This window comes from Rhizobacter sp. Root1221 (assembly GCF_001425785.1).
Classification (GTDB): domain Bacteria; phylum Pseudomonadota; class Gammaproteobacteria; order Burkholderiales; family Burkholderiaceae_C; genus Rhizobacter.
The window spans coordinates 112,317-168,909 of sequence record NZ_LMDI01000023.1 but is presented as its reverse complement, the minus strand read 5'-3'; the positions used below and the strand labels follow the sequence as shown (position 1 = coordinate 168,909).

At 69.1% G+C, this 56,593-nt stretch carries 51 protein-coding genes (2 of these 51 only partly in view); 18 read left to right on the top strand and 33 right to left on the bottom strand.

The features are described from left to right. The 4 genes from ASC87_RS17245 to ASC87_RS17230 all read left to right on the top strand — a co-directional run. On the top strand, positions 1-340 hold the 3' portion of the coding sequence (locus ASC87_RS17245) for a sugar ABC transporter substrate-binding protein (protein WP_369820773.1). Its footprint begins 647 nt before the window's first position; 340 of the gene's 987 nt are visible here — the last part of the coding sequence; its start codon lies beyond the left edge, outside the window; it ends in the stop codon at positions 338-340. A gap of 19 nt (positions 341-359) precedes the next feature. Further along, positions 360-1,337, top strand: a complete 978-nt coding sequence (locus tag ASC87_RS17240) for an ABC transporter permease (protein ID WP_056665085.1) — start codon at positions 360-362, stop codon at positions 1,335-1,337. 13 nt (positions 1,338-1,350) lie between these two features. Continuing rightward, a complete protein-coding gene (locus tag ASC87_RS17235; protein WP_056664609.1) occupies positions 1,351-2,151 on the top strand; it encodes an ATP-binding cassette domain-containing protein in 801 nt (266 codons plus the stop codon). A 65-nt stretch (positions 2,152-2,216) separates the two neighbouring features. After that, a complete protein-coding gene (locus ASC87_RS17230; protein ID WP_056664606.1) occupies positions 2,217-3,455 on the top strand; it encodes an ROK family transcriptional regulator in 1,239 nt (412 codons plus the stop codon). A gap of 30 nt (positions 3,456-3,485) precedes the next feature. Here ASC87_RS17230 and ASC87_RS30785 read toward each other — a convergent pair whose 3' ends face one another. From ASC87_RS30785 to ASC87_RS17205, 5 genes are all read right to left on the bottom strand, one after another. Continuing rightward, positions 3,486-4,901, bottom strand: a complete 1,416-nt coding sequence (locus ASC87_RS30785) for a cellulase family glycosylhydrolase (RefSeq protein ID WP_082568696.1) — start codon at positions 4,899-4,901, stop codon at positions 3,486-3,488. Positions 4,902-5,099: 198 nt separating this feature from the next. Then, on the bottom strand, positions 5,100-5,894 hold the full coding sequence (locus tag ASC87_RS17220) for an ABC transporter permease (protein WP_056664603.1): 795 nt from the start codon (positions 5,892-5,894) through the stop codon (positions 5,100-5,102). Positions 5,895-5,897: 3 nt separating this feature from the next. Continuing rightward, positions 5,898-6,725: a hypothetical protein gene (locus ASC87_RS17215; RefSeq protein ID WP_056664599.1), complete on the bottom strand. Its 828-nt coding sequence runs from the start codon at positions 6,723-6,725 to the stop codon at positions 5,898-5,900. After that, on the bottom strand, positions 6,722-7,717 hold the full coding sequence (locus ASC87_RS17210) for an ATP-binding cassette domain-containing protein (RefSeq protein ID WP_056664596.1): 996 nt from the start codon (positions 7,715-7,717) through the stop codon (positions 6,722-6,724). Before ASC87_RS17210 ends, ASC87_RS17215 begins: the two co-directional genes overlap by 4 nt. An 82-nt stretch (positions 7,718-7,799) precedes the next feature. Beyond that, the gene (locus tag ASC87_RS17205) at positions 7,800-8,780 is read right to left on the bottom strand and encodes a transporter (protein WP_056664593.1); all 981 of its coding nucleotides are present in this window, start codon (positions 8,778-8,780) and stop codon (positions 7,800-7,802) included. 249 nt (positions 8,781-9,029) lie between these two features. Here ASC87_RS17205 and ASC87_RS17200 point away from each other — a divergent pair, with 249 nt between their 5' ends. Next, positions 9,030-9,638, top strand: coding sequence for a chalcone isomerase family protein (locus ASC87_RS17200; protein ID WP_056664590.1), 609 nt, complete (start codon positions 9,030-9,032; stop codon positions 9,636-9,638). A gap of 4 nt (positions 9,639-9,642) precedes the next feature. Here the strand turns inward: ASC87_RS17200 and ASC87_RS17195 are convergent, their stop codons facing one another. From ASC87_RS17195 to gabT, 8 genes are all read right to left on the bottom strand, one after another. Next, a complete protein-coding gene (locus ASC87_RS17195; RefSeq protein ID WP_235582201.1) occupies positions 9,643-10,443 on the bottom strand; it encodes an aldo/keto reductase in 801 nt (266 codons plus the stop codon). Positions 10,444-10,665: 222 nt separating this feature from the next. Next, positions 10,666-11,997, bottom strand: coding sequence for a family 43 glycosylhydrolase (locus tag ASC87_RS32460; RefSeq protein ID WP_056664584.1), 1,332 nt, complete (start codon positions 11,995-11,997; stop codon positions 10,666-10,668). A gap of 330 nt (positions 11,998-12,327) precedes the next feature. After that, the gene (locus ASC87_RS17185) at positions 12,328-13,806 is read right to left on the bottom strand and encodes an NAD-dependent succinate-semialdehyde dehydrogenase (protein ID WP_056664580.1); all 1,479 of its coding nucleotides are present in this window, start codon (positions 13,804-13,806) and stop codon (positions 12,328-12,330) included. A 24-nt stretch (positions 13,807-13,830) separates the two neighbouring features. Beyond that, positions 13,831-14,661 carry an ABC transporter permease gene (locus ASC87_RS17180; protein ID WP_056664577.1) on the bottom strand — a complete coding sequence of 277 codons (831 nt, stop codon included), beginning with the start codon at positions 14,659-14,661 and terminating at the stop codon, positions 13,831-13,833. Between the two features lie 5 nt (positions 14,662-14,666). Continuing rightward, complete coding sequence (locus ASC87_RS17175) at positions 14,667-15,926, bottom strand: ABC transporter permease (protein WP_056664574.1); 1,260 nt, start codon at positions 15,924-15,926, stop codon at positions 14,667-14,669. A gap of 60 nt (positions 15,927-15,986) precedes the next feature. Beyond that, a complete protein-coding gene (locus ASC87_RS17170) occupies positions 15,987-17,018 on the bottom strand; it encodes an ABC transporter substrate-binding protein (RefSeq protein WP_056664571.1) in 1,032 nt (343 codons plus the stop codon). 46 nt (positions 17,019-17,064) lie between these two features. After that, positions 17,065-18,222, bottom strand: coding sequence for an ABC transporter ATP-binding protein (locus tag ASC87_RS17165; protein WP_082568693.1), 1,158 nt, complete (start codon positions 18,220-18,222; stop codon positions 17,065-17,067). A gap of 27 nt (positions 18,223-18,249) precedes the next feature. Continuing rightward, entirely contained in the window at positions 18,250-19,551 is a 1,302-nt protein-coding gene (gene gabT, locus ASC87_RS17160; RefSeq protein WP_056664568.1) for a 4-aminobutyrate--2-oxoglutarate transaminase, read from the bottom strand. A gap of 147 nt (positions 19,552-19,698) precedes the next feature. On the opposite strand from gabT, the gene ASC87_RS17155 reads away from it, so the two are divergent. From ASC87_RS17155 to ASC87_RS17140, 4 genes are all read left to right on the top strand, one after another. Further along, positions 19,699-21,114, top strand: coding sequence for a PLP-dependent aminotransferase family protein (locus ASC87_RS17155; protein WP_056664565.1), 1,416 nt, complete (start codon positions 19,699-19,701; stop codon positions 21,112-21,114). A 76-nt stretch (positions 21,115-21,190) separates the two neighbouring features. Next, complete coding sequence (locus ASC87_RS17150; RefSeq protein WP_056665078.1) at positions 21,191-22,045, top strand: PA4780 family RIO1-like protein kinase; 855 nt, start codon at positions 21,191-21,193, stop codon at positions 22,043-22,045. A gap of 5 nt (positions 22,046-22,050) precedes the next feature. After that, positions 22,051-22,656 carry a YitT family protein gene (locus ASC87_RS17145; RefSeq protein WP_056664561.1) on the top strand — a complete coding sequence of 202 codons (606 nt, stop codon included), beginning with the start codon at positions 22,051-22,053 and terminating at the stop codon, positions 22,654-22,656. Positions 22,657-22,673: 17 nt separating this feature from the next. After that, the gene (locus ASC87_RS17140; protein ID WP_056664557.1) at positions 22,674-24,164 is read left to right on the top strand and encodes a hypothetical protein; all 1,491 of its coding nucleotides are present in this window, start codon (positions 22,674-22,676) and stop codon (positions 24,162-24,164) included. 60 nt (positions 24,165-24,224) lie between these two features. On the opposite strand, the gene ASC87_RS17135 is transcribed toward ASC87_RS17140, so the two are convergent. The 7 genes from ASC87_RS17135 to ASC87_RS17105 all read right to left on the bottom strand — a co-directional run bounded on the left by ASC87_RS17135 (position 24,225) and on the right by ASC87_RS17105 (position 33,622). Further along, complete coding sequence (locus ASC87_RS17135; RefSeq protein ID WP_056664554.1) at positions 24,225-25,136, bottom strand: alpha/beta fold hydrolase; 912 nt, start codon at positions 25,134-25,136, stop codon at positions 24,225-24,227. A 92-nt stretch (positions 25,137-25,228) separates the two neighbouring features. Beyond that, complete coding sequence (locus tag ASC87_RS17130) at positions 25,229-26,263, bottom strand: LacI family DNA-binding transcriptional regulator (RefSeq protein WP_056664551.1); 1,035 nt, start codon at positions 26,261-26,263, stop codon at positions 25,229-25,231. Positions 26,264-26,334: 71 nt separating this feature from the next. Next, positions 26,335-27,225, bottom strand: coding sequence for a maltose ABC transporter permease MalG (gene malG, locus ASC87_RS17125; protein ID WP_056664548.1), 891 nt, complete (start codon positions 27,223-27,225; stop codon positions 26,335-26,337). Between the two features lie 4 nt (positions 27,226-27,229). After that, positions 27,230-28,783, bottom strand: a complete 1,554-nt coding sequence (malF, locus tag ASC87_RS17120; protein ID WP_082568692.1) for a maltose ABC transporter permease MalF — start codon at positions 28,781-28,783, stop codon at positions 27,230-27,232. After that, positions 28,780-30,003: a maltose/maltodextrin ABC transporter substrate-binding protein MalE gene (gene malE, locus ASC87_RS17115; protein ID WP_056664545.1), complete on the bottom strand. Its 1,224-nt coding sequence runs from the start codon at positions 30,001-30,003 to the stop codon at positions 28,780-28,782. Before malE ends, malF begins: the two co-directional genes overlap by 4 nt. Positions 30,004-30,083: 80 nt before the next feature. Further along, entirely contained in the window at positions 30,084-31,208 is a 1,125-nt protein-coding gene (locus tag ASC87_RS17110) for an ABC transporter ATP-binding protein (protein ID WP_056664541.1), read from the bottom strand. A gap of 11 nt (positions 31,209-31,219) precedes the next feature. After that, positions 31,220-33,622 (bottom strand): beta-galactosidase, encoded by a 2,403-nt coding sequence (locus ASC87_RS17105; protein WP_056664537.1) that lies wholly within the window; start codon positions 33,620-33,622, stop codon positions 31,220-31,222. Positions 33,623-33,791: 169 nt separating this feature from the next. On the opposite strand from ASC87_RS17105, the gene ASC87_RS17100 reads away from it, so the two are divergent. From ASC87_RS17100 to ASC87_RS17075, 6 genes are read left to right on the top strand one after another with little or no spacing between them, the layout of a single operon-like run. Continuing rightward, the gene (locus ASC87_RS17100; RefSeq protein WP_056664534.1) at positions 33,792-35,777 is read left to right on the top strand and encodes a beta-galactosidase; all 1,986 of its coding nucleotides are present in this window, start codon (positions 33,792-33,794) and stop codon (positions 35,775-35,777) included. 12 nt (positions 35,778-35,789) lie between these two features. Beyond that, positions 35,790-36,359, top strand: coding sequence for a YgjV family protein (locus ASC87_RS17095; RefSeq protein WP_056664531.1), 570 nt, complete (start codon positions 35,790-35,792; stop codon positions 36,357-36,359). Further along, positions 36,356-36,970 carry a 2-dehydro-3-deoxy-6-phosphogalactonate aldolase gene (locus ASC87_RS17090; protein ID WP_056664528.1) on the top strand — a complete coding sequence of 205 codons (615 nt, stop codon included), beginning with the start codon at positions 36,356-36,358 and terminating at the stop codon, positions 36,968-36,970. The genes ASC87_RS17095 and ASC87_RS17090 overlap by 4 nt, the downstream gene beginning before the upstream one ends. Beyond that, on the top strand, positions 36,967-38,115 hold the full coding sequence (gene dgoD / locus ASC87_RS17085) for a galactonate dehydratase (RefSeq protein WP_056664525.1): 1,149 nt from the start codon (positions 36,967-36,969) through the stop codon (positions 38,113-38,115). Before ASC87_RS17090 ends, dgoD begins: the two co-directional genes overlap by 4 nt. A gap of 4 nt (positions 38,116-38,119) precedes the next feature. Further along, entirely contained in the window at positions 38,120-39,019 is a 900-nt protein-coding gene (locus ASC87_RS17080; RefSeq protein ID WP_056664522.1) for a 2-dehydro-3-deoxygalactonokinase, read from the top strand. 23 nt (positions 39,020-39,042) lie between these two features. Then, positions 39,043-39,822, top strand: coding sequence for an SDR family NAD(P)-dependent oxidoreductase (locus ASC87_RS17075; protein WP_056665071.1), 780 nt, complete (start codon positions 39,043-39,045; stop codon positions 39,820-39,822). Here ASC87_RS17075 and ASC87_RS17070 read toward each other — a convergent pair whose 3' ends face one another. Continuing rightward, positions 39,823-40,134 carry a cupin domain-containing protein gene (locus ASC87_RS17070; protein WP_056665069.1) on the bottom strand — a complete coding sequence of 104 codons (312 nt, stop codon included), beginning with the start codon at positions 40,132-40,134 and terminating at the stop codon, positions 39,823-39,825. Positions 40,135-40,145: 11 nt separating this feature from the next. Then, on the bottom strand, positions 40,146-41,087 hold the full coding sequence (locus ASC87_RS17065) for an AraC family transcriptional regulator (RefSeq protein ID WP_235582195.1): 942 nt from the start codon (positions 41,085-41,087) through the stop codon (positions 40,146-40,148). A gap of 33 nt (positions 41,088-41,120) precedes the next feature. Between ASC87_RS17065 and ASC87_RS17060 the strand changes: the two genes are divergently transcribed. Beyond that, on the top strand, positions 41,121-42,509 hold the full coding sequence (locus ASC87_RS17060; protein ID WP_082568691.1) for a cytochrome P450: 1,389 nt from the start codon (positions 41,121-41,123) through the stop codon (positions 42,507-42,509). Here the strand turns inward: ASC87_RS17060 and ASC87_RS17055 are convergent. The 11 genes from ASC87_RS17055 to ASC87_RS17005 form a co-directional block, all read right to left on the bottom strand. After that, positions 42,506-43,303, bottom strand: a complete 798-nt coding sequence (locus tag ASC87_RS17055) for a CorA family divalent cation transporter (RefSeq protein WP_056664520.1) — start codon at positions 43,301-43,303, stop codon at positions 42,506-42,508. The two genes, ASC87_RS17060 and ASC87_RS17055, sit on opposite strands and share 4 nt — an antisense overlap. Further along, positions 43,300-44,001, bottom strand: a complete 702-nt coding sequence (locus ASC87_RS17050) for a phospholipase D-like domain-containing protein (RefSeq protein WP_056664517.1) — start codon at positions 43,999-44,001, stop codon at positions 43,300-43,302. The genes ASC87_RS17055 and ASC87_RS17050 overlap by 4 nt, the downstream gene beginning before the upstream one ends. Beyond that, positions 43,998-49,166: a DNA repair ATPase gene (locus ASC87_RS17045; RefSeq protein ID WP_056664514.1), complete on the bottom strand. Its 5,169-nt coding sequence runs from the start codon at positions 49,164-49,166 to the stop codon at positions 43,998-44,000. Before ASC87_RS17045 ends, ASC87_RS17050 begins: the two co-directional genes overlap by 4 nt. 6 nt (positions 49,167-49,172) lie before the next feature. Further along, positions 49,173-51,326, bottom strand: a complete 2,154-nt coding sequence (locus ASC87_RS17040) for a hypothetical protein (RefSeq protein ID WP_056664510.1) — start codon at positions 51,324-51,326, stop codon at positions 49,173-49,175. Between the two features lie 74 nt (positions 51,327-51,400). After that, entirely contained in the window at positions 51,401-52,030 is a 630-nt protein-coding gene (locus ASC87_RS17035; RefSeq protein WP_056665060.1) for a hypothetical protein, read from the bottom strand. Positions 52,031-52,087: 57 nt separating this feature from the next. Continuing rightward, the gene (locus tag ASC87_RS17030; protein ID WP_056664507.1) at positions 52,088-52,411 is read right to left on the bottom strand and encodes a hypothetical protein; all 324 of its coding nucleotides are present in this window, start codon (positions 52,409-52,411) and stop codon (positions 52,088-52,090) included. A gap of 2 nt (positions 52,412-52,413) precedes the next feature. Continuing rightward, the gene (locus ASC87_RS17025; protein ID WP_056664505.1) at positions 52,414-53,130 is read right to left on the bottom strand and encodes a PspA/IM30 family protein; all 717 of its coding nucleotides are present in this window, start codon (positions 53,128-53,130) and stop codon (positions 52,414-52,416) included. A 14-nt stretch (positions 53,131-53,144) separates the two neighbouring features. Next, a complete protein-coding gene (locus ASC87_RS17020; protein ID WP_056664502.1) occupies positions 53,145-53,561 on the bottom strand; it encodes a YjfI family protein in 417 nt (138 codons plus the stop codon). Between the two features lie 93 nt (positions 53,562-53,654). After that, complete coding sequence (locus ASC87_RS17015) at positions 53,655-54,410, bottom strand: CPBP family intramembrane glutamic endopeptidase (protein ID WP_235582200.1); 756 nt, start codon at positions 54,408-54,410, stop codon at positions 53,655-53,657. A gap of 106 nt (positions 54,411-54,516) precedes the next feature. Continuing rightward, complete coding sequence (locus tag ASC87_RS17010) at positions 54,517-55,023, bottom strand: hypothetical protein (protein ID WP_056664496.1); 507 nt, start codon at positions 55,021-55,023, stop codon at positions 54,517-54,519. Between the two features lie 67 nt (positions 55,024-55,090). Further along, complete coding sequence (locus tag ASC87_RS17005) at positions 55,091-55,264, bottom strand: hypothetical protein (protein ID WP_157604092.1); 174 nt, start codon at positions 55,262-55,264, stop codon at positions 55,091-55,093. A gap of 105 nt (positions 55,265-55,369) precedes the next feature. On the opposite strand from ASC87_RS17005, the gene ASC87_RS17000 reads away from it, so the two are divergent. Beyond that, positions 55,370-56,272 (top strand): LysR family transcriptional regulator, encoded by a 903-nt coding sequence (locus ASC87_RS17000; protein ID WP_056664490.1) that lies wholly within the window; start codon positions 55,370-55,372, stop codon positions 56,270-56,272. 40 nt (positions 56,273-56,312) lie between these two features. Further along, on the top strand, positions 56,313-56,593 hold the 5' portion of the coding sequence (locus ASC87_RS16995) for a VOC family protein (protein WP_056664486.1). The gene runs 217 nt beyond the window's last position; the window shows 281 of its 498 coding nt (coding positions 1-281); it begins with the start codon at positions 56,313-56,315; the stop codon falls past the right edge of the window.

The window sequence follows — 56,593 nt, the reverse complement described above, 5'->3', positions numbered from 1 at the left end:
CGTGAACGTGGTCTACACCATCAACGAACCGTCCGGTGCCGGCGCGTACAACGCGCTGAAGAAGGCCGGCAAGGAGGCGGGGGTCATCATCGTCTCGGTGGACGGTGGCTGCCAGGGTGTGCGCGACGTGGAGGCCGGCAAGATCACCGCCACCTCGCAGCAGTACCCGTTGAAGATGGCCGCCATGGGCGTCGAGGCTGGCATCGCCTACGCGAAGACGGGCAAGAAGGTGAGCGGCTACACCGACACCGGCGTGACCCTCATCGCCAAGAACGCCGTGGCCGGCGTGGACAGCAAGGACACCAAGGCCGGCATGGACCTGTGCTGGGGCAAGAAGTGACGTGACGACCATGAACACCATGACCACCTCCACGACCACCGACGGCCACAAGCTCAAGCTGCCGCCGATCGGCACCCTCGGACCCTTCATCGCGCTGCTCATCGCGTGCGTGTTCTTCGCGACCCAGACCGACCGGTTCCTGAGCGGTGAGAACCTCTCGCTGATCCTGCAGCAAGTGGCAGTCGTGGGCGTGATCGCGATCGGGCAGACGCTCGTGATCCTGACGGCAGGCATCGACCTGTCGTGTGGCATGGTGATGGCGCTCGGCAGCATCGTGATGACCAAGTTCGCCACCGACCTGGGGTTGCCCACGCCGGTGGCCATCGCCTGCGGCCTCGCGGTGACGATGCTGTTCGGGCTCATCAACGGCCTGCTCGTGACGCGGCTCAAGCTGCCGCCGTTCATCGTCACGCTCGGCACGCTGAACATCGCGTTCGCCATCACGCAGCTGTACTCCAGCTCGCAGACGGTGACCGACCTGCCCGACGCGATGACCTGGCTCGGCAACACCTTCGGCCTCGGTGGCACCAACGTGGCGTACGGCACCGTGCTGATGCTGGTGCTGTATGGCGTGGCGTGGTTCTGGCTGCGCGAGACGGCCTCGGGCCGGCACGTGTACGCCGTGGGCAACAACGCCGAGGCCACGCGCCTCACCGGCATTCCCACCCACCGCGTGCTGCTGGGCGTGTACGTGCTCGCCGGCCTGTTCTATGGCCTGGCCTCGATGCTGTCCGTGGCCCGCACCGGCGTGGGCGACCCCAACGCCGGGCAGACCGAGAACCTCGATGCCATCACCGCGGTGGTGCTGGGTGGCACCAGCCTCTTCGGTGGCCGCGGAATCGTGCTGGGCACGCTGGTGGGCGCGCTGATCGTGGGGGTGTTCCGCAACGGGCTCACGCTGATGGGGGTGTCGTCGGTCTACCAGATCCTCGTGACGGGCGTGCTCGTGATCCTGGCCGTGGCGGCCGACCAGTTGTCCCGCAAGGGCACGCGCTGAAACGGAGACCCAGATGCAAGCCCAATCCTCCTCCACCCCCTTGGTCATGAAGGCCACGAACCTCGTCAAGCGCTATGGCCAGGTCACGGCGCTCGACGGCACCGATTTCGAACTGCGGGCCGGCGAAATCCTCGCCGTCATCGGTGACAACGGCGCCGGCAAGTCGTCGCTGATCAAGGCGCTCTCGGGCGCGACCATCCCCGACGAAGGGCAGATCCTGCTCGACGGCCAGGAGGTGCATTTCAAGAGCCCCATCGACGCGCGCCGTGCCGGCATCGAGACCGTGTACCAGGAGCTGGCCGTGGCGCCGGCGATGAACATCGCCGAGAACCTGTTCCTCGGCCGCGAGATCCGGCGCCCCGGTTTCCTCGGCAACGTGCTGCGCATGCTCGACAAGCGCCGCATGCTCGAGGAAAGCACCGCGCGCATGCAGGACCTGAAGGTGGGCATCCGTTCGATGACCCAGGCGGTGGAGACCCTCTCGGGGGGGCAGCGCCAGTGCGTGGCCGTGTCGCGGGCCGCCGCCTTCGCGCAGCACGTGGTCATCATGGACGAGCCCACCGCGGCCCTCGGCGTGAAGGAGGGCAACATGGTGCTCGAGCTCATCCGCCGCGTGCGCGACAAGGGCCTGCCGGTGGTGCTCATCAGCCACAACATGCCGCACGTGTTCGAGATCGCCGACCGCATCCACGTGGCCCGGCTGGGCAAACGGGCCGCGGTGCTCAACCCGAAAAAGATCTCGATGAGCGACACCGTGGCCGTGATGACCGGCGCATTGAAGGCGAGCGAACTGCCGGCCGACTGCCTGGCCTGAACACGCCTGCATGCGAACATAGGGCACCCGAACGCCGCTCGTCGCCCGAAGCTTGCCGAACCTCGATGTCCACCGAAGTCCCCGACGCCGGCTCTCCCGCCGCCCGCCCGCCGCTGCGCCCGCGCGGCTCCAACCAGACGGGCATCGCCCAGTTCAACGAGCGGGTGGTGCTGCAGGCGATCCGCCTGCACGGGGCGTTGCCACAGGCCCAGATCGCACGGCTCACGCACCTGACGGCGCAGACGGTGTCGCTGATCCTCGCGCGGCTCGATGCCGCCGGGCTGCTGGTGCGGCTCGCGCCGGTGCGGGGCAAGGTGGGGCAACCGTCGGTGCCCGTCGCGCTCGACCCCGATGGTGCGTTTTCGATCGGCATCAACGTGGGCCGGCGCAGCCTCGACGTGCTGCTCGTCGATTTCGCGGGCGAGGTGCGCGACCGCAGCACGCTGAATTACCGCTACCCGAACCCTGACGAAGTGCTCGGCGAGATCGAGCAGCGCGTGCGCGCCATCCGCAAGCGCCTCGGCTTCGCCAAACGCGACCGCCTGCAAGGCATCGGCATTGCGGCACCGCTGCTGCTCGACGGCTGGGCGTCGCTGCTCGGCGTGCGGCCCCGGCAGTCGTGGGCCCACATCGACCTGGCCGACCGCGTGGCCACGATGAGCGGCCTGCCCACCACGTTCGTGAAGGACACCGCCGCGGCCTGCGTGGCCGAGCTGGTGGCCGGCCGCGGGCGCACGTTGAAGACCTTCCTCTACGTGTTCGTGGGCACCTTCATCGGCGGGGGCCTCGTGATCGACAGCCAGTTGCGCAACGGCCTGCACGGCAACGCCGGTGCGGTGGGTTCGCAGGCCATGCGGCGCAGCGATCCGGGGCAGTCGGGTCCGCCCGAGCAGCTGCTGAGCGTGGCCTCGCTGCTGACCCTGGAGGCCGCGTACGAGGCCCACGACCTCGACCCGGCGGCCGTCAGTGACGAACGTTCGCTGCAGCCGCGCTGGCGCCCGCACACCGAGACGTGGCTGGCCCAGGCGGCACCGGCCATTGCGCTGGTGGTGCACAACGCCGCGTGCCTGCTCGACCTCGACGGGGTGATCATCGACGGGTCGTTCAGCCGCGACCTGCTGGGCCTGCTGAACGACGGGGTGCAGCAGTCCTTCGACCAGTACAACTGGGAAGGCACGCAGCGCCCGCAACTGCTGCCCGGTGCCGTGGGGCCCGATGCCCGCGCGCTTGGTGGCGCGCTGCTGCCGCTGCACGCCAACTTCGCGCCCGACCGGGAGCTGTTCCTGAAGCTGGAGCGGGCCTGAGAGGCTGAGAGTCTCAGGCCCAGAGGATGCTCAGGAGGCCTTGCTGATGCGGAACCAGTTCAGGTTCCACCCACTGTTGCGCGCGGCGATGCGGAGCTTGCGGTTGCCGGAGGGCAGTTGGACGGTGTGCTTCACGGTGACCCAGTTCTGCCAGCCGCCGGTGCTCGGGATGTTGACCGTCCCATAGACCACGCTGCTGCCGGCATGCTCGAGCGCGAGGTTGCCGCCGCCGTTCAGGCTCGCGACCCGGTACTCGACCGTGTAGCTGCCGCCTGTCGGCACGTTGATGTCGTAGGTCATCCAGTCGCCGGTCTCGATGTAGCCGACGTTGCTGCCACCGTTGGTGTCGGTGGTGGCCTCGGTCTGCACGCCGGACATGGTGCACCAGGCCTCGGCCTGCAGCAGGCCTGGCACCGTCACGCGGGCGCAACCGGCCGGGGGTGTGGTCCCGGGCCAGCCGCCGATGATCTGCTTGGCCAGTGCCCCGGATCGTGTCAGCTGGCTGGCGGACCAGCCGCCCTGGTTGCTGGCGCCCGGCACCAGGGCGGAGGCACCCTCGGCCTTGTCGTTGAGGGCCCAGTTGGCGTTGCTGATGCCATTGGATTTCATGAAGTCGACCCAGGCCGAGGTTTCGGTCTCGTTGACGTTCCCGTCGCCGTTGGCGGAGACCGAGCCCCACTCGGTCACGAAGAGCGCGGCGCCGTTGTTCAGCGCGGTCTGTGCTTTGTCGCGCAGCCCTTGCCCGTGGGTGCCCGCGTAGAAGTGCAGCGTGTAGGCGATGTTCGAGCCGGTGAGCCGGTCGCGCGAGGCGGCGTCCACGTCTTGGGACCAGTTGGGCGTGCCCACGATGATCAGGTTGTCGGGGTCGATGGCACGGATGGCCGAGATGACGGCCTGTGCGTAGGGCTTGATGATGCCGCTCCACGAGACCTGCAGGGGTTCGTTGTAGATCTCGTAGATGACGTGGTTGTTCTTGCCGTAGGTGCGGGCCATGTCCTCGAAGAACGCGATGGCCTGCGGCTGGTAGCTCTCGGCGTGGTGGGTGTGCCAGTCGATGATCACGTACAGGTCGTTGGCGATGGCCGCGTCCACCACCGCCTTGACACGGGCCTTGTTGCCCGCGGCGTCGCTCAGGTAGCCCCTGTCTTCCTCGACCCCCATGGCCACCCGCACGACCTTTGATTTCCAGTCGCTCTTGAGCCAGCGCACGACGTTGGCGTTGTAGAACTTCTCGCCGCCCCAGCCGGTGTTGCTCCAGAACAGGCTGTTGCCGGCAAAGCTCGCGGGCTGTCCCCCCGCGAGGATCTTGTTGCCGCTGACGGACAGCGGGCTGACGTCGGCCAGCGCGGCACCGAGCTGGCCGAACAGCAATGCGCCGAAGAGCACGCTGCGGGTGAATCGGGTGGCATGGCGGGGTTGCTTGCGGACGAGGGCCTGGGTGTTCATGGGTTCTCCTGTCGGTGTGGCGGCCATTCTTGTCCCCGTCCCGCGATGCCCTGACGGGGCGCGTGCAACAAGGCGCAACGTGTCGCGAGCTTAATCCCGGTGCTGGCGCGGGCGAGGTGCACATGCGGCTTGTTACCAAAGAGGCGGCCGAACCTGGAACCGTTTCCGTTATTGGATAGGCCTTGCGCCGAGAGGGCGTCAGCTGCCGGTCGAGGTGTAGTGGCGCACCCCGATGCGCCAGGCGGCGAAGCTCAGCCCGAGGAACACGAATCCGGCGAGCGGCGACCACCAGCCCACCCACGCGGGTGCCCCCAGCGGGTCGGGCTTGTCCAGCACCACCAGCGCGGGGTAGTACGCCACCGCGGCCAGCGGCACGGCGAAGGTGAGCATCCAGCGGAACCAGCGTTCGTAGATGGCGAGCGGGTACTGCCCGGCCTCGACCCCACCGTAGGTGAGCACGTTGGTGATCTCCAGGCTCTCGACGGTCCAGAACGACAGCGTGCCCTGCAGCACCAGGATGCCGAGGAACAGCGCGGCGCCGCCAGCCACGGCCAGCAGTGCGAGCGCCGCGGTGGCCGGGGTCCACGCGATGCCCGCCTCGGCGGTGGCGAACGCCACCACCAGCGCGCCCTGAAGCAGGCGCCCCAGGCGGCTGATGCGCACGTCGTGGCCCATCAGTTGCAGCGCGAGAGGGCGGGGACGCAGCAGCAGCCGGTCGAACGCGCCTGTCCGCAGGAACTCGGTGCCGAGTGTGTCGAACCCGCGGCCGAGCGTGTCGGCCACCGCGAACATGATGTTGACGAGCCCGTAGAACAGCGCAACCTCACCGAAGCGCCAGCCCTGCACCTCGCCGAACCGATCGAACAGTGCCCACACCGCGATCACCTCGATGCCGGTCACGAGGAACTGGCTCAGCGTGAGCATCAGCGCCGAGACGGGGTAGCGGGCCTGTCCCCGCACCGAGGCGGCCACCAACTGGAAAAAGAGGGCCAAGGCTCAGCCCCCTTGCACGTCGAGGCGCTGCATCGCGCGGCCCATCGCGGCGCGGCCGATGCCGGCGAGCACGGCGATCCACAGCGCCTGCAGGGCGAGCACACCCCACACGGCAGGCCCCTGGAACTGGCCCAGGTAGAGCCTCACCGGGATGTCGAGCAGGCCGGCGAGCGGCTGCAGCAGCAGTGCGGCCTGCCAGCCTTCGGGCAGCAGCGCGAGCGGCAGCAGGTTGCCCGACAGCACGATGACCAGCGGCACGGCCAGCGCGTTGATGCCGCGTTCGTTCAGCAAGGCGGCCGTCGCGATGTTGAGCCCCATCACGAGCGAAGCGGACAGCAGCAGCGCGAGCCCGGCCGACACCAGCGCAGCAGCGCCGGCCGCCACGCTGGCGGGTGGTTGCCAGCCCCAGTGGCCAAGCCCCGAGAGCGGCAGCACGACGGCGGCGAACGCGATCATCAGCGCCACTCTTGGCAGCACGCGCGCGGCGATCCAGCCGGTGGTGCGGGCGAACCAGAGCGTGTAGGCGTCCACCGGCCGCACGCGGTCGTAGGCGACGGCACCGGTGCGCACGGCCTGCGCCACCTCGGGGTCGCCTGCCCACGGCAGCAGCGCGAGCAGCCCCTGCGCGATCCAGGTGTACGTGACGGCGTGCGCGAGCGGCATCGCGCTGCCCCCTGCAGTACCGCTGCCGTAGAACGCGGCCAGCACCATCACCTTGATGCCACCCCACCAGCACTGCGTGCCGAACCCGGCCAGGGCGGCGGTGCGGTACTGCAGCATCTGCAGGAACCGCGAGACGAACGCGGCGGTGTACGGACGCACGGCGTTCATGCTTCGGCGGCCCCGTGCATCGCGTAGAAGCGGGAGATCACCTCCTCGATGGACAGGCCTTCGAGCCGGATGTCCTCCACTGCCTGCGCGGCGGCCAGCCGGGCGATCAGGGCCGGTGCGGCGGTGGTGGCCGGGTCGAACTCGAAGGTCCAGGTGCGGCCGTCTCGTGCGACCACCGTGGCACCGGGTACCGCCAGCGCATCGGGTGGCACCTCGGCGAAGTCGACGACCAGGCGGCGTTGGGCGAACACTTGCTGGCGCAGCGTGTCGACCGGGCTGTCGGCGAGCACACGCCCATGGCCGATGATCAACACCCGTTCGGCCAGTGCCTCGATGTCGTGCATGTCGTGGGTGGTCAGCAGCACCGTGGTGCCGCGCTCGCGGTTCGCTCGGCGAACGAACTCGCGCACCGCGAGCTTCGACGGGGCGTCGAGCCCGATGGTGGGTTCGTCGAGGAACAACAGCTCGGGTTCGTGCAGCAGCGCCGCGGCGATCTCGGCGCGCATGCGCTGGCCGAGCGAGAGCTGTCGCACCGGCTGGTCCAGCACCCGCTCCAGCCGCAGCATCGCCACCAGTTCGTCGCGGGTGCGGCGGTAGCGGGCCGGGTCCACGCGGTAGATGTCGCGCAGCAGGTCGAACCCTTCGCCCACCGGCAGGTCCCACCAGAGCTGGGTGCGCTGGCCGAACACGACACCGATGCGGCCCACGTGGCGCTCGCGGTCGTCGAACGGGTGGCGGCCGTCCACCTCCACGCGGCCGCCGTCGGGGCGCAGGATGCCCGCGAGCACCTTCACGGTGGTGGACTTGCCTGCGCCGTTCGGCCCCACGAGGCCGAGCAGGCCGCCGCGTTCGAGTGTGAACGACACCCCCGCGAGCGCGTGGACGGTGCGGTGGCGCCGGTGAAAGAGCCCGCGTGCGGCGCCCCAGAGACCGGGGTCGCGTTCGGCGATGCGGTACGACTTGACCAGCCGGTCGACCAGGATGTGGGGCATGGGCACGCGCCGGAAGCCGCGTTCGCGCGGCGGGGCCCGGATTCTATCGGCGCGCGAAGAGGCCCGCGCGCCGGGGTGCCGATCAGTCCAGGCGGACGTTCAGGCGCAGCCAGCCGATCTGGCCTTCGGTGCGGTTGCGCACCTCGAACTCCTGCATCACCTTGAAGTCGACGGCCCACGTGCCTGACTCGGACGTGTACGCGACCATGGGGCCGGCGGCGAACACCTGGGCCTTGTTGCCGTCGGCGGCCACGGTGGCGCCGCGATCGTTCGTGGTCTGCTTGACGACGTAGCCTTGCAGGCCCGCGCGCCACATGTCGGTGACACGGTACATCGCGGCCCAGTCGGCGTGGAGGTACTGGCCCGAACGCACGTCGGTGTCGCGGTTGGTGGTGTTGAATGAGTAGGCGGCACGGGTGCCGAACTCGAGGCCGTTCTCGAACACGCGCGAGGCCACGATCAGCGGGCGCACCGTCCAGAAGTTGCCGGCGCCCGGGTTGGCGGCGCGGCCGGCTTCGTAGTCGCCCGTGGGCACGCCGAGCGCCAGGCCGGCGATGAAACGCGACTCGTCCTGCTGCCAGTCGACAAATCCGCTGACTTCCATGTCGCCGAGGCCGGTCTTTTCACCCGACAGGCTGCTGGATTGGGCGGCCAGTGCGGGTGCCAGGGCCGGCACGCCGGACGACAGGCCCACGTGGTTGCGCAGGCTGACGATGGGCAGCGCGGCGCCAAAACCCAGGCGGCCGTCGGCGACGATCTGTTCGGTGACGTAAGTCAGGCGGGGCACGACCACGTCGGCGCGCACGTTGGCCTTCACCTTGATGGGCACGCCGCCCGGGCCGGTGCGGCTCACCTGGTCGCCGTTGTCGTCGCGCACCTTGTCGGCGTTGTAGTGCTGGTACCAGAGCTGGCCGTACAGGCCAGGGAACTGCGGGGTCACGAGCTCGAACGACGGGGCGCCGAGCAGGGCACGGAGCTGCCCGTTTTCGGTGGCATGGGCCGGGGCGGCGAACGCGGCCAGCAGTGCCGATGCCAGGATTGCCAGGGAGCGGGGAGCGGTCATGGACGGTTTCTTCATGAGGGTGGAGCGGTGCGCGGCGGCGCCGGGCGACGCGAATATAGCGCGGCTTGACCAAAAAACGAACGTTCGTGCGATTCCTGCGACAATCGCACGTGCGCAATTCACGAGATGCGCCTTGGTTCGGGGGATCCGTCAGGATCCGACTGCAACCAACGCTTACAGTTGCCATCGCGTCACCGCCGGTTGGTTCCGGTTTTGACGAGTCACCGTTCCAAGTTCTGAAGGATTCACATGCGTTTCATCGCCTCTCTTGCCTCCTTGCGGGGGGTTGCCGCAGCCGTTGCCCTGGTGGCTGTCAGTGTCGGCGCACGCGCCGAGGTCGAGGTGGAGGGATTCAAGTTCGCCGACACCGCCACGGTGCAAGGCCAGGTGCTGCAACTCAACGGCGCCGGTGTGTCGAGCATCCTGTCGACCAAGTCGACCGTGGTGGCGATCTACCTGCCCAGGAAGCACACCACCATGGACGGTGCTACGGGCGAGAAGGGTGTCAAGCGCATTCACTTCTTCATGATCCGCGAGGTCTCGGCACGTGACCTGTCGAACGCGATGCTCGACCGCATCCGCCAGAACGTCCCGACCGCCGAGTTCTCGGCCAACATCGTGGCCACGTCGCAGCTGGGTACCGTGTTCGGCAACCGCAAGCGTGTGAACAAGGGCGACGAGATCGTGGTGGACTACTACCCCGCCACCAAGCTCACCGAGTTCACGCTGAACGGCCAGCGCGTCGGTGATGCGATCCAGGGCGAGACGTTTTTCCCGATGCTGATGAAGGTGTGGATCGGCCCGAAGGTGCGTGGCAGCACGCGCGACGCGTTGCTCGGTGGCAAGGCCACGGACTGAGGGATCAGCCGATCGCCTTGTCCGCCCAGAACGCCGGTGACGGCAGCGGGCCGCGTCCGGCGGCCGCGTTGTCCACCATGTGTTCGGGCCGGCCCGTGCCCGGGATGGCGCACGTGACGGCCGGGTGGCTCAGCACGAATTTCAGCAGCACCTGCGCCCAGCTCGCGGCCCCGATCTCGGCGGCCCAACCAGGAAGTGGCAGGTCGCGGGTGCGACGCAGCAGACCCCCGCCGCCGAACGGCCGGTTCACCAGCACGGCCACGCCGCGGTCCGCCGCCAGCGGCAGCAGCCGCGCTGCCGCGTCGCGGTCGTCGAACGCGTAGTTGATCTGCAGGAAGTCGAGCGGCTCGGCGCGCAACACGGCTTCCACCTCCCCGTACGCCGACGACGTGTAGTGCGTGATGCCGATGTGGCGAACGCGGCCCTGGTCCTTCCAGCGCCGCAGCGTGGCGAGGTGGGTGCGCCAATCCACCAGGTTGTGGATCTGCATCAGGTCGATGCGCGGACGCCCCAGCAGCCGCATCGATGTTTCCATCTGCCGGATGCCGGCGTCCCGGCCCGACGTCCACACCTTCGTGGCCACGAACGCCGGGCGTTTGCCGAGCAGCTCGCCGGTGGTGGCCTCCGCGCGGCCGTACATGGGCGAGCTGTCGAGCACGGAACCGCCGGCCGCAAACAGCGCATCGAGCACCCCGGGCAGCCGCCCGTACTCGGGGCTGCCGGGCGCGTGGTCGAACCCGACGTAGGTGCCACAACCGATCACCGGCAACGATTCGCCTGACGTGGGGATGCGGCGCTGGTCCATGGGGGCAGCGGCCGCCCCGGCGGGCAGCGTGGTGGCGAGTGACAGGCCCGCGGCCCAGCGCAACACACGTGCGCGTGTGACGCCGTTGACGGGGGATGCGGGGATGGTGTCCATGGGCAACGCCCATTGTGGGCTGCCTCGACCTGTGATGACAAGTCGCCACCGGGCTCGTGGGCCTGCCCGTTCAGTGGCCTGGATGTCTTCTTGTTCGGTGAGGACGCCTCAGGGGGTCACCACCACACGTTGCAACGTGCCATCGCCGTTGTGGACCAGTCGGTCGATGGCGACCTCGCGGTTGGTGCCATCCCCAAGTGGCACGGCGAAACGGTGGTACGCGATGAACCAGTTGTCGGTGCCGGGCTGCTGCACGATCGAGTGATGGCCCGGGCCCTTCACGCCCAGCGCGAGGTCTTTCTGCAGCAGCGTGCCGCGGTAGGTCCAGGGCCCGAGCGGCGAGGGCCCGGTGGCGTAGTCGACGTGGTAGTTCTCGCTGCGTGTGTCATCCACCGAATACGAGAGGTAGTAGGTGCCGGCGCGCTCGTGCATGAACAGTCCCTCGCGGAAGTTGGGCAGCGAGAAGGTCTGGACCGTGCCACTGAACGACACCATGTCGTCGTTCAGCTGCACGCCATAGGCCCCGCCATTGCCCCACAGCAGGTACGACGAGCCATCGCTGGCGGTGAAGACGTGCGGGTCGATCATCTGGCCGGATCGGAAGCCGGCCGCCACGAGCGGGCGCCCGAGGGCATCGGTGAACGGCCCGGTGGGGCTGGCGGACGAGGCCACGCCGATGTTCGTGTCGGCACAGAAATAGAAGTAGTAGCGGCCGTTCTTGCGCGCAATGGTCGGTGCCCAGGCCCGGCCGGTCGCCCAGGTCACATCGACCCCCAGCGAGAGGATGTTGCCGTGGTCGGTCCAGTTGACGAGGTCAAGCGACGAGAAGGTGCGGAACTGGGTGCCGCTCCAGCCGGCGTAGCCGTCCGAGGTCGGGTAGACGTAGTAGCGGCCGTCGAAATTGACGATGTTGGGGTCGCCGAACAAGCCTTTGATCGCCGGGTTCTTGCGGGCGCTGGGTGACCAGGGCGCAATCACCTTGAACGAACTGTCGGACGGGAACGGTGCGGCGTTCGAATGGGTGTCGACCCACAGCTGGTAGTCACGGTGCCGGATGAAGCGGCCTGGGTAGTTGTATGACTCCAGGCGCACCGTGCCGGCGGTCGCACCGTCGCGCACGCAGAAAGTGGCGTCGCCCCGGAAGGTTTCCGAGCCGTCGTTCTGCGCCAGGCGGATGCGATAGTCCTTGTGGCGCAGCCACATGCCGTTGGCCGCCTGGAACGACACGCACTCGGGCGGGCCGTTGGCAAGGCCCGGTGTCACGGTCAATGTGGCGTCGGCCTTGGCCTGTTCGGTGCTGGTGGCCGACACCATGGGCAGCGCGCCGAGGCCGCTGGCGTGCGCGATCGAACGCGTGGGGAAGTTGACCGACTGCAGCGATTGAGCACCCGGGGCGATGGTTGCGGCGCTGGCGGGCAGCATCAACAGGGACGCGGCCAAACCCGCCAGTCCGGCAGGCGCCCACAGCCTGCGAGGATGAAGCGCCAACAGCCCTTCTGAAAAGAGGCGAGACCTGAACACGCCCCGGCCTGCCACACGACTGACGTTTTGCATGCGATGCCTCCCGTTGCGCCGGATGGGCGCTTTTCCTTTTCCGCCCTGAGCGCAAGCACTCGAGCACGTGGCGGGCATGCTAGCGGTTGGGTTGCGTGACCATCCAATGACTTCTTGCTCGCGCGCGATATCGTTTTTGAACTCATCCGGAACCCCTAAGGGTTTTCGTGGCCGCCACGGAGGCGATGCAGGCCTACCTCGACCGGGAGTTCGGCTTCACTTCAAGAGGTCACCGAGGCACAAGTACTTGATCTCGAGGTAGTCGGCGATGCCGTGGTGCGAGCCCTCGCGCCCGAGGCCGGACTGCTTGACGCCGCCGAATGGCACTTCGGCGGTCGAGATCAGGCCGGTGTTCACGCCCACCATGCCGTACTCCAGTGCCTCGCCGACGCGGAAGATGCGGCCGATGTCGCGGCTGTAGAAGTAGCTGGCCAGGCCGAACTCGGTGGCGTTCGCGAGCGCAATGGCCTCGTCTTCGGTCTTGAAGCGGAAGACCGGCGCCAGCGGGCCGAAGGTCTCCTCGCGGGCGCACAGCATCTCGCCGGTGGCCTCCGCCAGCACGGTCGGGGCGTAGAAGCGCTCCCCGATCCGATGGCCGCCGGTGAGCAGCCTGGCGCCCTTGGCGACGGCGTCGGCGACATGGCGATCGACCTTCTCGACGGCCTGGTCATCGATCAGGGGACCCTGGTTCACGCCCGGCTCGAAGCCGTTGCCGACCTTGATCTCCGCGACCTTGGCGGCGAGCTTCTCGACGAAGCGGTCGTAGACCCCGTTCTGCACGTAGAGCCGGTTGGCGCAGACGCAGGTCTGGCCGGCGTTGCGGTACTTGGCGGCGATCGCGCCGTCGACGGCGCTGTCGATGTCGGCGTCGTCGAACACGATGAAGGGCGCGTTGCCGCCGAGCTCGAGCGAGAGCTTCTTGATCGTCGGCGCACATTGCGCGGCGAGGATGCGGCCGACCTCGGTGGATCCGGTGAAGGACAGGTGGCGCACGATGTCGCTCGCGCACAGCACCTTGCCCACCGAGACGGCGTTGGTGCCGTCGGCGGTGATCACGTTCAGCACGCCGGCAGGCATGCCGGCGCGCTGCGCCAGCTCCGCCACGGCCAGCGCCGACAAGGGCGTCTGCTCGGCCGGCTTGATGACCACCGGGCAACCGGCCGCCAATGCCGGCGCCACCTTGCGCGTGATCATCGCGATGGGGAAGTTCCACGGCGTGATGGCCGCGCACACGCCCATCGGCTGCTTGATGACGAGGTAGCGCTTGTTGTTGTCGGTGGTGGGCACGGTCTCGCCATAGACGCGCCGTGCCTCCTCGGCGAACCACTCGATGAAGCTGGCGCCGTAGCCGACCTCGCCCTTGGCCTCGGCCAGCGGCTTGCCCTGCTCGGCGGTCATGATGCGCGCCAGATCGTCGGCATGCAGGTGCAGCAGCTGGAACCACTTCATCAGAATCGCGGCGCGCTCCTTCGCGGTCTTGGCGCGCCACAGCGGCCAGGCCCTGTTTGCTGCGTCGATCGCGAGTCGGGTCTCGGTGGCGCCGAGGTTCGCGACGTCGGCGAGCTTCAGGCCCGTGGCCGGGTCGATCACGTCGAAGCGGTTGCTTCCCGCGACCCATTCGCCGCCGATCAGGCCGTGGGTCTTCAGCAGGCCCGGGTCGTCGAGGGTGGCCAGTGGGGAGGTCTTCATGTCCAAGGGAGGGTCTCCGTCAAATCAGGTTCAGCGGCGCCGTCCGCGCAGCCATTCCAGCGTCAGCAGCAGGCTGGTGGTGAAGAGGATCAGCAGGGTCGCGACCGCGGCGATGGTGGGTGAAATGTTCTCGCGGATGCCGTTGAACATCTGGCGAGGCAGGGTCAGTTGCTCGGGGCCCGCCAGGAACAGGACCACCACCACCTCGTCGAAAGAGGTCGCGAACGCGAACAGCGCGCCGGAGATCACGCCCGGCGCGATCACCGGCAGCGTGACGCGGAAGAAGGTGCGCAGCGGGCTCTCGCCCAGGCTCAGGCTCGCACGCACCAGGTTCTGGTTGAAGCCCTGCAGCGTGGCGAGCACGGTGGTCAGCACGAAAGGCGCACCCAAGGCGGCGTGCACGATGATCAGCGCGGCGTAGCTGTCGGCCAGCCCGAGGGGGGCGAAGAACAGGTAGGTGCTGACGCCGACCACGACGATCGGCACCACCATCGGCGCGATCAGCAGGCTCATCAACAGGCCCTTGAACGCGAACTGCGTGCGCGCCAGCCCGACCGCGGCCATCGTGCCGAGCGCGGTCGCGATCAGCGTCGCGGCAGGCGCGATGATGAAGCTGTTCTTGGCGGCGCGTGCCCACTCGTCCGATGTGAACAGGTTCTGGTACCACTTCAGCGACCAGCCGGTGATCGGATAGACGAGGAACGAGCTGTCGCTGAACGACAGCGGGATGATCACCAGGATCGGCAGCAGCAGGAACCCGAGCACGCCGATGCAGGCAGCGCGCAGGGCCCACCAGCCGAGCTTGTCGAGTGGCGTGGCATAGGCGGGGAACCGCGGCAGCAGGTTCGACAGGGTACTCATGGTCTTCAGCCCAGGCTCAGTTCGGACTTCGTGACGCGCCGGTACATCGCGTACAGCACCAGCGTCGCCGCGAGCAGCAGGGCACCGAGCGCACACGCCATGCCCCAGTTGACGGTGACGTTGGTGTACTGCGCGATGTAGTAGCTCAGCATCTGGTCGTCGGCACCGCCGAGCAGCGCTGGCGTGACGTAGTAGCCGATGCTCAGGATGAACACCAGCAGCGCGCCCGCGCCGACGCCCGGATAGGTCTGCGGCACGTAGACGCGGAAGAACGCGGCCAGCGGCGAACTGCCCAGCGAGATCGCCGCGCGCAGGTAGGTGGGCGGCACGCTCTTCATGACGCTGTACAGCGGCAGGATCATGAACGGCAGCAGGATGTGCACCATCGCGATGACCACGCCGGTGCGGTTGAACAGCAACGCGAGCGGCGCCTCGATCAAGTGCATGCCGATCAGTGCGTGGTTCACCAGGCCTTCGGACTGCAGCAGCACGATCCACGCGGCCACGCGCACCAGGATCGAAGTCCAGAACGGCACCAGCACCAGGATCATCAGCACGTTGGCCCGGCGTGCCGGCAAGGTGCTGAGCCAGTACGCGAGCGGATAACCCAGCAGCAGGGCCCACAGCGTGACGACGGCGCTGATCTCGAACGTCCGCAGGAGGATGCGGCCGAACACCCGCAGTTCGGGTTCGGCGCGCTCGATCGCCCCGTGCGCGTCGCGCCGCAGGTCGACCGAGGTGAGCAGGTAGTCGGGCGTCCAGCGCGAAGCGTTCTTGGCGATCGCGCGCCAATACGTGGTTTCGCCCCAGCGCTCGTCGAGCGCGAGCAGCCGGGTCTTCATGGCGGCCGGGGTCGCGGCGTCTTCGAGCGGCAGGGCCTTGAAGGTGCCCATCACGAGCGAGCGGGCGCCGGGGGCCTCGCTGTTGAGGCGGCGCGCCAGCGCACCGGCGTCGGAGCTGTCGGACAGCGAGGCCAGGTCTTTGGCGATGGCCGCGAACGCGTCGGCCTCGGGGACGCCTTCGCGGTTCCAGTCCTGCAGCGCGACGACGGTGTGCGGCAGCGCGTTGGCGACCTCGGGGTTCTCGACCGCACGCTTGAGCAGCGTGGCGATGGGCACCAGGAAGGTCAGCAGCAGGAACAGCAGCAAGGGCAGCGTGAGCGAGAAGGCACGCAGCTTGCGAAGCCGCTCGGCCCGCGCCAACTGGCGCCGCAGGCCGTGAGGGTCTTGGATGCCGGGAAGGGCGGGGGCGAGGCTGGAGCTCATGGTGGGGGAGGGTTGCACCGGCAGGGTGCCGTGGGGCGGCCCCCTGCCGGCACGGACCGATCAGTTCGTGGCCCAGGAAGCGAAGCGCTTCTCGAGATCCTCGCCCTGGTCGGCCCAGAACTTGAGGTTGAGCTGGAGCGCGTCCTTCGAGTTGGTGGGCGACGTCGGCAGGTTGTCGAGGACCTTGGCATCGAGCTTGGACAGCGCCTTGTTGTTGGTCGGGCCGTAGGCGATGTTCTTCGCGTACTCGGCCTGGGTCTCGGGCTTGCTCGCGAAGGCGATGAACTTCAACGCAGCCTCCTTGTTCGGCGTACCCTTCGGGATGACCCAGTAGTCCAGGTCGTAGATGCCGCCGGTCCAGGAAATCTTCAGGTTCTTGCCTTCGCGGTTGGCGGCGTCGATGCGGCCGTTGAACACGGTCGTCATCGTCACGTCCCCGGCGACCAGGAACTGGGGCGGCTGCGCACCGGCTTCCCACCACTGGATGCTCGGCTTGAGCTCGCCGAGCTTCTTGAACGCGCGCTCGGCGCCTTCCTTGGTCGCGAGAACCTTGTAGACGTCGCCGGGTTTCACGCCGTCGGCCATCAGCGCGAATTCGAGGTTGTAGCGCGCGCCCTTGCGCATGCCGCGCTTGCCGGGGTACTTCTTGACGTCCCAGAAATCGGCCCAGGTTTTCGGACCGTCCTTCAGCTTGTCGCCGTTGTAGGCCATCACGGTGGACCAGACGAAGACGCCCATGCCGCATTCGGTGACCGCGGCGGGAAGGAAGTCGGCCTTGTTGCCGATCTTGCTGTAGTCGAGCTTCTCGAACAGGCCCTCGTCGCAGCCGCGGGCGGCATCGGGCGACTCGACCTCGACCACGTCCCAGGTGACCTTCCTGGTCTCGACCATGACCTTGATCTTGGCCTGCTCGCCGTTGTATTCGACCGCGACGACCTTGGTGCCGGTTTTCTCGAAGGGCTCGTAGTACGCCTTCTTCTGCGCGTTCGCGTTGGCGCCGCCGAAGTTCACGACGGTGATCTGCTGCGCCAGCGCCAGTGCCGGGAGCGACATGGCTGCAACGAGGGTGGCGGCGAGGATGCGCTTGTTCATGGTGTCACTCTCCTAGGGTGGATGGGGAACATTTCCGCGGGGCGGGTCAAGCGTAGATCCGGGTCAGCTCGGGCGCCAGCTCGAGCCAGACGGTGTCGCCGGGCCGCGGCATCGCGGGCACCGACAGCGGCAGCTTGACGGTGGCGTCGCTCTGGCCGTCACCGACCATGCACAGCAGCCGCAGGTGGTCGCCGAAATAGATCACGTTGCGAACCTGTGCCTGCAGCACGTTGCCCCGGTCGTGGACGGCGTGGGTGTGGACGACGATGCGCTCGGGCCGGATGCAGGCTTCGACCTGCGCGCCGACCGGGGCGCCGTTGACATTGAGGCCGGTCAGCACGCGGCCATCGGTCAGCACGATGCCGCACCGCTCGCTGTCGTCGTCCACCTGCGCCGCACGCACGGTGCCGCGAAGCATCGTGCTGTCGCCGATGAAACCCGCGACGAAGCGATTGGCGGGCGCTTCGTACATGCGGTCGACCGTGTCGAGCTGCTGGATCGCGCCATCGTTGAACACCGCGACGCGGTCCGACATCGTCAGTGCCTCTCCCTGGTCGTGGGTCACGTAGACGAAGCTCACGCCGAGCTGGCGGTGCAGTTCCTTCAGCTCGATCTGCATGTGCTCGCGCAACTGCTTGTCCAGCGCACCCAGCGGTTCGTCCATCAGCACCAGTTGCGGCTCGAACACCAGCGCGCGTGCCAGCGCCACGCGCTGCTGCTCGCCGCCCGAGAGTTGCGACGGGAGGCGTTCGGCCATGCCCTGCAGGCGGACCATCTCGAGGGCGCGCCCCACGCGTTGGGCCGCCTCGGGCTTCGACACCTTGCGAACCGTCAGCGGGTACGCGACGTTCTCGCCCACCGTGAGGTGCGGGAACAGCGCGTAGTTCTGGAAGACCATGCCGAAGTTGCGCTTGTGCGGGGGCGTGCGGGTGATCGGCTTGGCATCGAGCAGGATCTCGCCGGCGGTGGGCGATTCGAAACCGGCCAGCATCATCAAGGTGGTGGTCTTGCCCGAGCCGGACGGGCCGAGCAGGGTGAGGAACTCGCCGCGCCGGACGTCCAGGTCGAGCTGGCGCACGACCAGCTGCACGCCGTCGTAGGTCTTTTGCACGCCGATGAAGCGCACCAGGGGCACGTCCGGGGCCGTGCGCGGTGCGGGGCCGGTGGTGGCGGCCGGTGCTTGGGGGGTGTGGACGGGGCGCATGGTGTTCGGCGTTGCGGTTCGGCAGGTTCAGGACACGGCGGCAAAGCTGTCGGCCAGGATCTGCAGGCCTTCGTCGACCTGCGCGTCGGGCGCCGTCAGGGGCACCAGGATCCGGATCACGTTGCCGTGCGTGCCACAAGACAGCAGTATGAGACCGCGGCGGGCCGCCTCGGTGACCACTCGGCGGGTGAGGTCGGCGTCGGGTTGGCGCGTGGGCCCGCCCTGGAACAATTCGATCGCGAGCATCGAGCCCAGCCCGCGCACATCGCCGATCGCCGGCACCCGGGCGGCGATCGCCTTGAGCCCGGCGCGCAGCCGCTCGCCCAGGGCCTGGCAGCGCTGGAGCAGCCGGTCTTCCTCGAAGGTCTCGAGCACCGCCAGCGCGGCGGCGCAGCCGATCGGGCTGCCGGCGTAGGTGCCGCCGAGGCCGCCGGGGGCCGGTGCGTCCATCACCTCGGCCCGACCGATGACGGCCGAGAGCGGGAAGCCGCCCGCGAGCGACTTGGCACAGGCGATCAGGTCGGGCGCGACCGGCCACTGCTCGCTCGCGAACCATGTGCCGGTGCGGCCGGCGCCGGTCTGCACTTCGTCTGCGATCAGCAGGATGCCGTGCCGGTCGGCCAGCGCCTTCAAGCCAGCGATGAATGCATTGGGAGCGACGTGGAAGCCCCCTTCGCCTTGCACCGGCTCGATGATGAAGGCGGCGACGCGTTCGGCCTCGATGTCGTTCTTGAACAGCAGCTCCACCGAGTGGAGTGCGTCGTCGACGCTGACACCGTACAGTTCGTTCGGGAACAGCGCGTGGAACACCTCGCCGGGGAACGGGCCGAAGCCGGTCTTGTAGGGAGCCACCTTGCCGGTCAGCCCCAGGGTCAGCAGCGTGCGGCCGTGGTAGCCGCCGTTGAAGGCGATGATGCCGGGGCGCTTCGTGTAGGCGCGGGCGATCTTCACGGTGTTCTCGACCGCCTCGGCGCCGGTCGACAGGAACACGGTCTTCTTCGTGAAGGCGCCGGGCGCCAGCGCGTTCAGCCGCTCGGCCAGCTCGACGTAGGGTTCGTAGGCGAGCACCTGAAAGCAGGTGTGGGTGTACTGGTCGAGCTGGGCTTTGACGGCGTCGATGATCCGCGGGTGGCAATGCCCGGTGTTGAGCACGGCGATGCCGCCGGCGAAGTCGAGGTAGCGGCGGCCCTCGACGTCCCAGACCTCGGCGTTCAGGCCGCGGGCGACGAAGATGTCGTGGGCCTGGCCGACACCACGGGCCACGGCGGCCCGCCGGCGCGCCATCAGCGCGGCGTTCGTCGGGTTCGTGATCGGCAGTTCGCGGTTCATGTCGTCTCCCAGTGGTGAAAGCCGGACTGTAGGCATCGCGCACAGCGAATACCATGTACATCCGTCCACCATCCGCGGTGTACTGTATTGGCGCCGTGCCCTGTACATGGAAGCCCTCTCACGGTGCACCGGGATCCCAGTCCTCGCATGATCACCCTCAACCCAGAATCGCCCACGCCCCTGGTCAGCCAGATCGTCGACGGCTTCCGGCGCCTGATTGCCGAGCAGGCCCTGCGCCCGGGGACCAAGCTGCCGTCGATCCGTGCGCTGGCCGCCCGGCATTCGGTCAGCGTGTTCACCGTGGTCGAAGCTTACGACCGGCTGGTGGCACAGGGTTGGGTCGTGTCGCGCTCCAATGCGGGGTTTTTCGTCAAGGCCCGTACCGGCGCCGCGGCGCTGCCCGGCGAGGCGCCGAGCGCTGATCTGCGTTTTGACGCGCGCTGGTACCTGCGCCAGATCTTCGAGAACCGCAACCTGGCGCTCAAGCCCGGCTGCGGCTGGCTGCCGAACGACTGGTTGTTCGAGGAGGGCGTGCGCCGCAGCCTGCGGCAGCTCTCGAGCGATGGTGCCGAACTCGGCGGCTACGGGCTGCCGCACGGGCACATGGCGTTGCGGGTGCTCATCGCCGAGTCCCTGGCCGAACGCCAGATCGCGGTCGGTGCCGAGAGTGTCCTCCTCACCCAGGGCTCCAGCCAGGCGCTCGACCTGGTGGCGCGTTGCCTGGTCCGCCCCGGCGACACCGTCCTGGTCGACGACCCCGGCTATCCGAACCTGATGTTCATGCTGCGCTTCCTTGGTGCGAGGCTGGTGGGCGTGCCACGCGCGCCCGCCGGCTACGACCTGGCGGTGCTGGAGGCACTGCTGATCGAGCATCGGCCCAAGGTCTTCTTCACGCAGCCGCGCCTGCAGAGCCCGACCAACTCGGTCACACCGGTGGCACAGTTGTACAGGGTGCTGCAGCTGGCCGAGAAGCACGACCTGGCGGTGGTCGAGAACGACATCTACGCCGATCTCGACCCCGAGCCGCGTCCGTCGCTGGCCAGCCTGGACCAGCTGCGCCGCGTCGTCTACGTCGGCAGCTACTCGAAGACGATCTCGCCGAACATCCGGGTCGGCTACCTGGTGGCGCGGCCGGACCTGCTGGGTGACCTGACGCAGTTGAAGATGGTGTCGGGCTTGACCTCGTCCGACATCACCGAGCGGCTCGCCTTCGGCGCGCTGTCCGAGGGGCGCTGGCGCAAGCACCTCAAGGCCCTGCGCGACCGGCTGGCGCAGGCCCACGGCAGCGTCGCGCAGCGCTTGACCGAGCTGGGCTTCGAATTGTTCAGCGAGCCCAAGGCCGGCCTGTACCTCTGGGCGCGGCACCCGGACCTGACCGATGGCGCCGAGCTGTCGCAGCAGGCCGTGGGCGCCGGGATCCTGCTCGGGCCCGGCCACCTGTTCCTGACCGAGCCGCGGCCCACCGGCTGGCTGCGTTTCAACGTGGCGTTCAGCGACGACGAGCGGCTGTACCGCTTTCTCGCCGAGCAGATCCGCCTGCATGCGCAAGGGGCGGTCGCCTGAAGGGATTGGCGCGCGCCACGCGCTGTTGGCCTGCCTGCTGAAGATGCCGTTCGGCGCGACCGGCTACCATCCGGCGATGAAAATTCCCCCGCGGCTGATGCCGCTGCTCGAAGACGGGCTGATCGACAGCGTGGTGCGCCAGCTGATGAGTGGCAAGGAAGCCATGGTGTTCGTCGTCCGTTGTGGCGAGCACACCCGCTGCGCGAAGGTCTACAAGGAAGCGCAGCAGCGCAGCTTCCGGCAGGCGGTCGACTACACCGAGAACCGCAAGACCAAGAACAGCCGCCAGGCCCGTGCCATGGCCAAGGGCACGCGGTTCGGGCGCGAGTCGCAGGAAGCCGCCTGGCAAAGCGCCGAGGTGGATGCGCTGTACCGGCTGGCCGCCGCGGGCGTGCGGGTGCCCGAACCCATCGGGTTCCACGAAGGGGTGCTGCTGATGGAGCTCGTCACCGATGCCGACGGTGACGCAGCCCCGCGCCTCAACGACGTCATGTTCGAGGCCGACGCCGCCCGCGAGCACCATGCATTCCTGATCCGCCAGGTGGTGCGCATGCTCGCGGCCGGGGTCGTGCACGGCGACCTCTCGGAATACAACATCCTGATGGGCGCCGACGGCCCGGTGGTGATCGACCTGCCGCAGGCGGTGGACGCGGCGGGCAACAACCACGCGCAGTCGATGCTCGACCGCGACGTGACGAACCTGAAGAACTTCTTCGGCCAGTTCGCCCCCGACCTGCTGGAGACGCAGTTCAGCCGCGAGATCTGGGCGCTGTTCGAGCGGGGCGCCCTGACCGCCGATGCCCCGCTGACCGGCCGCTTCGAGCAGGTCGACAAGCCGGTGGACCTGGACGCCGTCAAGCGCGAGATCGACGACACGCTGGCCGAGGAGGCCGCCCGGCGGTTGCGGATGGTGCAGTCCCGGTCGCAGTGAATCCCATGTCCGACCCCATCGACCGCCACACCCTGCTCGAAGACGCCCAGGCGCTGATCACCGGCACGCTGCTGATCGCCCTCGGTGTGGCGATGTTCAAGCACGCCGGGCTGCTGACGGGGGGCACCGCGGGCCTCGCGTTCTTGCTGCACTACGCGAGCGGCATCGGGTTCGGGAAGCTGTTTTTCGTGCTCAACCTGCCGTTCTACTGGATCGCGTGGCGCCGCATGGGCCACGTGTTCACGGCCAAGACGTTCGCGGCGGTGGCGCTGCTGTCGGTCTTCACGGAACTGCAGCCGTTCGTGCTGCGCTTTGACATGTTGCACCCGCTGTACGCGGCGGTGCTGGGCGGGCTGCTGGCCGGCGCGGGGTTCCTGATCCTGTTTCGCCACAAGGCGAGCCTGGGCGGCGTGGGCATCGTCGCGCTGTTGCTGCAGCAGGACCGCGGCTGGCGCGCGGGCAAGGTGCAGATGGTGGTGGACGTGTGCATCCTGGTGGCGGCCCTGTTCGTGGTGGACCCGCTGCGCATCGGCTACTCGCTGGTGGGTGCGCTGGCGCTGAACCTCACACTGGCTGTGAACCACAAGCCGGGCCGGTACGTGGCGATGTGATCCCCGACAATCGGGGCATGCTGAACCTCGATCGCCCCGCCCTCCGGGCCCGCCTGAACGACCACCCCGACGACGTCGCGGCCCGTGCCGCGCTCTACCGCGACCTGCTCGACACCGGCGAGGCGTCGCTCGACGGCCTGCGCGTGGCCGCGGGCCTGCGCGACCCGGCCGCCATCGCGGCCCTTGCCAGCCTGATCACCACCGAGCGGGCCAACCGCGTGGCGCCGTGGCTGATGCAGCTGCAGGGCCTGCCGGTGGATCACCTCGACCTGCCGGACGCCGAGGTGGGCTGGCTCGATGCACTGGCCGGCCTGCCGCTTCGCTCGCTGGTGCTCGACGGGCCGCATTTCGCCTGCGGCCGGGCCGTGTGGCGCCGGCTGCCGGCGCTGCGCCTCGAATCGCTGGAGATCAGCACGTTCTCACGCGCCGACGACAGCAGTGGACTGCCATCGCTCGAACGGTTGCGCCGGCTGAAGCTGCACACACACGGCGAGGACTTCGACGACACCTTCCTCGACCACCTGGCCGGCGGTGTGCTCGAAGAGCTGTCGTTGAACTACTGCGACGAGGTGACGGACGACGGCCTGCGCGAGCTGTCGCGGCTCACGTTGCGGTCACTCACGTTCGAACGAGCCGCGGGCATCACGTCGCGCGGGGTGGCCCGCCTGCGGGGTCACCCGCTGGAACACCTGGCCATCGGCTGGAACAGTGCCCTTTCGAAGGATCCGTCGTGCCTCTCCGGCCTCACGTCGCTGCGGTCGCTGAGCCTCGACCAGTGTTACGCGGGCGACGCGGTGTTGGCGGCCATCCGGCACTTGCCGCTCGAACGGCTGTCGCTGGACAGCTCCTACGTCACCGAGGATGGGCTGGCCGAACTCGACGGCATGCCGCTCACCGACCTCGCCTTGAAGTGCCCGCGCCAGCTGGGCAGCCTGGGCGACACGCTGGATGCGTTGCGCGGCCTGCCGCTCAAGCGCCTGGCGCTCGGTGACATGCGCGGGTTCTCCGAACGCGGCCTGGCGCACCTGGAGGGGTTGGCCCTGGAGTCGCTCGACCTGTCGTTGAACGAGGTCACCGCGAAGGGCCTGAAACACCTGGCGGGTTTGCCGCTGAAGGCGTTGGACCTGGGCTACTGCCGCGGGATCGACGGCAAGGCGCTGCGCGCGCTGGCCGAGCTCGGTCTGCCGCTGGAGCGGCTGGACCTGGGCGGGCTGAACCTGCGCGATGCGGACCTGGCGTGCCTGCGCCAGCTGCCGCTGCGCCACCTCAGCCTGTCCGACAGCCCATGGCTCACCGATGCCGGCGTGGCCCACCTCGTGGGCTTGCCGCTGCAGCACCTGACGATTGGTGCCGACCCCGGCGAGCCGAAGCTCACCTCGGGTGCCGTGCCGGCGCTGGCGCAGCTGCCGCTGGAGACGCTGTGGTTGCCCAACTGCAGCGGGATCGACGCGGACGGGTGGGCGCGCCTGGCCGCGCTGCCGGCGCGGGTGTCCGGCCCCGGGATCTGAGAGGCTGAGCCTCTGACGCGGGTCAGCTGCGGCCACCGGCGCCGCTGCATCGGCGCGCGCTCATGGGTGGACCTGTTCGCCGGTCAGGAACGGGATCACCTCGGCGAGGAGTGCATCGGGCGCCTCCTCGGCGATGTAGTGGCCGCAGGGCAGGGGCCGGCCCCGCACGTCGCCGGCCACGCGGCGCCATTCGTCGAGTGGCCGGAAGCAGCGGTGCACCACGCCGTCCTGTCCCCACAGCGCGAGCAGCGGCGCGGCCAGGCGCACGCCGTTGTCCCGGTCGGTGCGGTCGTGGTCGAGGTCGATGCCGGCGGAGGCCCGGTAGTCCTCGCACAGGCCGTGCGCCGCACCGGGCAACGACAGCGCATGCTGGTACGCGGCCAGGGCCCGGGGATCGAACGGCGCGAGGCCGGCGCTGCGCCGCCCCATCACGTCGCGCACGTACGCGGCCGGGTCCGCCTCGATCAGGCGCTCGGGCAGCGGTGCCGGCTGGATCAGGAAGAACCAGTGCCAGTACGCCCGCGCGAAGGTGTCGCCGGCCTGTTCGTACATGGCGAGCGTGGGGGCGATGTCGAGCAGCACCAGGCGGCGCACGGCGGCAGCGTGGTCCACGGCCAGGCGATGGGCCACGCGCGCGCCGCGGTCGTGGGCGAGCACGTCGAAGTGCGCGTGGCCCAGCGCCTGCATGACGCGCACCATGTCGCGGGCCATCGTGCGCTTGGCGTAGTTGCCATGGTCCGCCGTGCCGGCAGGTTTGGACGAGCCGCCGTAGCCACGCAGGTCGGCCAGCACCAGGGTGAAATGCCCGGCGAGCTCCGGCGCCACCTTGTGCCAGATGGCATGGGTCTGGGGGTGGCCGTGCAACAGCAGCAGTGGGCGGCCCCGGCCGCCGGACCGCACGCGGATGTGCACGCCGCCGCCGGTCGGGATGTCCTGCGTGGTGAACCCAGGGAAGAGGTCGTCGGTGTCCATGGGGGATTCTTCCCCATGAACGGGACGCGCCTGGTGTCTTATCGGGACACTCTTTCGGTCGTGGAATTCACGAATGCCGACTTCGAGAAGGGTCAGCCCTTGCCAGGCCGGGCCGTGGACGCGCGAACCACCAAGCGCGGTACGGAAGCCTCGCGCAGCATCGCCGGTGCGCTGCTGCCTTCCGGCCCCTTCTCGCGCATCATCTGCATGATCATCTCCACCGCCAGTTCGGCGGATTCCTGGATGGGCACGGCCACCGTGGTGAGCGCGGGCCGCACCTGGTGTGCGAGCTGGATGTCGGTGATGCCGATCACCGACAGGTCACCCGGCACGTCCAGGCCCAGGTCGGCCGCGGCCTGCAGCACACCGAGCGCGGGCAGGTCGTTGGACGCGAAGATGGCGGTCAGGTCGGGCACCGCGGCGAGCAGCGCATGGCCGGCGTTGCGCCCTGCGTCGATCGTGTCGTGCCCGCACACCGTGCCGTTCTCGAGGAGGTCGATGCCCGCACGGCTCATGGCCTCGCAGAAGCCGCGGTAGCGCCAGATGTGGTTGCCGCTCAACTCGCTGCCCAGCACCGCACCGATGCGCCGGTGGCCCAGCTTGATCAGGTGTTCCGCGGCCACCATGCCCGCACGGAAGAAGTCGACCGCGACGCTCGGCAGCGGCGGCGGGGTGTCGGGCTTCTCCCACATGCACAGCACCACCGGCACGCCGCGCTGGCGCAGCGCGACGAGTTCCTCGATCTGCACGAAGTCGGCGTTCATCACGAGCACGCCGTGGGCGAGGGACCCGACGATGGCGTCGAGGTAGGCGCGTTCCTGGGCCGGGTCGTCGTTGGTGTTGCACACCACGAGGAAGTAGCCGAGCTTGCGCACGGCCTGCTCCACCGCGAGCGCGAACTCGGGGTAGAACGGGTTGGCGATGCTGGACACCACCAGCGCCACCGTCTGCGGCTTGCCTTCGGCGAGCGCGCGGGCGGTGAGGTTGGGGCGGTAGTTCAGCTCGCGAACGGCCGCAAGCACCCGTTCGCGCGTCTCGTTGCCCACCTTGCCGCGGCCGCGCAGCACGTTGGACACGGTGGCCCCGGTCACGCCGGCCTTGCGCGCGACTTCAGCCAGCGTGGTCATGTGCGGGGTGGGGCGAGGAAAGAGTCATGCTGGCGAGCATAAACGAAGCCCTCCGGCGCGCGGTTCGTGCCTCACCCCTTCACGGCCCCCGAGGTCAGCCCGGACACCAGCCAGCGCTGGGTCACGAGGAACAGCAGCGTCAACGGCAGCCCCGCCAGGATGGCGGTGGCGGCGAAGTCGCCCCACAGGTAACGCTGGTTGAACAGGAACAGGCGCGAGCCGACGGCCAGCGTGAGCTTGCTCTCGTCGTGCATGAGCACCGACGCGATCGGGTACTCGATCATGCCGCCCAGGAACGCCAGCACGAACACCACCACCAGGATGGGCAGGGCCATCGGCAGCAGCACGTAGACGAACGCCTGGAACGGCGTGGCACCGTCCACGGCCGCGGCTTCCTCCAGCTCCCGCGGCACGCTGTCGTAGTAGCCCTTGATGAGCCAGATGTGCTGCGCCACGCCGCCGGTGTAGGCGAGCGCGAGGCTCCAGTGGCTGTTCAGCCCCAGCCACGGCACGAACTCGCCGATGCGGTCGAACAGCGCGTAGATGGCCACCAGGGCCAGCACCGACGGGAACATCTGCAGCAGCAGCAGGCCGTTCAGCGTGGCGTCGCGGCCCTTGAAGCGCATGCGGGCGAATGCATAGGCGCTCGTGATGGACAGCAGCAGCGACACCGCGGCGGAGATACCCGCCACCTTGAACGAGTTGACGATCCACTGCAGCACCGGGAACGGTGGTTTTACCCACGTGCCATCGGCGTCCTGGTAGGACATGCCGAGCGCGAGCTTCCAGTGTTCGAAGCTGATCTCCGGCGGGATCAGGTGGCCGCCGGCGAAGTTGCCGGGGCGCAGCGAGATGGACAGGATCATCAGGAACGGCAGCACCGTGAGCGTGATGAACGTCAGCAGCGCCACGTGCATGCCGACGACGCGCCAGCGGTGGGATTTTTTCAGGACGACGGCCATGGGTTCACCTTTCTTCCCGACCCACTTTGAACAATTTCAGGTTCACCACCGCCAGCGTTGCGACGATGAGGAACACGATCGACGAGATCGCGCAGGCGAGGGCGTAGTTCTGCCCCGAGTCCTGGAACGCGATGCGGTACGTGTAGGACGCGAGCAGGTCGGTCGCGCCCACCGGCACCGCGGTGTCGAGGTAGTCCGGCGCGCCGTTGGTCAGCAGCGCGATCAGGGTCAGGTTGTTGAAGTTCGTCGCGAACGACGCGATCAAGAGCGGCGCGATGGGCCGGGCGATCAGCGGCAGCGTGATGCGGAAGAAGTTGGTCAGCGGCCCGGCACCTGCCAGCGCCGACGCTTCGTACAGCTCGTCGGGGATGGCCTTGATGAGCCCCATCGCCAGGATCATCATGTACGGGTAGCCGAGCCACGCGTTGACCAGCAGCACCATCGAGCGCGCGAGCGTGGCGTCCGAGAACCAGCCTGGGCGGATGCCGAACAGCTGGTCGAGCACCATGTTGATCTCGCCGAGGTTCTCGTTGAAGAGCCCGCGGAACACCGGGATCGAGATGAACGCCGGCACCGCGTAGGGCAGGAACAGCATGATCCGGTAGAAGTTGCGGCCGCGCAGCGCGGTCCAGTTCAACGCCACCGCCAGCACCACGCCCAGCGCGAAGGTGAACAGCGTGTTGAGCCCGGCGAAGCTGATGGTCCACGCGAACACCCGCAGGAACGGCTCGAGGAACCGCTGCTCGGTGAAGATGCGCACGTAGTTGTTCCAGCCCACCGACGCGCGGAAGCCCGGCGCCAGGGTCTGGCCATCGGCGCGCTGCCAGTAGCCGGCCGCCCAGTTGGCCTCGATGCGCACGCCGTCGGCGTTGTCGGTGAGGCTGCCGTCGGCGTTGCGGGTGTAGGCGGGTCGGCTTGCCACGAAGCGGCGCAGGCTGCTCTGGCGCAGCTCGGTGCCGTCGGGCAGCACCGCGGTCACCTGCTTGAGCGCATCCTGCAGGGCGATCACGCTCTTGAGGGGCAGGGCGGAGTCGTCCGGCTCGGCCGAGGACTCGGCCACGGGCACCCGTTGGGCCTGCCCCAGGTCGAACGGGGCCGACACGTAGTGCTTGCCGTCCTCGCCGGTGAACCCGATGCGGTGGCGTGCGCCGTCCTTCATCAGGCGGAAGTCGAAGCCGGCGCCGGCACCGTCACTGTTCGTGCGGCTGAGCAGCACCTCGGTGGCGCGCTCGAATGGCAGCAGGTGTTCGGAGCTGTAGTTGGTGAACCCGATGGCCACCGTGTAGCCCATGGGCACCACGATGAACACCAGCGCGGCCAGCGCGCCGGGCACCACGTAGCGCCAGGCGTACAGGCGGGGGTGGATGTAGATCAGCACCCCCGCGCCCAGCACGGCCATGACGCCGGCCGCGGTCAGGTGCTGCCGGGCGGCGATCAGCATCACCACCACGGCCAGCGACACCAGCAGTGCGAGCACGCCCGCGGCCGCGAGCAGGAGGTGCAACCACCCGCGGCGGCGAACCCCGACCTCAGGCACGGGCATGGTCAGCGTGGTCATTCACCACCCTTGATTCGCTGGGCCGCACGGTCGAGACCTTCCTTCACCGGCTCGCGGCCTTGGGTGATGTTCTGCATGGCGGCGGACATGACCGTCCAGAAGCGCGTCATCTCCGCGTTGTTGGGCATCGGCGTGCCTGCCTGGGCCGCCTGCATGGTGCCGGCGATCAGCGGGTCCGACTTCAGTTCGGCATAGTAGGCCTTGTTCGCCGGCACGCCCAGCGGCACGTGGGCGTTCATGGCCTTCAGGCCGGCCGGCGACAGCACGTAGTTCTCGATGAACTCGTTGGCCAGTTCCTTGTTGGTGCTGGCGGTGCTCACCATGGCGCCCAGCACGCCCACGAACGGACCGCCCTGCTTGCCGTCCACCTTCGGGAACGGGGCCACGCCGAAGTTGATCTTGCTCTTCTTCAGGTTGTTCCAGCTCCACGGGCCGTTGATCATCATCGCCACGCGGCCTTCGTTCATCGCGGCTTCGGCGTCGGCATAGTTCGCGGTCTTCGGCACCGCGCCCGACTTGATGAGGGTCATCAGCGTGTCGATGCCCTTGATGGCGCCGGGGCGGTTCACGCCCACGTCCTTCGCGTCGTACGTGCCGTCGGCGTTGCGCTTGAACGCGTAGCCGCCGGCGGAGATCAGGCCGTACGAGTAGTAGATCTCGGTGGTGGGCCAGAGGATGGCGTGCTTCTTCTGGGCGGACAGCTGCTTGTCGAGCGCCATCACCTCGTCCCACGACGACGGCGGCGTCTTGACCATGTCCTTGTTGTAGATCAGGCCCACGGCCTCGATCGAGATGGGGTAGCCCCAGGTCTTGCCGCCGAAGGTCCAGGCCTTCCACGCGAGTTCGTCGATGCCGTCGACCGTCTTCTTCGACGGCGACACCGGCGTGATCAGGCCCGCGCTGGCCCAGCTGCCCGAGCGGTCGTGCGGCCAGATCCAGATGTCCGGGCCCTTGCCCGCGGCCGCGGCCTGCTCGAACTTGGCGATGGCTTCCTCGGGGTGCTCGACCTTGACGACCACGCCGGTGTCCTTCGTGAACTTCTCGCCGATCTTGGCGAGGCCTTCGTAGCCCTTGTCGCCGTTGATCCAGATCAGCAGTTCACCCTTGCCGGCGGCGTGGGCGAGCGGGGTGCCGAACAACGCACCCAGGCAGGCCGCTGCGGCGATCGCGAGGGTGGTGCGGCGGCGCGATGGGGTGCCGAGGTTGCGAATCGTTGTCATGCCAGTGTCTCCTTGCGGTGAACTCACTCCGTCGAACACGCGGACGGTCGCGTCGGCTGCGATGTGGCAGCCCATGTCAATCAAGCGGGAAGGCGCGGCACGGCCATGCCGTCCTCGCCAAAAACATGGAGGCGGTCGGCCGGCAGGCGCAGGCCGACGGCGTCGCCCACGGTGACCGGGCTTTCGCCGGGCAGGCGCACGACCACCGCGCGTTGGTGGGCGGTGTCCACGTACGCGAAGGTGGTGTCGCCGAGCTTCTCGACCCATTGGATGCGGCCGGTGATGACGTTCTGGCCACCCGGCTCGCAAAGACTCAGGTGTTCGCTGCGGATGCCGAGCGTGACCTGGGTGCCGGCGGCGAGGCCGTCGGGGCGGACGGCCGCCTTCACCAGCGTGCCGTCGACCAGGCCGAGCAGCGGGCCGCCATGGTCGATCGACATGACCTGCGCGGTCAGCAGGTTCATCTGCGGCGAACCGATGAAGCGCGCGACGAAGAGGTTGCGCGGGTTCTGGTACAGGTCCATCGGCGCACCCACTTGCGCGACGCTGCCGTGGCGGGTCATCTCTTCGCCAGCATGCAGCAGCACGATCTTGTCACCGAGGGTCATGGCCTCGACCTGGTCGTGGGTGACGTAGATGGTGCTCGCGCGGCCGTACTCGCGGTGCATGCGGGCGATCTCGAGGCGCGTCTGCGTGCGCAGCGCGGCGTCGAGGTTCGACAGCGGCTCGTCGAACAGGAACACACCCGGGTTGCGCACGAGCGCGCGGCCGATGGCCACCCGCTGGCGCTGGCCGCCCGACAGCGCGCGCGGCTTGCGGTCGAGCAGGTGGCCGATCTCGAGCACCTTGGCGATCTGGCTGACGCGGGCGCGGATGTCGGCACCCGACATGCCGGCCAGCTTCAGCCCGAACGAGATGTTCTGGGCCACATCGAGGTGAGGGTACAGGGCGTAGTTCTGGAACACCATCGCCACGTTGCGCTCGGACGGCGCCAGGTCGTTGACCTGCTGCTTGCCGATGTGAAGGGCGCCCTGCGTGATGTCCTCGAGCCCGGCGATCATGCGCAGCAAGGTGGACTTGCCGCAGCCGCTCGGGCCCACGAAAACGCAGAACTCGCCGTCGGCGATCTCGAGCGACACGTCGCGGACGATGTCGTTGCCGCCGTCGTAGCGCTTGTACAGGCGATCCAGGGTGACGCTGGCCATGGGAAATCCAATCAGAGTTGCGACGGGCCGAACGGCACGCGGTGGGTGCGCCACGCCTGGAGGCGCACGCTCAGCAAGGTGGGCACCGGGGTGCGGTGCAGGCGTGCCCGGGCCTTGTCTTCCAGGAAGATGGGGGCAACCGGGTCGGCGGCGAGGATCGCGAGTTCGAAGCGGGGCCAGCGGCCGTCCGCGGCGAAGCGGTCGATGCCGATGTACCACGGTTCGCCGTCGTGGAAGTGGTCGTCGACGAGTTCGCCGTCGGCGTACAGCCGGGCGGTGTCGCCCACATAGTCGAGCGTGAGCAGCACGCGGCCCGAGCCGGTGGGCACGCTGTCGGGGATGGTCAGGCGCAGCCGGGTGGCCGTGTCGTAGGCGGTGTCGTCGGGCGCCAGGGGCGTGGACTTGCCGCGCCACGAGACCACCGGGCCCCACTGCACGGCGGGCGGTTGCGCGTTCATGCGCAGCACCTCGACCCCGACCGGGTCCAGGTACACCGGGGCGACACCGGCATCGATCGACAGGAAGCCGGTCCCACCGCCGGGCAAATCGTCGGCCGGGAACACCTGCACGCTGCCGCGCTGGTCGTTCGGCACGGACAGCACGGCGTCGGTGCCGTCGAGGTGCAGCGGCTGGTCGCTGATCAGCAGGCGGTCGCGGCCGAGGGTGCGGGTGTGCAGGCACTGGTCGGCCTGGTCCTGCGACAGCAGCACCACCGTGTGGACCACGCCGTCGGCATCCGTGACGGTGAAGACGAGCGGTGCCTGGCCCGGTTCGGCGGTGACGAACCAGCCGTCGTCCGTGCACCGCACCTGGGCCGCCGGCAGGCCGATGGCCTGCACGCCGGCGGTGTCGAAACACAGCGTGCTGTCGATGCCCGGCAGCGCGAATGCCACGAACACCTGGCGGCCGCCGTCGGTCCAGCGGGTGAGCGGTTGCACGGTGGCGTGGGCGAGGCGGGCCGCGCCGAGGCGCAGGCCCACCGGCCAGATGAAGTAGGCGCCGGTGCGCACGGTGACCGGTGCCGCGGGCAGCCGCACGGTGCCACGCGACGTGGCCACGTCGAACTGCACGCCGGCGAAGTCGGGCATCGGGTGGTGGCGCACGTGGTTGTTCACGAACAGGAACGCCTCGTCCCCGGCACCGCGCAACGCCACGCGCAGCTTGGTGCGGTCATCGGGCGATGGCGCACGGTCGTCGGGCAGCACGGCGTCCATGGCCGCCACGTCCGCGCCGAACGCGGCCATGAACTGGTGCAGGCAACGCAGCCGGCCATAGGAAGGCCGCACCTGGCCGTACTGGCCGAGGGGGGCGCGGAAGTCGTAGCCGATCACGGGCACGTCGTTGGGGTAGCCGGTGGCCTGGGTCTCGTTGAGGGTGGCGCCCGGGACGATCGCCGCGGGATTGGCCCCGCCGTGGTACATGTAATAGCCGTAGAGGTTGGCGCCGGAGCCTACCTGCACCAGCGCGGTGGCCGCCACGTCATCCGTGGTGACCGCGGGGCGGCGATGGTACGACACGTGCATGCCGCCGCCGGCCTCGGCCAGGAAAAACGGGTAGTGCGACTTGTCGATGCGGCCGGCCGCGGGCGTGCCGCCCACGTTGCCCATCTCGCCGATGGCGCGGCTGGTGTCGAACAGGAACACGCCGGACGGGGGCAACGGCTCGGCCGAGCCGCTCCAGAAGCCATCCGCGTACGCCCCGGACACCGGGATCACGTCGCGTTCGGGGATGTCGAGCGTGGGCCAGCCGGTCACCGTGTACAACGGCACCGTGAGGCCCTTCGCGATGGCGATCTGCTGCAGCGCCGCGATGTGTTCCGCGCCGCGGCCCGGGCCCACCTGGTCGTATTCGTTCTCGATCTGCAGGCCGATCACCGGACCGCCGTCGCACCACATCAGGCCGCGCAGCTGCGTGGCGATCTCACCATAGAAGCGCTCGACGTGCCGCAGGTAACCGGCGTCGTTGTTGCGCACGGGGCCTTCGGCCACGAGCCAGTCGGGCAGGCCGCCCAGGCGCGCTTCGGCGTGCACCCACGGGCCGGGGCGCAGGTAGAACAGCAGGCCGGTCTCGGCGGCCAGTTCCGTGAAGCGGCGCAGGTTGCGCTGGCCATGCCAGTCGAACTGGCCCTGGACTTCCTCGTGGTGGTTCCAGAACACGTAGGTGGCCACGATGTCGATCCCGCCGGCGGCCATCTTCTGCAGTTCCGTGCGCCATTCCGATTCGGGGAAGCGCGAGTAGTGGAACTCGCCCATCACCGGCATCCACGGCTGGCCGTCGCGTTCGATCCAGCGGCTGTTGACGGTCAGCTCACGGCCGGCGCGGGGGTAACGCCCGAGCTGGAGGAAGCCCGTTTCCGCGGTGATCCGGGCGGGGGGCACCTGCAGGGCAATCGGGGGTTTGGCGGCAGAGGTCATCAGATTGGCTTAAGCGATTAACTGAACGGAGTTTGCAGGCGACTTCCCAGCTTCCATAGCGGGAAAACCCGTATCTGGCCTCCGCCGAGTGGGTCATTGAGCGGGCGGTTGACGCCAAATTAGTTAAGCGGTTAAGCTTTACCCAACACAACTTGATGAGGCCCTTGGCATGAAGCTGGGCGTTTGCTATTACCCCGAACAATGGGACGAGTCCCTCTGGGCATCGGACGCACGCCGGATGGCCGAGATGGGGCTGTCGACCGTGCGCATCGCGGAGTTCGCCTGGGGTTTGATCGAGCCGCGCCAGGGCCACTTCGACTGGGCCTGGCTCGACCGCGCGATCGATGCGCTCGCCGCAGCCGGCCTGCAGGTGGTGCTGGGCACCCCCACGGCTGCGCCGCCGCACTGGCTGGTGGACGCCCACCCCGAGATCCTGGCGGTGGATGCCGCCGGGCGCACCAAGGGTTTCGGGTCACGCCGCCACTACTGCTTCTCGAGCGATGTGTTCTTCGCGGCCAGCGAACGGGTCGTCGCAGCGATGGCCGAGCGGTATGGCGCACACCCGGCCGTGATCGCCTGGCAGACCGACAACGAATACGGCTGCCACGACACCGTCGTGTCGTACTCGCCGAACGCGCTCGCCCGCTTCCGCCAGTGGCTGGCGGCGAACTACGCCAACATTGGCGAGCTGAACACGGCCTGGGGCAACGTCTTCTGGAGCATGGACTACGACCGCTTCGAGGACGTGGGCCTGCCCGTCGCGATGCCGGCGCCGCCGAACCCGTCGCACCTGCTCGCGTTCCGGCGTTTCGTGTCCGACGAAGTGCTGCGCTACAACCGCATGCAGGTCGAGATCCTGCGCCGCCTCGCGCCGGGCCGCGACGTGTTGCACAACTTCATGGGCTTTTTCAGCGAGTTCGAGCACCACGAGATGGGCCGGGACCTCGACATCGCCACGTGGGACAACTACCCGCTCGGCCACCTCGAGGGCACGCGCATCGCGTCCGAAGCCGAGCGCGCCGCACACCGCCGCACGGGTCACCCCGACATCGCCGCGTTCCACCACGACCTGTACCGCGGCGTGGCCGGTGGCCGCTGGTGGGTGATGGAACAGCAGGCCGGGCCCGTGAACTGGGCGCCCTGGAACGCGCTGCCCGCCCCGGGCATGGTGCGCGCCTGGACGTGGGAGGCCTTTGCCCACGGCGCCGAACTGGTGTCGTACTTCCGCTGGCGCCAACTGCCGTACGCGCAGGAGCAACTGCATTCCGGCCTGAACACGCCCGACAACATGCTGGATGCAGGCGGCCACGAGGCCACCACCGTGGCGCGTGAACTGCAGGACGTGCCGGTCGAGGCCACCACGCGCGCCGCGGTGGCGCTGCTGGTGGACTACACCGGCAAGTGGGCCATCGATGCGTTGCCCAACAGCCCCGACTTCGACGTGCAGGCCCTGCAACTCGCCTGGTACGGCGCGTTGCGCCGCCTCGGCCTGGACGTGGACATCGTGCCCGCCTCGGGCGACTTCACCGGCTACGCGCTGGTGGTGGCGCCCACGCTGGCGGTGGTGGATGCCGGCCTTGCCGGCCGCCTGCAGCGTTGTGGCGCCCACCTGGTGTTCGGGCCGCGCAGTGGTTCGCGCACGTCGGAGATGCACATCGCCGCCGGCCTGCCGCCGGGCGCGCTGAGGTCGCTGCTGCCCGGCCTGCGGGTGGTGGCGGTGGAAGGGCTCCGCCCCGGCGTGAGCTTCCCGCTGGAGGCCGTGGGCGCTGGGTTCCCGGGCGCGGCGTCCGCGCAGGTCACCCGCTGGCGCGACGTGCTCGACGTGCCAGCCACGCTGGGCGTCGAGGCCCGCTATGCCGACGGCCACGCGGCCATCGTGCGGCACGGCAACACCCGGTACGTGTCGGGCTGGCTCGACGCCACGGGCCTCGATGCCCTGATGCGCCAGGCCGCCGCGGAGGCGGGCGTGCCCGCCGAACCGTTGCCCGACGGCCTGCGGCTGCGCCGCCGTGGCAAGTTGCAGTTCGCCATCCACTACGGCGACGCGCCCGTGCGGGTGCCCGCCCCGGCGAACGCTCGCTTCGTGGTCGGTGGTCCGGTGCTCGACACCGCCGGGGTGGCCGCCTGGTGGGTGGACGACTCCCGCACCGCCTGAGAGGTTCGACCCATGCCGTTCGACCTGTCCGCCGTGGCTTCCGCCGGGTTCGCACATGCGACCGGCGGGGTGGCCCTCGCGCTGACGGTCAGCGGCCTGGTGCATGCGTCCGACCAGGCGCTGCGCTGGCGCACCGGGCTCGCCGCCGTGCTCTGGGCCTGCCACAACGCGGCCATCGGGGCGGAGACGGCCGCGGCCGTCAACCTGCTGACGGTGGTGCGCCAGGGCACGTCGATGGTGTTCCACGAGCCCGGCGGGCGCACGCGGCCGGTGCTATGTGGTACTTTCATCACGCTGGCGGTGGTGTTGGCCGTGCTCACCTGGGACGGCGTGCCCACCGTCGCCGTGCTCCTCGCCTCGATGCTGACCAGCTACGCCATGTTCTACCTCCGCGGCCACCGGCTGCGCACGGCGATGTGCGTCGTGTCGGCCCTCTGGTTGTGCAACGCGCTGATCCACCAATCCGTGGAGCAGGTGTTGTCCATCGCCGCCACGGCCATGGCCAGCGGCTACGGCGCGTGGCGCCTGAAGCGGCAAGCCCGCCTTCCAATTTCCGACCCGTCACACCCCACACACCCATGACCTGGCCCACCCGACTCCCGCTCATCGCCATCCTGCGTGGCATCCGTCCCGACGAAGCTCTCGATCACGTGCAAGCGCTGGTCGATGCCGGCTTCGACGCGATCGAGATCCCGCTGAACTCGCCCGAGTGGCGCACCAGCATTGGCGCGGTGGCCCGCAAGTTCGGCGACCGCGCGCTGATCGGCGGCGGCACCGTGTTGCGCGAGGCCGACGCCGACGCGCTGGCCAACGTGGGCGGCCGGCTCGTCGTCACGCCGAACACCCGGCCGTCGCTGATCGCCCACGCCGTGAAACGCGGCCTCCACGTGGCCGCCGGTTTTGCCACCGCCAGCGAAGGGTTCGACGCGCTGGACGCCGGGGCGCAGGCCCTGAAGCTGTTCCCGGCCACCACCTACGGGCCGGGCCACGTGAAGGCGCTCCGCGCGGTGCTGCCGCCGGTGCCCCTGTTTGCGGTCGGGGGTGTCACCCCGGCCAACCTCCGCGACTACCTGCGCGCCGGTTGCATCGGCGCCGGGCTCGGCAGCGACCTCTACGCGCCGGGCCAACTTCCCGCACGCACCGCCGAGATGGCGGGCGCCTTTGTCAACGCCTACCGAGAAGCCACGCCATGAAGATCACCCGCCTCACCACCTACCGCGTCGCCCCGCGCTGGATGTTCCTGAAGATCGAGACCGACGAGGGCATCTCGGGCTGGGGCGAGCCGGTCATCGAAGGCCGCTCGCGCACCGTCGAGGCTGCCGTGCAGGAGTTCGCCGAGGAGCTCGTCGGCAAGGACCCGATGCGCATCAACGACCTGTGGCAGACGATGTACCGCAGCAACTTCTACCGGGGCGGCGCCATCCTGATGAGCGCCATCGCCGGCATCGACCAGGCGCTGTGGGACATCAAGGGCAAGGCCCTCGGCGTGCCCGTCTACGAGCTGCTTGGCGGCAAGGTGCGCGACAAGATGAAGGTGTACAGCTGGGTCGGCGGTGACCGGCCGAGCGACATCGTCGAGGACATGCAGCGCCTGATGGAAGGGGGCTTCGACACGTTCAAGCTCAACGGCACGGAAGAGATGACGATGCTCGACACGCCGCGTGCCGTCGACATCGCCGTGGCCAAGATCGCCGGCGTGCACGACGCGCTCGGCACGAAGATCAGCTTCGGCATCGACTTCCACGGCCGCGTGTCGGGCCCCATGGCCAAGCCGCTGCTGAAGGCGCTCGAGCCGTACCGCCCGTTGTTCGTCGAAGAGCCGGTGCTGGCCGAACACGACGAGCAGTACGCGCGCCTCGCGGCCAGCACGTCGATCCCGCTGGCCGCGGGCGAACGCATGTACTCGCGCTACGAGTTCAAGCGGGTGTTCGAGAAGGGCGGCCTTGCCATCGTGCAGCCCGACCTGTCGCACGCCGGCGGCATCACCGAGTGCCACAAGATCGCGTCGATGGCCGAGGCCTACGACGTGGCCTTCGCACCGCACTGCCCGCTGGGCCCCGTGGCGCTGGCCTCGTGCCTGCAGGTGGACTTCGTGGCCTACAACGCCGTGCTGCAGGAGCAGAGCATGGGCATCCACTACAACCGCGGCGCCGAGTTGCTCGACTACGTCATCAACAAGGACGACTTCCGCATCGACAACGGCTACATCCACGCGCTGCCGAAGCCGGGGCTCGGCGTCGAGGTGGACGAGGAGCGCGTGATCCACGCGAGCCGCAACGCCCCCGACTGGCACAACCCGGTGTGGCGCCACGCCGACGGCAGCGTGGCCGAGTGGTGACCCCATGATTGCGATCGACTGGGGAACCAGCAGCTTTCGCGCCTACCGCCTCGACGCGGCGGGTGCGGTGATCGAGCAGCGCAGCGCCGCGGCCGGCCTGCTGGCCTGCCAGGGCGCGTTTGAGACCGTGCTCGCGCAGCAGGTGGCCGGCTGGGACGACCGCGCCATCGTGATGGCCGGCATGATCGGCAGCCGCAGCGGCTGGCTCGAGGTGCCGTACGTCGACTGCCCGGCCGGCGAGGCGGAGATCGCCGCCGGCCTGCGCGAAGTGAACGCACCGTCGCTGCCCGGGCGCACCGTGTGGATCGCGCCCGGCGTGGTGCACCGCCCGCCGCAGGCACCCCCCGAGGTGATGCGCGGCGAGGAGACCCAGGTGCTGGGCTTGCGCGAGGCGCTCGCCGGCGACGGCCCGCACTGGGTCTGCCTGCCCGGCACCCACAGCAAGTGGGTGCTCGTGGAAGGCGGCCGCATGCGGTCGGTGCGCACCGCGATGACGGGTGAGCTGTACGCGCTGCTGCGCCGGCAGAGCCTGCTGGGCGCGCTGATGCCCGACGCCATCGACGAAGACATCGACGACGAGCCCGCGTTCGCGCAGGGCGTGGCGGCCAGCGCCGGTGCGGGCGGTCTGCTGAACCAGCTGTTCGGCGTGCGCACGCAGGGCCTCTTCGGCGAACTGCCACCGCCGCAGGCGCCGTCGTACCTGTCGGGCCTGCTGGTGGGGCATGAGCTGCGCGGGGTGCTGCCGTCCGGCGTGGGTGTCGCGCACCTGGTGGGCGGGGACGCCCTCACGCGCCGCTACGCCCGCGCCCTGGACCTCCTCGGGGTCACGGCGCTTCGCCATGGCGAAGCGCTGAGCGCCCAGGGCCTGCACCGCCTCGCGGCCGTTCGCGGCCTCCTCGATTGACCTTCCTGAACCAGGCCCACACCATGTTTCACCAAGCCGTCTATCCGAGCCTGCAGGGCCGCACCGTCTTCATCAGCGGGGGCAGCACCGGCATCGGCGCGAGCTTCGTCGAGCGGTTCCATGCGCAGGGCGCCAACGTTGCGTTCGTCGACCTCGATGCCGATGCCGGTGCCGCGCTGGTGGCGCGCATCGCCAACGACGCCCGGGCCCCGCGCAGCCCGGCACCCTTGTTCATGCGCTGCGACGTGACCGACATCGAAGCGCTGCGCGACGCGATCGCCTGCGCCCGGGAGGCCTTCGGCCCCATCGCCGTGCTGGTCAACAACGCCGCGAACGACCGCCGGCACCAGGTCGAGGACGTCACGGTGGCGTTCTGGGACCAATGCATGAACGTCAACCTGCGCCACCACTTCTTCGCCGCACAGGCCGTGGCCGGCGACATGGCCGCGCTGGGCGGGGGATCGATCATCAACCTCGGGTCCACCAGCTGGATGATCAAGGGCCCGGGGTACCCGGCCTACGCCACGACCAAGGCGGCCATCCACGGCCTCACCCGATCGCTCGCCCGGGACCTGGGGCCGCGCAACATCCGCGTCAACGCGCTGGTGCCGGGCTGGGTGATGACCGAGCGCCAGCTGTCGACGTGGGTGACCCCGGACGGCGAGCGCGCGATGGACACCAACCAGTGCCTGCCGGGCCGCCTGCAGTCGGACGACATCGCCGCGATGGCGCTGTTCCTCGCGGCGGACGACTCCCGCATGTGCACCGCACAGAGCTTCGTGGTGGACGGCGGCTGGACCTGATCACTGCGGGTGCAGGTGCACCGCGAGCCACAAGGCCCCCTCGGACACCTGCGTCACCGTGTGCGGTGTGCCGGCGGGCAGGAACAGGTGGTCGCCGGCCACGAGCGGCACCACCTTGCCGTCTACCAGCAGCGTGGCGTCGCCGCTGAGCAGCGTCACCCATTCGTCCTGCGGCTGGACGTATTCCGTGGGGGTGATGGCACGCGAGCTGACGATGCGTTCGATCACCAGGTTGCGGTGGGACAGCAGCGTTTCGAAGCGCTCGCCGTTGGCCGGTGGCAGGGCATCTTCGAACAGGTTGGAGGTGCTCATCAGGGTCTCCGTCACTGCCACATCCGGTAGGCCCAGAAGGCCTCGTCCTCGGCGATGCGCAGGCGCAGCGCTTCAGGCGAAAACCCGGTGATGCGGCGCACCGCGCGGCACAGGTGGGACTGGTCGGCGTAACCTTCGTCAGCCGCGATGCCGGCCCAGTCCACATGGCCGGCGCGGTCGGCGGTGAGCGCCGCGAAAAAGGCGCGTTCGGCGCGGCCCACGCCGAGCAGCTCGCGCATGGGCTGGCCGGCCCACTGCTTGATGCGGCGTTCGGTCTGGCGCAGGCTGCGGCCCGGGGCGGACATCGCCGCGCGCATCGCGAGGCCTTGGGCCCAGTCGAGGTAGCGGCCGGCATTCATCGGGGTAGCGGGCCGGGCGGCTGACCAACGGGGGTCGAGGAAGTCCTCGATCAAGCGGATCCGCGTGGCATCGTCGGCGGCGTGTTGCACGCTGTCGCACATCGCTACCCAGTCGGGCGGCAGCACCTCGCGCACATCGGTGAAGCTGTCGAGCCACTGCGCCGGGTCGATGCCGGTGAGCAGGCGCACGGCATCGGGCATGAGCAACAGCATCATGCCGTGCACCGGGCCCGGGTTCAGCGAGACACACGGCCGTTCGCGGGGGCCGCCGAACAGCACGCCCTTCGGGATGGGCCGCGTGGGCCCATCGGGGGACACGGGGAAGGGGCCGTCGACCCATTCGCTGCGCCCGTTGAACAACCACCCGATGTGGCACAGCGGCGTGGCCGGGAAGTAGTTCAGGCGCTGTGCGGGTGACAGGTGGGCGCCGGCGGTGTTGCGCACCATCACCCCGCGCACGCATGAGGTGAGCGACAGGCGGGGCGTCGCGAGGTGGTTGACGGCGGTCGACAGGGGCTGGCGCGCATACATGCGTCCAGTGTAGGGGCGGTGCCGCGCGGCGGAGAATGCCCCGTCGATGTCGCTTTCGTTCAAGACCCCGGCCGCACCGCCTTGCACGATGCCCCCATGAAAACCCTCGCCGACACGCCCCCCACCTCCGACACCCGGCCGCCCGGCCCATCCCACCGCTGGTGGGGCCTGCCACTGCTGCGCGCCATGCACGCCGACTACCTCGGGTTCACCGCGCAGTTGCACTGCGACCACGGCGACGTGAGTTTCATGCGCATCGGCATCGAGCGGGGCATCGACGTGTTCGACCCGGCGCTCGTGCGCCAGGTGCTGGTGGACCAGGCCGACCGCCTGGTGCGCTGGGAGCGCGGCATGGAAATCTTCGAGCAGGTGTTCGGCCAGAGCGTGCTGGTGACCGAAGGAGACACGTGGCAGCGGCAGCGCCGCATGTTGCAGCCGGCCTTCACGCCGGCCCGCGTGGCCGGGTACGCGGCCCTGATGCGCGAGGCCGCGGAAGGGGCCCTCGACGCCGCCGTACCGGCCGGGGCGGCCGACGCCTGGGTCGACATGGACGCGCTGTTCTCGGGCCTCGCCATGGACGTGATCATGCGCACGCTGTTCAGCAGCCGGGCGCCGGCCGATGCGCTCGACGCCGCCCACGCGGTGCAGGTGCTGTCGGCCAACGCCATGGAGGAAATGTTCTGGCCCATGTCACTGCCCGACTGGCTGCCGCTGCCGGGCAAGGCCGCGAAACGCCGGGCGCTGCGCCAGCTCCGGGGCCTCGTGGGCCGCCACATCCAGGCGCGGGCCGCGTCACCCGCCGAGTCGCCGCGGGGTGACCTGCTCGCCATGCTGCTGTCGCTGCGCGACGAGGAGACCGGCGCGCCGCTGTCGGAAGCCGAAGTGTTCGACCAGTGCATGGTCACGTTCCAGGCCGGGCACGAGACCACCGCGACCGCGCTGCTGTGGTGGAGCCGGCTGCTGGCCGAACACCCCGGCGAGGCGGGGCTGGTGCGCCAGGAGGTGGATGCGGTGCTGGGCGACCGGGCGCCGGGCCCGCAGGACATGGCGGCGTTGCCCCGTCTGACCGCATCGCTGAAGGAAGCCATGCGGCTGTACCCGCCGGTGGCCGCGCTGATGACCCGCCGCGCCACGCAGGACCTGCAGGTGGGCCGCTGGACGATCCCGAAGGGCACGCTGGTGCGCCTGACCCCGTGGGTGCTGCAGCGCGACGCCCGCGTGTTCGACGCGCCCGACACGTTCCGGCCCGACCGCTTCATGCCGGGCGCTCCCCCGCCGGCGCGCGGTGCGTGGATGCCGTTCGGCACCGGCCCGCGCGTGTGCATCGGCCAGCACTTCGCGATGCTGGAGATGACGCTGCTGTCGGCGATGCTGCTGCAGCGCTACACGCTCGAACTGCCGCCCGATGCCGCGCCGGTGCGGCCGGTGATGCACGTGACGCTGCGGCCGGAGGGCGGCGTGCGCCTTCGTTTGCGGCGGCGTTAGGCAGGCTTGCGCGTTGACGCGGCCTTGCCGCCCTTCGCGGGCGCCTTTCCCTTCGGAGCCGCCGGCGCGGGCGGCATCGCCCGAACCCAGCCCTTGACCCAGAGACCCACCATCAGGCCGAGTGCGAACACGCCCCAGAACGCCCACGTGGGCCACGTTTCCAGGCCGTGGGGCAGGTTCATGCCGAACACGGCGGCGATGGCCATCAGCGGGGCGGTCATGGCCGCGATGGTGTTGAGCTTGAACTGGGCGCGGGTGGTGAGCAGCGCGGCCTGGGTCTGTTCCTCGGCCTGGCGGGCAAGGCGGTACTCGAGCGCGATGCGGGCATTGCCGAGCAGCAGCTCGAGGCCGCGCGACAGGTCTACCGCGCGGTCGCGCCACGTGATGAGCCGGGTGTCGTCCTTCACCTGGTCGCGGGCCTGCTGCAGCGCATCGCGCAGGTTCGTGGCCGCGCGTGTCAGCGGCAGCAGCGTGTCGAGCAGCGGGAACAGGTCGTCGGCCGTTTCGGCGTGCGCATAGCGCGATTCGGTGCGGGTGAGCAAGGCCTCGTAGCGGTCGAGCAGGTCGGCCATCATGTGCTCGCCGTGGTCGTTGCCGTGGCACAGCCACTTGCCTTCGGGCGTGCGCAGGAACACCCGGTGCTCGCGGGCATGGCCTTCGCTCGCGGGCGGTTCGTGCAACACCACGAGCAGGTGCCCGGCCTCGTGGATGGCACGCTGCGCGCCGTAGGTGTCGTGGCCCAGGCGCCGCGTGATCTCGGGCGGGAGCTTCCAGTTGTAGTCGGGTCGGGTCATGGGGTGTCGGGGGCAAAGCGGGACCAGAGGGCCTCGAACTGCACCTGGAACTGGCGCACGAGTCCCGGGTCGTTGCAGAGGACGACGTTTTCCTCGTTGTGGAAGCAGGCGCTGCGCGTCCAGTTGTAGCTGCCGTTGAGCAGCCACGTGTCGTCCACGATCGCGAACTTGTGGTGCATATGGGCGTCCGAGCGGTCCACCGCCACGGGCACGCCGGCCGACCGCAACGCGGTGATGTCGCTGCCGGCGTCGAGTTCCTTGTCGTTGTCGGTCACGATCCGCACGGCCACGCCGCGGCGGTGGGCGGTGAGCACGTCCTCGGTGATGCGGTCGTCGGACAGCGTGAACACGCAGATGTCGATCCGGCGCCGCGCAGCGCGCAACTGGCCCTGGATGGCCTGCAGGCAGGCCGGGCCAGGGCTGAAGCTGGCGCTGGTGTGCAGCGTGCCGGCAGGGGAACGGCCCACGTCGAGCGCCCGCACGACCCCTTCGAGCCAGCGCAGCAGGCCCAGCGGGTCGCTGTCGGTGCCGGCGGCGAGGCGATCACGCACGAGCTCGAAGGCGCGGTTGCGCAGCTGGCGAAGGCCTTCCTCGGGCGGCGAGGTGTCGCGCAGGGCCTGCACGAGACCGCGCTTTTCATCGTCACTGAGCCGCGCGTCGGCCAGGCTGTCCTCGATCTGGTCCAGCAGGTCGTTCATGTCTTCTTGCCCCGTTTGACGTCTTCGAGCGCCTTGCCCACGCGTTCCACCTCGTCCCGGATCGAGCTGTCGAGCTTGAGCCGGTGTTCGGTGGCGGCGATCAGCGGCACCATGATCTTGCGGTATGTGATCGAGAGTTCCAGCAGCGCGTCGGCCATGCGCCGGCCCTCGTCGTTCGGTTCGGCAGGCTTGAGCCCGTCCACCGCACGGGCCACGTCGAGCAGCGTGCTGGCAATGCGGGTGCTGCCGTCGGAATCGGCGCCTCCCATCTTCCGCACGCGCACGTACTCGTCGCGGATCTGGCGGTAGCGCTGGTCTTCCTCCGGCGTGGGGCGGCCCAGCAGTTGCGCGAGCTTCAGCAGGTTTTCCTCGGCGCCGGTGGTGAGCGTCTGGGCCTCGCCGCGGTAGTGGTCGCGCAGCAGCGCGTCGAGCTCGTCGTCGTGCATCAGCGCGGTGATGCGGCCGGCCAGCTTCGTCATGTTGCGGTAGCTGCCCTGCAGCTTGAACGGTGGTTCCTGGCGGTAGGCGTCCTGCTGGGCTGCCGATTCGATGTACGCGAGGTTCACCTTCAGCAGCAGGTCGCGGGCGCGGAACAGCCGTTTCATCAGCGCGGTGAGTTCCTCCAGCTCGGGGGCGCTGTATGCGTGGCTGAACGTGCTGGTGGCCACGTCCTCGCCTTGTGCGAGGCGCACGAGGCGGTGCACGTCCTGCGGGTCGCGGGATGACAGCGGCAGCAGCGCCGGGTTCGCCGTGAGCGCGTTCTCGATGTACGACAGCGAGAACAGCGCCTCGCGGCCTGCCAGCACGTCACCCAGGTTGTGGATGTCCGCCCGGTTGGCCAGCATGTCGGGAATCTTGAACACGTCGCCCGACTCGGTGTACGGGTTGCCTGCCATCACCACCGCAAAACGTTTGCCGCGCAGGTCGTAGCTGCGGGTCTCGCCTTGCCACACCCCTTCCATGCGGCGTGTGCCGTCGGACAGCGCGATGAACTTCTGCAGGAACTCGGGGTTCGTGTGCTGGATGTCGTCGAGGTACAGCATCACGTTGTTGCCCATCGCGAGGCCGAGGTTCAGCTTCTCGAGCTCCTGGCGGGCCGTGCTGTTGGGCGCGGTGGCGGGGTCGATGCTGGTGACCTCGTGGCCGAGGGCGGGGCAGTTGATGCGCACGAAGATCAGCCCGAGCCGGTCGGCCACGTACTCCATCAGCGTGGTCTTGCCGTAGCCCGGTGGCGAGATCAGCAGCAGCAGGCCCATGCGGTCGGTGCGGGCGCTGTCGCCGGCGGCACCCAGCTGCTTCGCGAGGTTGTCGCCCACGAGCGGCAGGTACACCTCGTCGATCAACCGGTTGCGCACGAACGTGGAGAGCGGTTTGGCCTGGAACTGCCCGAGGCGCAGGCGCGCCTTTTCCTGCTGGATGCGTTCATGGCGCAGCGACTGCAGCGCCTCGAACCCCGGCACGTCATGGTCGAGGTGGTGCAGGTAGCGGCGCCAGAAGTCGTTCAGGTTCAGCCCGAGCTTGCCGCCCGCGATGCGCGGGTGTTCGCCCAGCAGGTCCGGCAGTTCCACGTCGAGCGTGGCGTTGAACCGCTGCCGGGCGCCGGGCAATGCCAGCGCGCCGGCGGCGTCGTCGATCCATGCCGCGGATTCCGCGGCCTGCGACTGCACGAACGCGCGCACCCAGTCGCGTGCCAGGCGCCAGCGTTCCGCGGGCGCCGCGGCATCCAGGTCCTGCTGCCAGGCCGCCAGGCGGCCGCCCCGCTCCAGTTCGCGGGTGAGCGCGGTGGCGAGGTCCTGGCCCGCGCCGCTGATGGCCCAGGCCTCGGCGTCCCGGTCGTCGGCGAGTTGCCGCACCAGGTAGGCCGCGGCCTGCCGTGTCACGGTGGCCAGGCGCTGTGCGTGGGGCGTGCCGTCTTCCACGGTGGCCGGCAGCAGGTCGGGCACGACGTCGCGGGCGAAGGCCGCGAGCGCCAGGGCCACGTCGGACTCCAGCGTCGCCAGGGCATCGTGGGTGCCGAAGAGCTGCTGCATCTGCATCGCGGCGCGGGCCCGGCGCTGCAGGGATTCCCGCTCCTCGACGAAGCGGCTGTTCTGCCAGTACAGGCGGGCGAGCGCGCGTTCGGTGGGCCCCCAGGCGAGGAGGCGGGCACCCTCCTGCATGGCCACGAGCGCGGCGAGCACCCGCGCGGCGTCCTCGTCGTGCACGCCCTTCTGGTACCCCTCCTGGTAGCGGGGGGCGGCAAACGTTCGCAGCAGCGGGAGCAGGCTCGTGTGGCCTTCGGTGGCCAGGCGCGCGAGTTCGGGGCCGTCCACCGTGGTTTCGCCCCGCAACGCGGCCTGCAGGAACCGGCCCGCCAGGTACTCGGCGCGGTAGAGCGCGGGGCTTTCCGACACGTGGGGCTGGGTCCAGTGGCGCATCAGCGGCGCGAACCGGGGGTCGGTCACCGGTGCGTGGTAGTCGGTGCCGGCGAGGTGGTAGGCCAGCTGCTCGCCCTGCAGGATCAGCGTCAGGTCGAGCGGCTGCCGGTTGATCGTGAACGCGTGCCGGCCGAGCTTGAGGGTGTTGCCACCGTCGGCCACCAGTTCGCTGGTGTCCCGCACCGTGCGCAGCGCGGCATCGCGGGCGGTCTTCAGCCGGGTGTCCAGGTCGTCGGCCGCCACGGCCGAGCCGAGCCCGCGGAGGTCGTCGATGAGCTTGCGCAGTTTCGCGAGCAGCGGGTCGGCGGCGAAGTAGCTGTGCACGGCGGGCAGGTCGGCGAGCTGGGCCACGCGGCGGGGCACCCCGTCGAGGATGCGGCCCGCGGCGTCCACCAGGGCCTGCGCCCGGCGCTGTTGCGCGTCCACGAGGGTCTGGCGCCGTGCCGACAGCGCTTCCACCACCGCCTCGCGCTTGGCGGCGATGTCGGCGATGAAACCGTCCTGTTCGGCGAACCGGCCTTCGAGTTCCTCGAGCTGGGCGAGCAGCCGGGTCAGCGTGTCGTCGCACTTCTCCGGCGAGTCGGCGAACTCGAGCGCGTTGTCCACGGCCTGGCCGAACAGCTTGAACTGGGCGCCGAACTCGGCGGTGGCCTCGCTGGCGCCGAGCGCCTTGCGGCGGTTGCGGGCGTCGGCGCGCAGGCGGTTGATGTCGGTGTACAGCAGCGAGATGCGATCGAGGATCGCCGTGCGCGTCACGGCATCACCGCCCGGCAGGTTGCCGAGCTGTTCGGTCAGCACGTCGATGCCCGCCGCGAGGGTGTCGAGCGTGTCGAGCAGCTGGGACAACAACGACGTGGTCGAGGCCTGCGGCAACTCGGCCGTGAGGCGGGTGAGCGTTTGCCGGTGGCCGTCGAAGGCCTTTTCATCGGCGAGGAACTGCAGGGCCCGTTCCCCCACGCGCTGCTGCTCGGCCGAGAGTTCGGTGTCCATCGCCGCCAGCGCGGGCAGGTTGGCGTAGCGCAATTCCTTCAGCGCCTGCAGCCGGCCGCGTTGCGTGCGCAGCTTCGACAGCGCCTGCATGAAATCGTCGGGCTGGCGCCACAGCATGCTCGCGATGTCGGTGGCGAGCGCGCGGCGGTCGCTGTCGAACTCGTCCAGCGCCCGCGCGGTGTCGCGCCGGATGGCGTCGACCTTCTCGAACTCGGCCAGCGTGTGGCGCGAGGCTTCCGCGATGGCACGCAGTGTGGCGTCGAGCCCGCCGGCCTCGGGGGCGTCGAGCCAGAAGTACGCATCGGCCGCGCGGGTGCATTGGCGGATCAGGTCGTCGTAGGCGGCGCGTGTGGGCGCCTGCTCGCGCACGGCGCGTGCAATGCCCATCAGGTCCGAGATGCCACGCACGAGGTCGGCATTGCCGATGCGGCCGTGGAATCCCGTGGGCGCTGGCTGCTGGCTCGCATGTTCCTCGTGCGAGAAGGGCGTCTGCCACAACTGCATCGGGTGAACGCGGGAGGGTTCGCCACGGTCGGCCTGGAACACCAGGATGCGGCCGTCGGGCAAACGCGCATAACCGTTCGCGACGATGGGTGCGCTCAACGTCTTGTCGATCAGGTTGTAGGTGAACAGGCCGTAGTGGCCGCTGCCACGGTGATAGAACACATACAGCACGTCTTCGCCGTTCGGCGAACGCACCATCCGCTTGAACCGGAGCTGCTCGACCAGTTCCCCTGGCAGGTCGAAACGCTTGGTCTCGCCGGACTGCAGGTAACACCCTCCGGGGAAGATGATGCCGTGGTCCTCGGGCAGCTGGATGCACGAGGTGCCGATCGCGTCGATGCGCAGCACCTGCTGCGTGCGGGTGTTGAACACCAGGTAGCGCGCCTGGGGCTCGCGGTACGGCCGCACGCGCAGCAGGATCAGCAGCCCCAGCTTCGCGTAGGCGATCTCGGCATCGGTGAGCGACTGGTTCTTGTCGTCCACCGGTTCGCTATAGATGCCCTGGCCGGTGGCCGTGTTGTTCTCGACCTTGATGGTGAGGTCGCCGCCCACGGCTTCCACGAACACCGTGTCGAGGATGTTGACGTGCGGGTACTTGCCGCCCACGTGGTCTTCACGGGTGGTGGAGGTCCACTCGAAGTCGTGGCTGGGGGGCAGCGCCATGTCCCGTTCGCCGCGGTTGTCCGTGTACCGCACGGCGCCATCGCGTTCGATGGACCAGCGGAACACCCGCAGGTCGCCCGCCTGCTGGCCGATCTGGAATGCGGCGAGCAGCTTGTCCTGCGTGACCCGCAGCTGCGTCAGCGTGGCCTGCTTGTAGTACGCGTACAGCTCGCGGAAGTCCGACAGGAACCGGGGGTCGTCGAGGAAGGTGCCGCCGGGCGGCACGGGTTCCAGTTCCTCGGCACCGGTCTGGTCGGCCAGGCGGTACAGCGCGAACACGTCGTTCACCGCGGTTTCCTTGCGCAGGCCGATGAACACGTTGTAGCCGAACAGGAACAGGTCGCCAATGCGGACCAGGTCGCGCGCGACGCAGTTGTTCTCGGTGCGCGCCCGCGTGCGCAGGATCATCGCCTGGTCGGACCGGCCGAACGCGGCGAGGCGGCTGTCGTTGAGCGCACCGGCCTGTGCGAGCAGGGCATCGCCCTGCGCGGACAGCCGCTTGCGCAGGAGCTCGTAGGTGCCGCTGTCCGCCACCATCCGTTCGGTGGTGTCGGGCACGGCGCGGAGGTCGGATGGCGGGGTGGCCTGCATGGTGGTTTACAGGGCTTGTCCGTCCGGTTTGGCCAGGCCCTGGATCACGCGCTGCAGCGTGGCCTTCTGCGCGTCGGTGCCGTCGCGCATCACCTTGCCGAGCACCCCGGAGATCGTCAGGTCCTGCAGCTCGCCGGACGAACCGCCGAGCGCACCGATCAGGCTGCGCAGGTCCTCGACCACGTCGCGGTTGCCCGCCAGCTGGTCCTTGAACGCCACCTGCAGCGTGTTGCTCTTGGCGATGGTGCCGTCGATGTTCTTGCCCACCGAGATGGCGTTGACGAACCGCTCGAAGTAATCGCCCTGGCCGCCGACGATGTCGATGTTGGCCTTGGCGAGCGCGATGCCCAGCACCTCGGCCTGTTCCTTCGCGATGGACGTCTGCGCGTCGATGCCCTTGAGCGTCTGCACGTGCGCCATCTCGAGGCGCATGCGGTACTCCTCGTGCGCCCGGGTTTCGGCGCCCATCGACTTCATGGCCTCGAACTTCTCGCGCAGGCCCTTGGCTTCGGCGTTGAACTTCGCCTCGACCACCGCCGCGTCGGATTGCCCGGACTTCAGGGCAGCGTCCGCGTCCGCGGACCGGACGTTGACGTCGGCCATGCCGAGCTTCTCCTTGCCCTGGGCTTCCGCCTCGAGCTTGGCACGCAGCCCGGTGGCTTCGGCCAGGCCCTTGGCCTCGACGACGGCGGCCGTGGCCTGGCCCGTCTTCAGCAAGGCATCGGCGCGGGCGAGTTCCACCTTGGCGTCGGCCAGGCCTTGTTTTTCCGTGGCATCGGCACTGGCCATCAGCACCTTGGCTTCCGCCAGGCCCGGCGCGGCGGCAAGGGCCTCCATGCCCTCGGCCTCGCGCTTCTTCGACTCGGCATCACGCTCGGCCACCTTCAGGCGGGCGTCCGCGAGCGTCTGTTCCTCGGTGGCCTTGTGGCGCGCGCGGCGCTCCTGGGCTTCCGCGGCCTTCACTTCCAGCACGAGCTTCTCTTCCGCCTGCCCTTCGGCCATGATGATCGTGGACTTCTTGGTGCGGTCCGCCTCGGCCACCACACGCACGTCCTTGATCGCTTCCTCCTGCTCGGCCACCGTGCGCTCCACCACGATGCGTTCGCGGATCACGTCGGCGATGGCCTTCTTCTGCACTTCGATGGCGCGTTCCTTGTCGATCGTCTGCAGCGCGACTTCCTTCTCGCGGTCCACGATCTCGAGCTGGCGGGCCCGGGTGACCTTCTCTTCCTCGATCGCGACGGCGCGCTTGCGGTTGTTCTCGGCAACCTCCTTCTCGCGCTGGACGTTCTCCTGCTGCACCGCCACGAGTTGCGTGGTCTGCAGGCGCGCGAGTTCGGTCTTGGCCTGTTCCTCGGCCTGCACCTTCGCGGTTTCCGCCTCCTCGCGGGCCCGCACCGAGGCCACTTCGCGCTTCTGCCGCGACGTGGCATCGGCCTGCTGGCGTTCGAGTTCCAGCAGCGTTTCCTGGGCCTCGACGTCCTTCTTCTTGATCTGCATTTCCTCGTTGCGGCGCAGTTCGTTCGTGCGCACGTGTTCCACCGCGGTCAGCTCGGTGATCTTGCGGATGCCTTGCGCGTCGAGGATGTTGTGGGTGTCGAGCTTGTGCAGCGGCGTCTGCTCGAGGTAGTCGATCGCGGCGTCGTCGAGCTTGTAGCCCGACAGGTCACCGCCGATCGACTTCAGGATCTCCTCGCGGAAATGCGCGCGGTCCTGGTACAGGTCCACGAAGTCCATCTTCTTGCCGACGGTCTTCAGGCCTTCCGAGAACTTGGCCGAGAACAGCTCCTCGAGCGTGTCCTGGTTCGAGGCGCGCTCGCAGCCGATGTTCTGCGCCACCTTCAGCACGTCGTCGGCGGTGTTGTTCACGCGCACGAAGAACTTCACCTTGATGTCGGCCCGGATGTTGTCCTTGCAGATCAGGCCCTGGTTGCCGGAACGGTCGATCTCGATGGTCTTCACGGAGATGTCCATCAGCTCGGCCTTGTGGATCACCGGGTACACCATGTGGCCGGTGAAGGTGACCTCGGGCTCGGCGCGGAGCGTGTTGACGATCAGCGCGTAGCCCTGTTCCACCTTGCGGTAGAACTTGGCGAACATCGCGAACAGGCCCAGGACGAGCAAGGCCAGAACGCCGACGGCAACGAAGATGGGCTCCATGAGGTTTCCTCAGAATTGTTGGAGTGAACGAACAGGGGAGACGGCGGCCGCGTGGCACGCCGGTCGAAGGGGGGTCACGCCTCGGCCTCGATGGCGTAGCGCTGCGTGGCCGGGTCGTAGTCGATGATGCGGGCCGTGGCGCCGCGGGTGAGGGCATTGGGTTCGGCGGCGCCCACGTCGATCTGGATGTCGGCGCCGCGGCGGGCCACCGCGGCCTGGCCGAACGTGGGCGTGACGCTGCTGGTGGTCACCGTGCAGCGTTGCCCCACGAGCGATGCGTTGCTGGCAGCGCGGTGCGTGACGAACATGCGCCGCATGGGGCGCAGCGCCACCGCGGTAGCCGGCAGCGCCAGGGCGAAGCTGCCCAGCAGCACCAAGGTGCCGGCCAGCCACTGAAGCGGAACGGTGGGCACGAGCGGCAGCAGCCATTCACCGGCCAGGCAGCTGAGCGTCCAGCCGATCAGCACGAGCAAGCTGACCACCACCGAGAACGGCACGCCGCTCAGCCCGAAGGCCACGATGAACCCGGCGAGCGCACCCAGGTCATCGACGGAGGTGTCGGCCTGCAGGTCGAGGTCGATGCCGCCCGACTCGAAGTCGACGACACCCACCAGCGCGAGGATCCAGTAGAACAGCACCAGGCCCAGCAGGGCGGTGTAGATTGCCGTGGGGTAGCCGAAGGCTGCCCCGAGAAAATTTCCCATCTCCATCTCCCTCGTGGTCCAGCGGTGGTCCGCTTGTCGTGTGTCCCATTGTGCCCGTCAGCATCCGTCTGGCTGTGCGAAGCGGATCAGCTCGGCGGTGACCCGCTCCTTGATGCTGAGCCGGTCCTGGCTGTCGAGGCCGTAGCGCACGGCCAGCAACTCGTAGTCGGCCGGGCTCAGCGACACCGTCAGCCGGGGCCGCTTGGGTTTGTCGGCCGTGGGCAGGTCCAGCAGCGTGCGGATCTGGTCCGAGTTCGACAGGTGGTTGTCGAACGCGGCACGGCGCACGGCGTCGAGCACGGCACCTTCCACGTCGAACGCCACCTGGACGGCCCGCAGGGCCTGGTCCGAACTGCTCCAGCGCGCCGGCTTCTTCTGCATCGTCACTCGGTGGCCGGCGGGACGGCCGAGGCCTGCTGGCGCGCACGGATGCGGGCCATGGCCGCGCGTTGACGGTCGGCGCCGTCGCCAATGCCGGCGTCGCGCAGCTTGCGTTCGAGCGCCGTGTCGCCGAACTCCGCGTCGAGGTGGTCGGCCGCGGTCATGCGGTCGGCGAGTTCCTCGTGGCGGCGCTTGATGCGCTCGAGCGACTGGCGCGCGTTGAGCAGGTTCGAGCCGCCGTGGCCCAGGTTCTCGGAGATCGACCGCGTGGCCCGGTACACACTTTCGGTGGTCTTGGCGATGGCGATCTCACGCTCGTGTTCGCGGATGCGCTGTTCGGCGGTGCGCACCAGGTCTTTGAGCTTTACCACCTGCACGGCGTAGGCCGCGTGGGCCCGGGTCTGCTCGGCCAGCTCGTGTTCGAGCGCGCCCACTTTGCCTGCCACTTCCTCGGCCAGCTGCTCGTGCGCCTTGTCGAGCGCCTCGACGGCGAGCGTCTCGTACCGGCCCACCTCCTGCTTCAGGCGTTCGATTTCACGCGCGCTCTGCATCTCCTTGGCCATCACGAGCGTGAGGTCGCCCCGGGCCGTTTCGATGCTGTGCTTGGCGTCGACGATCTCCTGCTCGTAGATGCGCGTGGCATTGGCGTCGACGACGCTTTCGCCGATCTCGCGCACGCTGCCGCGCAGCAGGGTCACAACTCGCTTGATGACGGACATCGCGTTCTCCTCGGTCAAGACAGGAATTCGGACAGGGCGTCCAGCGCATCGAGTGCGTTGTCGCTCAACACGGCCACGTCCTGCGCCACCTGTTCGGCAGGGGCGTCGAGCGACAGTGCGCCGGTCAGCACGTAGCGGTCACCGATGCGGCCGAACGCAGACAGCGGCACCGACGGGTTCAGCTCGAGCAGCGTCTGCGCCAGCTCGTTGCGGCGTTCGGGCCGCACCTCGGCGTCGGACCACAGGTAGCACAGGCAGAGGATCTGCGTGTCGGAGCGGGTGATGAAGATGGGCAGCTCGTCACGGCCCTCGATGCTCACCTGCACCACCGGCACCTCGCCCGGAATGGGTTGCAGGTTCACGGACACCGCGCCCATCAGCTGGCCGATGTGGATGTCGACGCCCCGCAGTTGTTCGTGCAGTGGTTTCATGGCCTCCTCGTGCGGACGTGATGCCGCGGCTCCCTTGGCAGGAAGCGTAGGGGGTTCGACATATCATGTCAACAACCCCGGATGGGGGGATCCTCAGCGAGGGGCGTCGCGTGGTCCGGGGGGTGCTGCCAGCATCCGCCACAGCAGGTAGCTGCCTGCGGCCGAGGCCGCCAGCGCCGCGGTCCATGCCCAGGCGGGAGCGCTGAAGGTGGCAGGGGAGTCGACTGTCATCTCCAGGACCGTGATCATCGTGTTGTGCCCCGCGTGAAGGGCGATGCAGGGGATCAGCGAGCGGGTCCGTTCGTACAACCAGCCGAGCACCAGGCCCGACAGGAATGCGCCGATGAACTGGTACACGTTCAGGTGCGCCAGTCCGAAGCACATCGCGGATCCGGCGATGGCCAACGGCCGGGGGTAGCGGGCCAGGAACCCGCGCAGGATCACCCCGCGAAAGAGCATCTCCTCGAGGATCGGCGCCAGGATGCAGACTGCGACGATGGTGGGGAGGTCGTTCGCGGCCATCTGCGCGAAGATCTGCTCCTCCCAGCGCGACATTGGCAGCGCGGCGACGATCCAGTCGTCGATCACGCTGCACCCCAGCACCATCGCGGGGATCAGCATCAGCACCGGCGGCACCAACAGAACGCACGCCGCACGAGCCGGCAGGGTCGTCGCGTGGAAAAGGTCGCGGTAGGTGCCGCCCTTCAAGTGCATCAGCACGGTGAAGACGATGCCATTGCCGAGCAGGCTGGCGAAGACCCAACGCTCGCCCACCGGCAGGGCACGCGAGCCGAAGACGTCGTGCAACGCGGCACTCACCAGATACTCGCAGAGAAACAGCACGAGCACCAAGGCGCCGGCCTGGAGGGCTGAGGGAAAGCGGTCGTCTTTCATGGGGCAGGTGGCAGCGTGCGAAGAGGCGCGCGGCATTCTGCCCGATGCAGGCCGGCGGCCGTCACGCCGGTGATGAACCCTTCGCCAGGCGGGCCACGAGCTTCAGCAGCGTGGGCAGGCGGCGTTTGCCATGCATGGTCCGCAGGCGTGCCTTTGCCGCGCCGAGGTCCACGCCCACGCACGTGACGATCAGCGGGCGGGTCTCTTCCTCGCGGTTCACCTCGCATTGGGCCGGGAGGTCGGGGCGCGAGGTCTTCGAGACACCGATGACCGCGGTGCGGCCGGCCAGCGCGTGGTGCAGGTGCCAGCCGAGGCCGGGGGTGTCCTGCGCGTCGAGGTGGACGAAGCCGTCGATGACGATCAACTCCGGCGCGAGCGCGTGTTCACGCAGCAACTGCAGCACACACGGCAACTCGCGCAGGTCGAGTTCGCCCCGTGGGGCCTTCTCGATGTGGGGAACGCGGGTGATGTACGTGCGGTCCGCCTCCGGGGCATCCCAGGCGTCGAACGCCACGGCGGCGGCCTGGGCGCCCTCGCCATCGAAGTGAACGTCAACCGCCAGTTTCATTCATGCCCCTGTGTGTGGCCCTCCGGTCGGGCTGGGGCATTGTCGTCTGCAATCGTGGCCGGGGACGTCAGACGCCTCCCGGGCCGGCGTTGCGTTGTGCGGCCATGCGCACTTCACGCCGCGCTTCCTGCTGCGGTGTCAGGTGGAACAGGCCATGGTGTGCCGGCGCGGGCGCCTGGGGTGTCGTGGCGGCGACGGGTTGGCGCGGTGCGGCCTGGCGGGTGGGATGAAGGATGTTCATGCTGCCTCCGTGGTTGTCGATGTGATCTTCAAACGGTCCCACACGGAAGTAAAGCGAGTTCAATTGTCAGTTGAATGCAAAAATGTTGCATTGAAAGGATCGACGATGGACATCACGCTCGCCCGCACCTTCCTCGACATCGTGGCCTCCGGCAGCTTCCTGCGTGCGGCCGAGTCGCTGCACGTCACACAGACGGCGGTCAGTGCGCGGGTGCGCACCCTCGAGGACCAGATCGGCGCACGGCTCTTCGTGCGCAACAAGGCCGGGGCCACGCTGACCCCGGCCGGCGAACAGTTCGTGCCCTACGCGTCGATGCTGGTGCAGGTGTGGGAACGCGCGCGGCACCAGGTGGCGGTACCCGCCGGGCGGCGTTCGGTGCTCACCATCGGCTGCGAGGTGAGCCTGTGGGATCCGCTGCTGCTCGACTGGCTGCTGTGGATGCGCACCGAGGCGCCCCACCTCGCCGTGCGCACCGAGGTGGGTTTTCCCGCCGACCTGATCGAGCAGGTGGCTGGCGGCATCCTCGACATCGCCGTGGTGTACGCGCCGCAGCTGCGGCCGGGGTTGCGCATCGAGCTGCTGATCGAGGAGAAGCTCGTGCTGGTCACCACCCGCAAGCGGGGTCGCACCGTCGATCCCAAGGACTATGTGTACGTGGACTGGGGCCCCGACTTCGCTGCACAGCACAGCCTCGCCTTTCCCGAACTGGCGAACCCCGGTGTCATCGCCGGCCTCGGGCCACTCGGCCGCGAGTACATCCTGGCGGCCGGCGGCTCGGGGTACATCCGGCTCGCGGTGGTGCGGGAACACCTCGAGAGCGGCCGGCTGCGCCGCGTGCCGGACGCGCCCGAGTTCCTGTACCCGGCCTACGCCGTGTTCGCCGAAGGCGCGGACGAATCGGTGGTGCGGCCGGCGCTCGACGGCCTGCGCCATGCAGCGCGCCCCGAGCAGGGCGGGTCACCCCCTTCCCGGAAGGGTCTCAAACGCACGGCCGCGCGAGGCGAGTAGCATCAGTGAACCAATGAGTTCACAGTCAAGGAGCACCACCATGCCGATCACCACGAAGATTGTCCCGTGCCTCTGGTTCGACCACCAGGGCGAGGACGCCGCCACGTTCTACACCGGCATCTTTCCGCGCTCGAAGATCACGAAGGTGTCGCGATACCCCGCCGTGGGCCAGGAGATCCATGGCCACGCGCCGGGCGCGGTGCTGACGGTCGAGTTCGAACTCGACGGCCAGCGGTTCACGGCGCTCAACGGCGGTCCGGTGTTCCAGTTCAACGAGGCCGTCTCCCTGCAGATCGAATGCGAGAACCAGGACGAGGTGGA

Bases quoted from the DNA above. Each gene is read 5' to 3' on its own strand.
- ASC87_RS17070 (WP_056665069.1), bottom strand. From the start codon at position 40,134: ATGAGCACCTCCAACCTGTTCGAAGATGCCCTGCCACCGGCCAACGGC.
- ASC87_RS17075 (WP_056665071.1), top strand. From the start codon at position 39,043: ATGTTTCACCAAGCCGTCTATCCGAGCCTGCAGGGCCGCACCGTCTTC.
- ASC87_RS17060 (WP_082568691.1), top strand. From the start codon at position 41,121: ATGAAAACCCTCGCCGACACGCCCCCCACCTCCGACACCCGGCCGCCC.
- ASC87_RS17100 (WP_056664534.1), top strand. From the start codon at position 33,792: ATGAAGCTGGGCGTTTGCTATTACCCCGAACAATGGGACGAGTCCCTC.
- ASC87_RS17170 (WP_056664571.1), bottom strand. From the start codon at position 17,018: ATGAACAAGCGCATCCTCGCCGCCACCCTCGTTGCAGCCATGTCGCTC.
- ASC87_RS17105 (WP_056664537.1), bottom strand. From the start codon at position 33,622: ATGACCTCTGCCGCCAAACCCCCGATTGCCCTGCAGGTGCCCCCCGCC.
- ASC87_RS17215 (WP_056664599.1), bottom strand. From the start codon at position 6,725: ATGAACGCCGTGCGTCCGTACACCGCCGCGTTCGTCTCGCGGTTCCTG.
- ASC87_RS17080 (WP_056664522.1), top strand. From the start codon at position 38,120: ATGATTGCGATCGACTGGGGAACCAGCAGCTTTCGCGCCTACCGCCTC.
- ASC87_RS17155 (WP_056664565.1), top strand. From the start codon at position 19,699: ATGATCACCCTCAACCCAGAATCGCCCACGCCCCTGGTCAGCCAGATC.
- malF (WP_082568692.1), bottom strand. From the start codon at position 28,783: ATGACCACGCTGACCATGCCCGTGCCTGAGGTCGGGGTTCGCCGCCGC.
- ASC87_RS17090 (WP_056664528.1), top strand. From the start codon at position 36,356: ATGACCTGGCCCACCCGACTCCCGCTCATCGCCATCCTGCGTGGCATC.
- ASC87_RS17110 (WP_056664541.1), bottom strand. From the start codon at position 31,208: ATGGCCAGCGTCACCCTGGATCGCCTGTACAAGCGCTACGACGGCGGC.
- ASC87_RS17195 (WP_235582201.1), bottom strand. From the start codon at position 10,443: ATGGACCAGCGCCGCATCCCCACGTCAGGCGAATCGTTGCCGGTGATC.
- ASC87_RS17000 (WP_056664490.1), top strand. From the start codon at position 55,370: ATGGACATCACGCTCGCCCGCACCTTCCTCGACATCGTGGCCTCCGGC.
- ASC87_RS17055 (WP_056664520.1), bottom strand. From the start codon at position 43,303: ATGACCCGACCCGACTACAACTGGAAGCTCCCGCCCGAGATCACGCGG.
- ASC87_RS17150 (WP_056665078.1), top strand. From the start codon at position 21,191: ATGAAAATTCCCCCGCGGCTGATGCCGCTGCTCGAAGACGGGCTGATC.
- ASC87_RS17145 (WP_056664561.1), top strand. From the start codon at position 22,051: ATGTCCGACCCCATCGACCGCCACACCCTGCTCGAAGACGCCCAGGCG.
- ASC87_RS17130 (WP_056664551.1), bottom strand. From the start codon at position 26,263: ATGACCACGCTGGCTGAAGTCGCGCGCAAGGCCGGCGTGACCGGGGCC.
- ASC87_RS17135 (WP_056664554.1), bottom strand. From the start codon at position 25,136: ATGGACACCGACGACCTCTTCCCTGGGTTCACCACGCAGGACATCCCG.
- ASC87_RS17200 (WP_056664590.1), top strand. From the start codon at position 9,030: ATGCGTTTCATCGCCTCTCTTGCCTCCTTGCGGGGGGTTGCCGCAGCC.
- ASC87_RS17035 (WP_056665060.1), bottom strand. From the start codon at position 52,030: ATGGGAAATTTTCTCGGGGCAGCCTTCGGCTACCCCACGGCAATCTAC.
- ASC87_RS17165 (WP_082568693.1), bottom strand. From the start codon at position 18,222: ATGCGCCCCGTCCACACCCCCCAAGCACCGGCCGCCACCACCGGCCCC.
- ASC87_RS17140 (WP_056664557.1), top strand. From the start codon at position 22,674: ATGCTGAACCTCGATCGCCCCGCCCTCCGGGCCCGCCTGAACGACCAC.
- dgoD (WP_056664525.1), top strand. From the start codon at position 36,967: ATGAAGATCACCCGCCTCACCACCTACCGCGTCGCCCCGCGCTGGATG.
- ASC87_RS17045 (WP_056664514.1), bottom strand. From the start codon at position 49,166: ATGCAGGCCACCCCGCCATCCGACCTCCGCGCCGTGCCCGACACCACC.
- ASC87_RS17050 (WP_056664517.1), bottom strand. From the start codon at position 44,001: ATGAACGACCTGCTGGACCAGATCGAGGACAGCCTGGCCGACGCGCGG.
- ASC87_RS17005 (WP_157604092.1), bottom strand. From the start codon at position 55,264: ATGAACATCCTTCATCCCACCCGCCAGGCCGCACCGCGCCAACCCGTC.
- ASC87_RS17020 (WP_056664502.1), bottom strand. From the start codon at position 53,561: ATGAAACCACTGCACGAACAACTGCGGGGCGTCGACATCCACATCGGC.
- malE (WP_056664545.1), bottom strand. From the start codon at position 30,003: ATGACAACGATTCGCAACCTCGGCACCCCATCGCGCCGCCGCACCACC.
- ASC87_RS17210 (WP_056664596.1), bottom strand. From the start codon at position 7,717: ATGCCCCACATCCTGGTCGACCGGCTGGTCAAGTCGTACCGCATCGCC.
- gabT (WP_056664568.1), bottom strand. From the start codon at position 19,551: ATGAACCGCGAACTGCCGATCACGAACCCGACGAACGCCGCGCTGATG.
- ASC87_RS17030 (WP_056664507.1), bottom strand. From the start codon at position 52,411: ATGCAGAAGAAGCCGGCGCGCTGGAGCAGTTCGGACCAGGCCCTGCGG.
- ASC87_RS17180 (WP_056664577.1), bottom strand. From the start codon at position 14,661: ATGAGTACCCTGTCGAACCTGCTGCCGCGGTTCCCCGCCTATGCCACG.
- ASC87_RS17240 (WP_056665085.1), top strand. From the start codon at position 360: ATGACCACCTCCACGACCACCGACGGCCACAAGCTCAAGCTGCCGCCG.
- ASC87_RS17230 (WP_056664606.1), top strand. From the start codon at position 2,217: ATGTCCACCGAAGTCCCCGACGCCGGCTCTCCCGCCGCCCGCCCGCCG.
- ASC87_RS17025 (WP_056664505.1), bottom strand. From the start codon at position 53,130: ATGTCCGTCATCAAGCGAGTTGTGACCCTGCTGCGCGGCAGCGTGCGC.
- ASC87_RS17175 (WP_056664574.1), bottom strand. From the start codon at position 15,926: ATGAGCTCCAGCCTCGCCCCCGCCCTTCCCGGCATCCAAGACCCTCAC.
- ASC87_RS17235 (WP_056664609.1), top strand. From the start codon at position 1,351: ATGCAAGCCCAATCCTCCTCCACCCCCTTGGTCATGAAGGCCACGAAC.
- malG (WP_056664548.1), bottom strand. From the start codon at position 27,225: ATGGCCGTCGTCCTGAAAAAATCCCACCGCTGGCGCGTCGTCGGCATG.
- ASC87_RS17010 (WP_056664496.1), bottom strand. From the start codon at position 55,023: ATGAAACTGGCGGTTGACGTTCACTTCGATGGCGAGGGCGCCCAGGCC.
- ASC87_RS17205 (WP_056664593.1), bottom strand. From the start codon at position 8,780: ATGACCGCTCCCCGCTCCCTGGCAATCCTGGCATCGGCACTGCTGGCC.
- ASC87_RS17040 (WP_056664510.1), bottom strand. From the start codon at position 51,326: ATGGAGCCCATCTTCGTTGCCGTCGGCGTTCTGGCCTTGCTCGTCCTG.
- ASC87_RS30785 (WP_082568696.1), bottom strand. From the start codon at position 4,901: ATGAACACCCAGGCCCTCGTCCGCAAGCAACCCCGCCATGCCACCCGA.
- ASC87_RS17095 (WP_056664531.1), top strand. From the start codon at position 35,790: ATGCCGTTCGACCTGTCCGCCGTGGCTTCCGCCGGGTTCGCACATGCG.